This window comes from Acetobacter fabarum (assembly GCF_022483405.1).
GTDB classification, from domain to species: domain Bacteria; phylum Pseudomonadota; class Alphaproteobacteria; order Acetobacterales; family Acetobacteraceae; genus Acetobacter; species Acetobacter fabarum.
Genome location: NZ_JAKVNI010000001.1, coordinates 622,501 through 680,171, shown reverse-complemented (window position 1 = coordinate 680,171; position 57,671 = coordinate 622,501). Strand labels below are relative to the sequence as shown.

48 protein-coding genes and 2 tRNA genes (2 of these 50 only partly in view) are annotated in these 57,671 nt (G+C 62.1%); 37 read left to right on the top strand and 13 right to left on the bottom strand.

Features of this window, described 5'->3' with window-relative positions; translation table 11 throughout:
• From LKE65_RS03345 to thiD, 9 genes are all read left to right on the top strand, one after another.
• A protein-coding gene (locus LKE65_RS03345; protein WP_253529078.1) for an energy transducer TonB crosses the window boundary here: on the top strand, positions 1-824 show its 3' portion. It extends 184 nt beyond the left edge of the window; 824 of the gene's 1,008 nt are visible here — the last part of the coding sequence; the start codon falls outside the window, past its left edge; it ends in the stop codon at positions 822-824.
• 25 nt (positions 825-849) lie between these two features.
• Positions 850-2,214 carry a Tol-Pal system beta propeller repeat protein TolB gene (gene tolB, locus LKE65_RS03340; RefSeq protein WP_086647073.1) on the top strand — a complete coding sequence of 455 codons (1,365 nt, stop codon included), beginning with the start codon at positions 850-852 and terminating at the stop codon, positions 2,212-2,214.
• Positions 2,215-2,533: 319 nt separating this feature from the next.
• Positions 2,534-3,007: a peptidoglycan-associated lipoprotein Pal gene (gene pal / locus LKE65_RS03335; protein WP_086647072.1), complete on the top strand. Its 474-nt coding sequence runs from the start codon at positions 2,534-2,536 to the stop codon at positions 3,005-3,007.
• Positions 3,008-3,153: 146 nt separating this feature from the next.
• Positions 3,154-4,002, top strand: coding sequence for a hypothetical protein (locus LKE65_RS03330; protein ID WP_408744021.1), 849 nt, complete (start codon positions 3,154-3,156; stop codon positions 4,000-4,002).
• On the top strand, positions 3,989-5,350 hold the full coding sequence (gene tilS, locus LKE65_RS03325) for a tRNA lysidine(34) synthetase TilS (protein ID WP_278740449.1): 1,362 nt from the start codon (positions 3,989-3,991) through the stop codon (positions 5,348-5,350). Before LKE65_RS03330 ends, tilS begins: the two co-directional genes overlap by 14 nt.
• 118 nt (positions 5,351-5,468) lie before the next feature.
• Positions 5,469-7,397, top strand: a complete 1,929-nt coding sequence (gene ftsH, locus LKE65_RS03320) for an ATP-dependent zinc metalloprotease FtsH (protein ID WP_086647070.1) — start codon at positions 5,469-5,471, stop codon at positions 7,395-7,397.
• 119 nt (positions 7,398-7,516) lie between these two features.
• Positions 7,517-8,524, top strand: coding sequence for a dihydropteroate synthase (folP, locus tag LKE65_RS03315; protein ID WP_278740446.1), 1,008 nt, complete (start codon positions 7,517-7,519; stop codon positions 8,522-8,524).
• Positions 8,525-8,669: 145 nt separating this feature from the next.
• Positions 8,670-10,028 (top strand): phosphoglucosamine mutase, encoded by a 1,359-nt coding sequence (gene glmM / locus LKE65_RS03310; RefSeq protein WP_086647069.1) that lies wholly within the window; start codon positions 8,670-8,672, stop codon positions 10,026-10,028.
• Between the two features lie 19 nt (positions 10,029-10,047).
• Positions 10,048-10,881, top strand: a complete 834-nt coding sequence (gene thiD, locus LKE65_RS03305; protein WP_278740443.1) for a bifunctional hydroxymethylpyrimidine kinase/phosphomethylpyrimidine kinase — start codon at positions 10,048-10,050, stop codon at positions 10,879-10,881.
• Positions 10,882-10,929: 48 nt separating this feature from the next.
• Here thiD and LKE65_RS03300 read toward each other — a convergent pair whose 3' ends face one another.
• Positions 10,930-11,697, bottom strand: a complete 768-nt coding sequence (locus LKE65_RS03300) for a response regulator transcription factor (RefSeq protein ID WP_095349471.1) — start codon at positions 11,695-11,697, stop codon at positions 10,930-10,932.
• 441 nt (positions 11,698-12,138) lie between these two features.
• On the opposite strand from LKE65_RS03300, the gene tsaE reads away from it, so the two are divergent.
• The 6 genes from tsaE (at position 12,139) to LKE65_RS03270 (ending at position 22,146) form a co-directional block, all read left to right on the top strand.
• Positions 12,139-12,597, top strand: coding sequence for a tRNA (adenosine(37)-N6)-threonylcarbamoyltransferase complex ATPase subunit type 1 TsaE (gene tsaE / locus LKE65_RS03295; protein ID WP_086647066.1), 459 nt, complete (start codon positions 12,139-12,141; stop codon positions 12,595-12,597).
• Positions 12,594-15,671, top strand: coding sequence for a double-strand break repair protein AddB (gene addB, locus LKE65_RS03290; protein WP_278740442.1), 3,078 nt, complete (start codon positions 12,594-12,596; stop codon positions 15,669-15,671). Before tsaE ends, addB begins: the two co-directional genes overlap by 4 nt.
• Positions 15,668-19,252 (top strand): double-strand break repair helicase AddA, encoded by a 3,585-nt coding sequence (gene addA / locus LKE65_RS03285; RefSeq protein WP_278740441.1) that lies wholly within the window; start codon positions 15,668-15,670, stop codon positions 19,250-19,252. The genes addB and addA overlap by 4 nt, the downstream gene beginning before the upstream one ends.
• A 130-nt stretch (positions 19,253-19,382) precedes the next feature.
• Entirely contained in the window at positions 19,383-19,709 is a 327-nt protein-coding gene (gene trxA, locus LKE65_RS03280; protein WP_059022710.1) for a thioredoxin TrxA, read from the top strand.
• Between the two features lie 167 nt (positions 19,710-19,876).
• The gene (accD, locus tag LKE65_RS03275) at positions 19,877-20,782 is read left to right on the top strand and encodes an acetyl-CoA carboxylase, carboxyltransferase subunit beta (protein WP_086647063.1); all 906 of its coding nucleotides are present in this window, start codon (positions 19,877-19,879) and stop codon (positions 20,780-20,782) included.
• A gap of 41 nt (positions 20,783-20,823) precedes the next feature.
• Positions 20,824-22,146 (top strand): bifunctional folylpolyglutamate synthase/dihydrofolate synthase, encoded by a 1,323-nt coding sequence (locus LKE65_RS03270; protein WP_278740438.1) that lies wholly within the window; start codon positions 20,824-20,826, stop codon positions 22,144-22,146.
• Positions 22,147-22,217: 71 nt separating this feature from the next.
• Here the strand turns inward: LKE65_RS03270 and LKE65_RS03265 are convergent.
• Positions 22,218-22,292: transfer RNA gene (locus tag LKE65_RS03265), tRNA-Thr, on the bottom strand.
• 141 nt (positions 22,293-22,433) lie between these two features.
• Between LKE65_RS03265 and cysS the strand changes: the two genes are divergently transcribed.
• Together cysS and LKE65_RS03255 are read left to right on the top strand one after the other, a co-directional pair.
• Positions 22,434-23,810 carry a cysteine--tRNA ligase gene (cysS, locus tag LKE65_RS03260; protein ID WP_278740437.1) on the top strand — a complete coding sequence of 459 codons (1,377 nt, stop codon included), beginning with the start codon at positions 22,434-22,436 and terminating at the stop codon, positions 23,808-23,810.
• A complete protein-coding gene (locus LKE65_RS03255) occupies positions 23,807-24,580 on the top strand; it encodes an RNA methyltransferase (protein WP_086647061.1) in 774 nt (257 codons plus the stop codon). The genes cysS and LKE65_RS03255 overlap by 4 nt, the downstream gene beginning before the upstream one ends.
• 109 nt (positions 24,581-24,689) lie before the next feature.
• Here LKE65_RS03255 and LKE65_RS03250 read toward each other — a convergent pair whose 3' ends face one another.
• Positions 24,690-25,355 carry an alpha/beta hydrolase gene (locus tag LKE65_RS03250; protein ID WP_086647060.1) on the bottom strand — a complete coding sequence of 222 codons (666 nt, stop codon included), beginning with the start codon at positions 25,353-25,355 and terminating at the stop codon, positions 24,690-24,692.
• A gap of 477 nt (positions 25,356-25,832) precedes the next feature.
• Here LKE65_RS03250 and LKE65_RS03245 point away from each other — a divergent pair, with 477 nt between their 5' ends.
• From LKE65_RS03245 to LKE65_RS03220, 6 genes are read left to right on the top strand one after another with little or no spacing between them, the layout of a single operon-like run.
• Positions 25,833-26,981 carry a cysteine desulfurase family protein gene (locus LKE65_RS03245; RefSeq protein ID WP_086647059.1) on the top strand — a complete coding sequence of 383 codons (1,149 nt, stop codon included), beginning with the start codon at positions 25,833-25,835 and terminating at the stop codon, positions 26,979-26,981.
• A gap of 10 nt (positions 26,982-26,991) precedes the next feature.
• Complete coding sequence (locus LKE65_RS03240) at positions 26,992-28,176, top strand: cysteine desulfurase family protein (protein WP_278741747.1); 1,185 nt, start codon at positions 26,992-26,994, stop codon at positions 28,174-28,176.
• A gap of 56 nt (positions 28,177-28,232) precedes the next feature.
• On the top strand, positions 28,233-28,547 hold the full coding sequence (locus tag LKE65_RS03235; RefSeq protein ID WP_086647057.1) for a ferredoxin family 2Fe-2S iron-sulfur cluster binding protein: 315 nt from the start codon (positions 28,233-28,235) through the stop codon (positions 28,545-28,547).
• Between the two features lie 26 nt (positions 28,548-28,573).
• Entirely contained in the window at positions 28,574-29,656 is a 1,083-nt protein-coding gene (mnmA, locus tag LKE65_RS03230; RefSeq protein WP_278740434.1) for a tRNA 2-thiouridine(34) synthase MnmA, read from the top strand.
• Between the two features lie 21 nt (positions 29,657-29,677).
• Positions 29,678-30,337, top strand: a complete 660-nt coding sequence (locus LKE65_RS03225; protein WP_278740433.1) for a glutathione S-transferase — start codon at positions 29,678-29,680, stop codon at positions 30,335-30,337.
• Between the two features lie 7 nt (positions 30,338-30,344).
• The gene (locus LKE65_RS03220; RefSeq protein ID WP_278740432.1) at positions 30,345-31,532 is read left to right on the top strand and encodes a glycosyltransferase family 4 protein; all 1,188 of its coding nucleotides are present in this window, start codon (positions 30,345-30,347) and stop codon (positions 31,530-31,532) included.
• Between the two features lie 27 nt (positions 31,533-31,559).
• Here the strand turns inward: LKE65_RS03220 and LKE65_RS03215 are convergent, their stop codons facing one another.
• Positions 31,560-32,225 (bottom strand): RluA family pseudouridine synthase, encoded by a 666-nt coding sequence (locus LKE65_RS03215; protein ID WP_086647054.1) that lies wholly within the window; start codon positions 32,223-32,225, stop codon positions 31,560-31,562.
• An 8-nt stretch (positions 32,226-32,233) separates the two neighbouring features.
• The gene (locus tag LKE65_RS03210; RefSeq protein ID WP_278740431.1) at positions 32,234-34,918 is read right to left on the bottom strand and encodes a DNA translocase FtsK; all 2,685 of its coding nucleotides are present in this window, start codon (positions 34,916-34,918) and stop codon (positions 32,234-32,236) included.
• Between the two features lie 468 nt (positions 34,919-35,386).
• On the opposite strand from LKE65_RS03210, the gene LKE65_RS03205 reads away from it, so the two are divergent.
• The 5 genes from LKE65_RS03205 (at position 35,387) to LKE65_RS03185 (ending at position 41,735) form a co-directional block, all read left to right on the top strand.
• Complete coding sequence (locus LKE65_RS03205) at positions 35,387-37,567, top strand: GMP reductase (protein WP_278740430.1); 2,181 nt, start codon at positions 35,387-35,389, stop codon at positions 37,565-37,567.
• 15 nt (positions 37,568-37,582) lie between these two features.
• Positions 37,583-38,278 carry a histidine phosphatase family protein gene (locus LKE65_RS03200; protein WP_086647052.1) on the top strand — a complete coding sequence of 232 codons (696 nt, stop codon included), beginning with the start codon at positions 37,583-37,585 and terminating at the stop codon, positions 38,276-38,278.
• Positions 38,279-38,375: 97 nt separating this feature from the next.
• Positions 38,376-39,833: a metalloprotease TldD gene (gene tldD / locus LKE65_RS03195; protein WP_095349461.1), complete on the top strand. Its 1,458-nt coding sequence runs from the start codon at positions 38,376-38,378 to the stop codon at positions 39,831-39,833.
• Positions 39,834-39,952: 119 nt separating this feature from the next.
• A complete protein-coding gene (gene tyrS, locus LKE65_RS03190; protein WP_086647050.1) occupies positions 39,953-41,215 on the top strand; it encodes a tyrosine--tRNA ligase in 1,263 nt (420 codons plus the stop codon).
• 31 nt (positions 41,216-41,246) lie between these two features.
• Complete coding sequence (locus tag LKE65_RS03185; RefSeq protein WP_278740428.1) at positions 41,247-41,735, top strand: hypothetical protein; 489 nt, start codon at positions 41,247-41,249, stop codon at positions 41,733-41,735.
• A 177-nt stretch (positions 41,736-41,912) separates the two neighbouring features.
• On the opposite strand, the gene LKE65_RS03180 is transcribed toward LKE65_RS03185, so the two are convergent.
• The 6 genes from LKE65_RS03180 to LKE65_RS03155 form a co-directional block, all read right to left on the bottom strand.
• Positions 41,913-41,987 (bottom strand) — tRNA-Thr (locus LKE65_RS03180).
• Positions 41,988-42,056: 69 nt separating this feature from the next.
• Positions 42,057-42,470, bottom strand: a complete 414-nt coding sequence (gene dksA / locus LKE65_RS03175) for an RNA polymerase-binding protein DksA (RefSeq protein WP_086647048.1) — start codon at positions 42,468-42,470, stop codon at positions 42,057-42,059.
• Positions 42,471-42,820: 350 nt separating this feature from the next.
• On the bottom strand, positions 42,821-43,408 hold the full coding sequence (gene ssb, locus LKE65_RS03170; RefSeq protein WP_278740427.1) for a single-stranded DNA-binding protein: 588 nt from the start codon (positions 43,406-43,408) through the stop codon (positions 42,821-42,823).
• A gap of 105 nt (positions 43,409-43,513) precedes the next feature.
• Entirely contained in the window at positions 43,514-44,101 is a 588-nt protein-coding gene (gene rsmD / locus LKE65_RS03165) for a 16S rRNA (guanine(966)-N(2))-methyltransferase RsmD (protein ID WP_278740426.1), read from the bottom strand.
• Positions 44,101-44,877: a pseudouridine synthase gene (locus LKE65_RS03160; protein ID WP_278740425.1), complete on the bottom strand. Its 777-nt coding sequence runs from the start codon at positions 44,875-44,877 to the stop codon at positions 44,101-44,103. Before LKE65_RS03160 ends, rsmD begins: the two co-directional genes overlap by 1 nt.
• Positions 44,874-45,605, bottom strand: coding sequence for a gamma-glutamyl-gamma-aminobutyrate hydrolase family protein (locus tag LKE65_RS03155; protein ID WP_278740423.1), 732 nt, complete (start codon positions 45,603-45,605; stop codon positions 44,874-44,876). Before LKE65_RS03155 ends, LKE65_RS03160 begins: the two co-directional genes overlap by 4 nt.
• Before the next feature lie 483 nt (positions 45,606-46,088).
• Between LKE65_RS03155 and LKE65_RS03150 the strand changes: the two genes are divergently transcribed.
• Together LKE65_RS03150 and LKE65_RS03145 are read left to right on the top strand one after the other, a co-directional pair.
• Positions 46,089-46,586 (top strand): nucleoside deaminase, encoded by a 498-nt coding sequence (locus LKE65_RS03150; protein ID WP_408744080.1) that lies wholly within the window; start codon positions 46,089-46,091, stop codon positions 46,584-46,586.
• Between the two features lie 179 nt (positions 46,587-46,765).
• Positions 46,766-48,334 (top strand): Do family serine endopeptidase, encoded by a 1,569-nt coding sequence (locus tag LKE65_RS03145; RefSeq protein WP_086647042.1) that lies wholly within the window; start codon positions 46,766-46,768, stop codon positions 48,332-48,334.
• A gap of 95 nt (positions 48,335-48,429) precedes the next feature.
• Here the strand turns inward: LKE65_RS03145 and LKE65_RS03140 are convergent, their stop codons facing one another.
• Positions 48,430-49,212, bottom strand: coding sequence for a Crp/Fnr family transcriptional regulator (locus LKE65_RS03140; protein WP_233129184.1), 783 nt, complete (start codon positions 49,210-49,212; stop codon positions 48,430-48,432).
• A 301-nt stretch (positions 49,213-49,513) separates the two neighbouring features.
• Between LKE65_RS03140 and LKE65_RS03135 the strand changes: the two genes are divergently transcribed.
• The 6 genes from LKE65_RS03135 to LKE65_RS03110 all read left to right on the top strand — a co-directional run bounded on the left by LKE65_RS03135 (position 49,514) and on the right by LKE65_RS03110 (position 56,052).
• Entirely contained in the window at positions 49,514-50,320 is an 807-nt protein-coding gene (locus LKE65_RS03135; RefSeq protein ID WP_086647041.1) for an OmpW/AlkL family protein, read from the top strand.
• A gap of 9 nt (positions 50,321-50,329) precedes the next feature.
• Entirely contained in the window at positions 50,330-51,721 is a 1,392-nt protein-coding gene (gene hemN / locus LKE65_RS03130) for an oxygen-independent coproporphyrinogen III oxidase (protein WP_095349453.1), read from the top strand.
• A 159-nt stretch (positions 51,722-51,880) separates the two neighbouring features.
• Complete coding sequence (locus LKE65_RS03125) at positions 51,881-52,558, top strand: 2OG-Fe(II) oxygenase (protein ID WP_086647074.1); 678 nt, start codon at positions 51,881-51,883, stop codon at positions 52,556-52,558.
• 114 nt (positions 52,559-52,672) lie between these two features.
• A complete protein-coding gene (locus LKE65_RS03120; protein WP_086647039.1) occupies positions 52,673-54,310 on the top strand; it encodes an electron transfer flavoprotein-ubiquinone oxidoreductase in 1,638 nt (545 codons plus the stop codon).
• A gap of 63 nt (positions 54,311-54,373) precedes the next feature.
• A complete protein-coding gene (locus LKE65_RS03115; RefSeq protein WP_165925764.1) occupies positions 54,374-55,123 on the top strand; it encodes an electron transfer flavoprotein subunit beta/FixA family protein in 750 nt (249 codons plus the stop codon).
• Positions 55,124-55,125: 2 nt separating this feature from the next.
• Positions 55,126-56,052, top strand: coding sequence for an FAD-binding protein (locus LKE65_RS03110; RefSeq protein WP_165925765.1), 927 nt, complete (start codon positions 55,126-55,128; stop codon positions 56,050-56,052).
• Positions 56,053-56,121: 69 nt separating this feature from the next.
• Here LKE65_RS03110 and LKE65_RS03105 read toward each other — a convergent pair whose 3' ends face one another.
• Positions 56,122-56,769, bottom strand: coding sequence for a TetR/AcrR family transcriptional regulator (locus LKE65_RS03105; protein ID WP_095349449.1), 648 nt, complete (start codon positions 56,767-56,769; stop codon positions 56,122-56,124).
• Positions 56,770-56,906: 137 nt separating this feature from the next.
• Here LKE65_RS03105 and LKE65_RS03100 point away from each other — a divergent pair, with 137 nt between their 5' ends.
• Positions 56,907-57,671, top strand: partial view of an efflux transporter outer membrane subunit gene (locus LKE65_RS03100; RefSeq protein WP_278740417.1) — the 5' portion only. 756 nt of this gene lie beyond the right edge of the window; 765 of the gene's 1,521 nt are visible here — the first part of the coding sequence; it begins with the start codon at positions 56,907-56,909; the stop codon falls past the right edge of the window.

Sequence of the window (57,671 nt, the reverse complement as noted above, 5' to 3'; positions counted from 1 at the left end):
GAGGCCCCTCTGCCAAGGCTGAAAAGCCTGCAGATGAGCCGCGTCCGCCTGCTCCCGCCGTGCAGGATGCTCCTCCCACGCCCGAGCCGCCCAAGGACGTGCCGAACGAGGAGCCCCCACCACCGCCCCCGCCGCCTCAGGCTGTGCCGCCCCCGCCCCAGGCGGAGGCTGAACCGCTGCCGGACGTGCCCCTGCCCCCCAAGGCGGAGGAACCCTCGCCAGAGGCGGTCAAGACGCCCCCATCCCCCCCGGCGCCGCTCAAGCCGTCTACCAGCGTGGCACCCCCATCCCCCATGACGCAGCAGACGGATACGCTGCCCGACATGGTGGTGCCCTCGCATCTGACGCAGCCCAACAAGGCCAAGAAGAGCGAGCCGGACACACATTCGCTGCTGGAAACGCTGGATACCTTCCGCTCGGACCAGAAGCAGACACACGCCCCCAAGGCGCGGGCCAACCCGCTTGCCGGTGGGGCGCCTAACGGGGGTGGATCACCCGTGGGCAGTAACATTACGGGCAGCCTGAGCGTTGGGCAGCAAAAGGCCATTGGGGCATCCGTCCGCCGTTGCTATTCGGAAGATACGGCGGCCAAGGACTATGCCAGTTTTGTGGCCCATCTGGTTGTAACCGTGGATGCAACGGGCGAGGCACGGATTGTGCAGTTTGCCCCGGAAACACAGGCCCGTATGAGTGCGGATGCGTCTTACCGTGCTCTGGCCGAGCGTGCCCGCGCGGCCGTGTTAAGCCCCACATGCGCCAAACTGCCGATTCCCAAGGAGCTTCTTGGGCAGCCCCGGCAACTCAAATTTGTCTTCAGGCCTTAAAAGCAGGCCACACGGAGGAAAACACATGCTGATGAGTACCCGGCCTCTTATTTCCGATCAGGAAGCAGATGCTCTGGTGGGCGCGCTGCGCCGCCGTACCCTGCTTGGCGCAAGCGTTGCCGCAGGGGGCATTCTGGCCACTCCGCTGGCTGCTTTTGCCGCCACAGCCGCGCCAGAAGCCGAAATTACGGTAGATCAGGCCCGCACGGCTCCTATCCCCATTATCATCCCCGATTTTGGGGGCGGTCTTGGCCAGCAGATGGCCGAGGTACTGACCAACGACCTGAACAATACGGGCCTGTTCAAGGTTATTCCCGGCTCGTCCACTGCCGCCAAACCCGACTTTGCCACCGCCAAGGGCCTTGGCGCGCATGCGCAGGTTACGGGGAGCGTTACGGGGAGTGGCGCATCCGTGCGGGTGGAAATCCGGCTGTGGGATGTGCTGAGCCAGCAGCAGATTCAGGGGACGGCCTACACAACATCCTCCGCCAACTGGCGGCGTATCGCCCATATTGTGGGTGATGTGATTTACGAGCGGATGCTGGGTGAAAAAGGGTATTTTGATACCCGTATCGCCTTTATTTCCCGCTCTGGTCCGCGTGGGCACCAGCGTACACGGCTGGCCATTATGGACCAGGATGGCGCCAATGCCCGCATGCTCACGGCCGGGAACTGGCTGACGCTGACGCCCCGCTTCAGCCCTGCCAAGGATCAGGTCGCCTTTATGTCCTACGCCAATAACCGGCCGCGGGTGTATCTGTTCGACCTCAATACCGGTCGGCAGCAGATTCTGGGTGATTTTCAGGGGATTTCGTTCGCGCCGCGCTTCTCGCCCGATGGGCGTTCGGTCCTGCTGTCCGTCACCCGTAATGGTGGGTCGGACCTGTATTCGGTCGATCTGGCCTCGGGCGCGCGCAGGCAGCTTACGGCTTCGGGCGCGATTGACACCAGCCCGTGCTACAGCCCGGACAGCTCGCAGATTGTTTTCAACTCCGACCGGGGCGGCAGCCCGCAGCTGTACATCATGCCCGCAGGCGGGGGGAACGCGCAGCGCATTTCCTACGGGCAGGGTACCTATGGCTCCCCCGTATGGTCCCCTCGTGGGGACCTGATCGCCTTTACCCGCATTGCCGGGGGCATGTTCTCCCTTGGGGTCATGCAGCCTGATGGCACGGGTGAGCGGATCATGACCGAAGGCTTTACGGTGGAAAGCCCGAGCTTCTGCCCCAACGGGCGCGTGCTGGCCTATTGCCGCCAGAGCCGCGCCGGCGCGGGTGGGAGCGGATTCAGTTCCATTATCGGCATGGTCGATATTACGGGCTTTAACGACCGCGTTATTCCGACGCCAGAAGGGGCATCCGACCCGGCATGGTCCCCCCTGAACGGGTGAAGGATTATTCTCCCGCCCGGCTTTGGGGCGGGAGAAGTTTTCATAATTCCGCCCTAATTTTCTTTATAATTTCGTAATTTAGGGTTATTGTGCTTGGGGCCGGGGTGTGTTGTTTGGGTATCAGTCAAGGTATGGCTGGTATGAGAAACAGAGAACATGCTTGACCGGCCGCATAAGCTATGGCTTACGGCGGAATGGTCTCCAAAATTCGTCGGCTCTTCGAAGGGTTCGGAGGGGAGCAGAAGAATACGCGGAGATACAAGGTTATTAACTTCTTTTTCTCCGAATAGCCCTAAGGCTAATTCTCAGGATCCGACACATGAGACTGAAAGTTGTTGCTGCGCTTGGTATGGTTGCTCTTCTGTCAGCCTGTGCGCACGAAAATGCAAACACGGGTGCTTCCACCGGCGCGGCTGTTCAGCCGTCTGGCCCGGTGCCGGGCAGCGAAGCTGATCTGGTCGCCAACGTGGGGGACCGCGTATTCTATGACCTGAACAAGAGCGGCCTGAGCGCAGACGCCAAGACCACCCTGCAGAAGCAGGCTGACTGGCTTGCAAAGTATCCGCAGGTGAACGTTGAAGTTGCAGGCAACTGCGATGACCGCGGCACCGAAGAATACAACATTGCTCTGGGTCAGCGCCGTGCAAACGCCGCTCGTGACTACCTGGTGGCAAAAGGCGTGACCTCTTCGCGCATCTCCACCATCTCCTACGGTAAAGACCGCCCCACCGCTCTGGGCGACACCGAAGAAGCATGGGCACAGAACCGTAACGCCATTACGGCTGTGAAGTAAGATTTTCAGACATTATCTGAAATCTGACTGATTAAACGGAACAGGCCGGGCCCAAAAGCCCGGCCTGTTTTGTATTTCGTGTCTTGTTTTGCGGGACGGAATGATGGAATTCTTGCCCGTTTCTTATCGATGGGGTGAGGTTTTCAATGAAGTCCCGGGTTAAAGCAGTACGCGTTGTCCGCCATGGTCTGGTGCTTTCGGGCCTGGTGGCCGTGCTTATGGGCACAACCAGCCCCATGGGCCATGCACAGGATGTTACCAGCCGGGAAGGCATTGCCCTTCAGGACCAGATTCTTGCCCTCAAACAGGCCATGAGCCAGATGCAGGCCTCCCAGAGCGAGGGCGGGGCACCTCCCCCCCCATCTGCCTCTGCTGGTGGGTCATCGGCTGTGAATGGGGATCTGGTCTCCCAGTTGCTGGAACGGGTCAGCACGCTGGAACAGCAGCAGCGCGACATGCGTGGCGAAATTGACCAGCTGACCAATGACCTCCAGCAAAAAACAGCAGCGCTGTCCAAGCAGGTTGCGGATAGCCAGTTTGCCGCGCAGGCTGGGGCAGGGGGCAGTGCAGCCCCGGCAGCCGCAGCCTCTGCAGAGCCTGCGGCACGCCCCACCACACCCGATGCCCTATTGAGCGCGGGCAAGGCTGCCCTGCAAAAGCGGGATTACGATACCGCGCATGACAATGCCGAGGCCGCCCTTAAAAGTGCCAAAGGGGCATTCAAGGTGGATGCGCAGTTCCTGCTGGCCCAGTCCCTTGCCGGGCAAAAGCAGTATCGGCAGTCTGCCGTGGCGTATTACGATGCGTATCGTCAGTCACCCAAAAGCGCTCGGGCGCCTGATGCCCTGCTGGGTGTAACGGCCTCGCTTCTGGCGCTGGGGGACAAAAAATCCGCGTGTGAAGCACTGGGCAAGCTGAATAACGAGTTCCCGTCCCCCGCACCCCGCGTGGCCCATGCGGCGGAAATATACGGGCGTAAGGGTGGCTGTAACTAATGCTCCAGCACGTACCCTCGGGTTATCGGGGGTAGGGGGATTGCCGGTCCGGTTTGAACAGCGCCCGGTTTTTTCTGACCAGCCGGTTCCGCCGCAATGGTTTGCCGCATTGCTGGACACCCTTGGCCCGTGGGGTGCGGATGCACCGGGGAGCCCCCCGGTTGCACTGGCTGTTTCTGGTGGGGGGGACAGTCTGGCGCTGGCATGGCTGGCCCGGCACTGGCGGCGCAATCTGCTGGCCCTTGTGGTGGACCACGGGTTACGCCCCGAATCCGGGGCAGAGGCCCGGCTTACGGTGGAGCGCCTGCACGCCATGGACGTGCCCGCCCGCCTGATAACCCTGACCGACCTGACCAAAGGCCCTGCCATGGCCGCACGGGCGCGTAAGGCCCGCTATGCCCGCATGGTGCAGGCCTGCCAGCAGGCTGGCTGTGTGGACTTACTCCTTGGCCATCAGGCGGATGATCAGGCCGAAACCGCATGGATGCGTTCCAACGCGGGGAGCGGGCCGGATGGGCTGGCAGCCATGGGCTGGATCAGCCACACGCCGGATGTGCGGCTGGTAAGGCCATTACTGGGCGTTTCCCGCGTGGCCTTGCGCCAGACATTGCGTACGGCCGGGCTGGCCTGGGTGGATGACCCGTCTAATCAGGACCTGCGTGCCGAGCGTGTGCGGGTCCGCTTTGCCTTGCAGGACAATGGCCTGTCCGAGCAGTTCTGGTGCCTTGCCATGGATGCAGGCGCGCAGCGCATGGCGCGTGAGAGGGCGCAGGCCATGGCTCTGGCGCAGACCTGCGCATTTTACCCCCATGGCTGGGTTGGGCTTGGGCAAAACCTGCCCGAAGCGGCTACTTTGTCGGGGCTGATCCGCACGGTTGGTGCGCAGCAGTACCCCCCTGCACCGGCTGCCGTAGCGCGGCTGTGCAAAAACGGGGGAGCGGGCACACTGGCTGGCACCCAGCTTGCCAGATGGCGCGATGAGTGGTTTCTCATCCGGGAGTACGCTGGCGTGAGCGCGCCGGTAGCGGCCAGCCCCGGCGTTGTATGGGATGGCCGCTTTGTGCTGCGCGCCCCTTCTGCCCTGCTGCGTTGCGGGGTATATATGGGGGCTGCCGGTTACGGGCTGGCGCGCAAGGTCCGTGCCGGGTGGCCAGCCCTGTTCTGTGCCGGGCTGCCCGCCTTGTGGTGGCAGGGGCAGCGGGTTGCGGTGCCGCATCTGGGGTGGTGCAGCACGGCAGACTGGGCAGATGTTTTTTTTGAGTTCAGACCGCCTGTTCCCGTAACGGGAATGGGTGTGTACGGGTGCAAAAAAGTACACAACAAGGACTATGTGGGACCTGTGGGCTAGGAAAACGGTTCAGGCATCCCATTTATAAGAGCAAAGGTTGCTTTTTTCCCCGGGCGCCGGGCAAGATGGCAGGACACTCCGGCGCTTTACGCACTAGAAGTATGGACACTCGGGCAAGATGAACAATTTAGGTCGCAATCTGGCGCTTTGGGTCAGCATTATCCTGCTACTGCTGTTACTGGTGAACATGTTCCAGCCGGGCACGGCGCAGCATGCCGCCCAGCAACTGGCATATTCCGATTTTGTGGCCGATATTGATTCGGGGCATGTCCGGTCTGTTGTCATGCAGAACCACAATATTTCCGGCACGCTGACCGACGGCACCGCGTTTGAGACCTATGCCCCCATGGACCCCTCCCTTGTCTCGCGCATGGTGGGTAAAGGGGTGGAGGTTGTAGCCAAGCCACTGGAGCAGGATGGCAGCCCGCTGCTGCGCTACTTCCTGAACTCCCTGCCCATTATCCTGCTGGTCGCGGCATGGCTGTTCATGATGCGGCAGATGCAGGGTGCGGGTGGTCGTGGTGCTATGGGCTTTGGCAAGTCCCGCGCCAAGATGCTGACCGAAAAGCATGGCCGCGTAACGTTTGAAGACGTGGCCGGCATTGATGAAGCCAAGGGCGAGTTGCAGGAAATTGTGGATTTCCTCAAGGACCCGCAGAAGTTCACGCGGCTGGGCGGCAAAATCCCCAAAGGTGTGCTGCTGGTTGGCCCCCCCGGCACGGGTAAGACCCTGCTGGCCCGCGCCATTGCGGGTGAGGCCAATGTGCCCTTCTTCACCATCTCCGGGTCCGATTTTGTGGAAATGTTTGTCGGTGTTGGTGCTTCCCGTGTGCGAGACATGTTTGAACAGGGCAAAAAATCCGCACCGTGCATTATCTTCATTGACGAAATCGACGCCGTTGGCCGCCATCGTGGTGCGGGCATGGGCGGCGGTAATGATGAGCGCGAACAGACCCTGAACCAGATGCTGGTGGAAATGGACGGGTTTGAAAGCAATGAAGGCGTGATCCTGATTGCCGCCACCAACCGCCCCGACGTGCTGGACCCCGCATTGCTGCGCCCCGGCCGGTTTGACCGGCAGGTGGTGGTGCCCAACCCCGACGTAAGCGGGCGTGAAAAAATCCTGCGGGTGCATATGCGCAAGGTGCCGCTGGCGTCCGACGTGGACCCGCGCATTATTGCCCGTGGTACCCCCGGCTTTTCCGGTGCGGATCTGGCCAATCTGGTCAATGAGGCCGCTCTGTCCGCTGCCCGCCTTGGCCGCCGCACGGTGTCCATGCGTGAGTTTGAAGACGCCAAGGACAAGGTGCTGATGGGCGTTGAACGTCGCTCGCTGGTGATGAGCGAGGACGAGAAAAAACGCACCGCCTACCATGAGGCCGGGCACGCCATTACCGCCGTGCTGGTGCCCGAGAGCGAGCCCATTCACAAGGCGACCATTATCCCGCGTGGGCGTGCCCTTGGCATGGTCATGCGTCTGCCCGAGGACGACCGGCTCTCCATGAGCAAGATGAACGCCATTGCCCACCTTGTGGTGGCCATGGGCGGGCGTGTTGCCGAGGAAGTGGTTTACGGCAAGGACAACATCTGCAACGGCGCAATGGGGGACATTAAAATGGCCACCCGTGTTGCCCGCAGCATGGTGACCGAATGGGGCATGAGCGACAAGCTGGGCATGATCGCCTATGCGGATGAAGATCAGGGCAACAGCTTCTTTGGGGCTGCCCGCAATTTTTCCGAACAGACGGCGCGCGATATTGATGTTGAAGTCAAACGCCTGATTGATGAAGCCTACGTGCAGGCCCGCAACTACCTGCATGACCATGTGGACGAACTGCACCGTCTGGCCGAAGCCCTGCTGGAATACGAAACCCTGACAGGTGAAGAAATCCGCCAGATCATGCGCGGCCAGCCGATTGAACGGCCGGAAGAAGCGGATGATGGTCCGGTTAACCGCCGCGCCTCCGTGCCGCAGGTTACGGGGGAAGCGCCAGCCCCCACCCCGGCGGAAGACGGCGGCGCTGTTCCCGCCCCCCAGGCCGGTTAATGGCAGGGTGCGGCAGTAAACGGATATGAAGCAGAAGAGGCGGCACCCGGTGCCGCCTCTTTTGTATGGTGGGGACAGTAAAAAAGGATAAGGCGATGTGGCACAGGCTGGTTGAACCCATGGGGTTCCTGTTTGGACCAATGGCGCAGGAGGCCATACGGCAAGGCGTGGCCCTGCCATTCCAGAACAGTACTGCCGCGTTTACAGCCGTTTTGCTGATTGAAGGGGATAGCGCTTCTGGCCCCGTGCCTGTGGGCGCTGTACCGCATGCGTGGCTACCTGTGATGCAGCGCCTTGTTTCCCCCGTGCCCGATGCCGGGTTGCCTGCGGGGCCGCTGGTTATGGGAATCCTGAATACAACACCAGACAGCTTTAGCTGTGCAGGCCAGCACTACCATGCAGGTTCTGCCCTACAGGCGGCCGAACAGATGGTGCGTGATGGGGCCGGTGTGCTCGACATTGGGGGTGAAAGCACACGCCCCGGTGCCGCTGTTGTCTCCCCCCAGCAGGAGTGGGAGCGGGTTGGCCCGGTGCTGGAGGGGCTGCACCAGAGCATGCCCGATGTGCCGCTTTCGGTCGATACGCGGAACAGTCTGGTTATGGAGCGTGCACTGGCTGCGGGTGCGCGCGTGATCAATGATGTTTCCGCCCTTGGGCACGACCCGGCTGCCCTGCCTTTACTGGCAAAGCAGCAGTGTGGCGTTGTGCTCATGCACATGCGCGGCACCCCCCAGACCATGGAGCAACACACCCATTATACCGATGTGGCCTGCGATGTGGTGCGGGAACTGGGGCAGAGGGTGGAGGCTGCGGTGGAAGCGGGCATTGCCCGTGAGCGGCTGATGGTGGACCCGGGGTTTGGCTTTGCCAAAACGCAGGAGCAGAATGTTGTTCTGCTGCGCCGTATTCTGCTGCTGGCCAATCTGGGGTGCCGTGTGGTGTGCGCTCTTTCGCGCAAACGCATGATTGGTACGCTAACAGGTGTGGCAGACCCCGCCCAGCGTGATAGCGGCACGGTGGCGGCCTCCCTTATGGCCATGCCCTTTGGTAACCCGTTGCTGCGGGTGCACGCTGTGGTCAGCATGGCGCAGGGTGTCCGGGTCTGGCAGGGGGTGCAGGGTGGGTAAGCATGCTGCACCAAAAATGTTTTTTGTGGCCTGAACACGGTTTCTTCCAACCCAAAACCGTTTTAGGAAAGAGCAGCAGGACAGGACAGAAGTTTCCGCCAGCAACGGCCAGAGTATTCAGGTCCATTGCCGATTGCGGAATGGAATGAGTATTATGAAGCGATTTTTTGGAACAGACGGTATTCGCGGCACTGCCAATGTTGCGCCCATGACGGTGGAAATTGCCCAGAAGCTGGGGCAGGCGGCGGGGCTGCATTTTCGGCGTGGGGACCACCGGCACTGCGTGCTGCTGGGCAAGGATACCAGATTATCCGGTTATATGATCGAGAGCGCTCTGGTTTCCGGCTTTTTGTCCGCTGGTATGGATGTCACACTGGTTGGGCCGTTGCCCACACCCGCCATTGCCCTGCTGACCCGCTCCCTGCGGGCCGATCTGGGGGTCATGATCTCCGCCTCCCATAATCCGTTTGGTGATAACGGGATCAAACTGTTCGGCCCCGACGGGTTCAAGCTCTCCGATCAGGATGAGCGCACGATTGAAAACCTGATGGTGACCGACCTGCATGCCGATATGGCAGACCCGGCCCAGATCGGCCGCGCCTCACGCCTGAATGATGCCGCAGGCCGGTATATTGAAAGTGCCAAATCCTCCTTCCCCCGCAAGTTGCGGCTGGACGGCATGAAAATCGTGATCGACTGCGCCAATGGCTCGGCCTACCGGGTTGCCCCCACAGCGCTGTGGGAGCTGGGAGCGGAGGTTATTCGCATCGGGTGTGAGCCCAATGGTGTGAATATTAACGAACAGTGTGGCTCCACCCACCCCGAGGCCCTGTGCAAGGCCGTGGTGCAGCATGGTGCACATATTGGCATTGCCCTGGACGGGGATGCCGACCGTGTGCTGATCGCGGATGAAACCGGGCGTCTGATTGATGGGGACCAGATTCTGGCCCTTATCGCCCGCTCATGGACAGCGGAAGGGCGTCTGGTGGGCAATGCCGTGGTGGCCACGGTTATGTCCAACATGGGGCTTGAACGGTTTTTGGAAAAAATGGGCGTGGGCCTTGAACGTACCGCCGTAGGCGACCGCCATGTGGTTGAACGCATGCGGGAGCGTGGGGTGAATGTGGGGGGCGAGCAGTCGGGCCATATGGTGCTGACCGACTTTGCCACAACGGGTGATGGCCTGATTGCCGCCTTGCAGATTCTGGCCGTGCTGGTCGAATCCGGACGCCCTGCGAGCGAGGTCTGCCGTCTTTTCCAGCCCTTCCCGCAAAAGCTGCGTAATGTCCGTTACGCAGGAGCCTGCCCGCTGGATACGGATGAAGTGCGTGAACGCCAGCATGAGGTGGAACGTATATTGGCCGGTCAGGGCCGCCTGCTGTTACGACGTAGCGGCACGGAACCGCTGGTGCGTGTTATGGCCGAGGCGGAAGATGCCGCCCTTGTGGATGAGGCCGTAAGCAAAATGTGCGCTGTGCTGGAAAAAGCAACCCAGCCCGCCTGAAGCCGGAAAGCCCCTCTGCATGACCCACCCCGCCCCCCAGCGCCCGAGAGTTCTGTCCATAGCAGGGAGCGACTCTGGCGGAGGGGCGGGTATTCAGGCCGACATCAAAACCATTACGGCGCTGGGTGGGTATGCCATGACCGCCCTAACCGCCCTGACGGCCCAGAACACACAGGGCGTGCAGGATATTCTGCCTGTGCCGCCACAGTTTATTCGCGACCAGATCCGCTGTGTTGTGGATGATCTGGGGGTGGATGCCATTAAAACCGGCATGCTGGGGGGTGTTGTGCAAACGCAGGTCGTGGCGGCAGAAATTGCCCGGACTCGCCACAATACCCCTGATCTTGTTGTGGTGGTGGACCCGGTCATGGTGGCCAAGGGGGGCGCTGCCCTGCTGGCGGAGGATGCTCTGGCCTGCCTGCGTACAACGCTCTTGCCCCTTGCAACCCTGATTACCCCCAACCTGCCTGAGGCGGAAAAGCTGACAGGGCTTACCATTCATACGGTGGAGGATATGAAGGCCGCAGCCCTATGGCTGCACCAGCATACGGGGGCGGCGGTTCTGCTCAAAGGCGGGCATCTGGCGGGGGAAGCGTTGGTGGATGTGCTGCTGGATGGGGCGGGAACGCGGGAGTTTGTGGGGCAGCGTATTGCAACCCGGCACACTCATGGCACGGGCTGTACGCTGGCCAGCGCGCTGGCAACAACACTGGCGCAGGGACTCGCCATGCCAGATGCGGTCCGGCAGTCCTGCCAGTATGTGCATGATGCTATTGAGCAGGCCCCCGAACTTGGCAGGGGGGCGGGGCCATTATGGCATGCCCATGCCTGGTACCCTGCAACCCGGTCCTGAAGAATACTGGCTCCCTATGGGAACACCCAGTGTGGAGCAGGTGGTTTATTAGTCCCCAACAGCCTGCAGCAGAGCAGGCTCGGGCAGCACAGGCCGGTGTGCAAGGGGGGCCATCAAGGGGGTGGGAACAGGCTGTGTCTGTGCCTGCGGGTCATGCAGAATGTACCCGCGACCCCATACGGTGGAAATAAGGTCTTCCGCACCCACGGTCTGGAGTTTTTTGCGCAGTTTGCAAATAAAGACGTCTATAATCTTGATGTCTGGTTCATCCCGGCCACCGTATAAGTGGTTGAGGAATGTTTCCTTGGTCTGGGCAATGCCCTTGCGCAGCACCAGTAGTTCCAGAATGGCAAATTCCTTGCCGGTCAGGTGGATGGGGCGGTTGCCGACTGTAACCGTGTGGTTGTTCAGGTTCAGGGTCAGCGCGCCAACCTGGGCTACCGGGTGGGCGTATCCGTTGGAGCGGCGCAGAATGGCCTGTGCACGGGCAATCAGTTCAGCGGATTCAAATGGTTCGGCCAGATAATCATCAGCCCCCAGTGTAAAGGCCCGTATCTTGGCGTCTGGCGTATCAACGTTGGAAAGAATGATAACGGGTGTTGTGATCTTGAGCGTGCGCAGGGTGTTGAGAATGGTGTACCCGTCCATGTCCGCCAGGGTCATGGTAATAATGGCAAGCCCATAATCGTAATTTCGCAGCAATTCTATGGTGTTTTGGCCAGAGCGGGCCAGATCCGCCGCAAAACCTGCTTTTTTCAGGGCGGAAAGAATGGCCCGGCTGGAGGTAAATTTGTCCTCGGCAAATAGAATGCGCATGACTGGCCTCACATAGCTGCAGGTATGGGGTGATACACCTTGAGGTTGTATTGGCTCGCTCTGATGATACTTTTACGTGTTTTTCTGAAAAAATAAACACAAATTCATATTATTTTTATTATTTCGATAATAACAGATATGTGACTGGCGTATAGCTTGACCCGACATATCGGAAAAAAAACATAGCGTTCTTTGGAACAGACTATACGGGCAAAAAGTTCCCTATGGGATAAATAATAAAGTATTATAAAGTAATTTTTTTGCGAACAATAAATAGTCATGTTGAGTGTATTTATTATTTCCTAACAAAATCTGTGTTTATAAAAAGTTTACAAATTCAGTGCTTCACTCTTCCCGCTTCCGGCTTGATATGGAAAAGGTCAGTCTTGGACCCGATGCAGAGGGCACGCGCCCACCACGGAGCAGGAGCAGGAATCGGTCATGTTGCTGAAAACCGAAGCCGATACGGCACAACTGGCCAGAACTCTGGCAGGCCTTGCCCGTGCGGGGGATGCCATTTTGCTGTCTGGTCCGCTGGGGGCGGGCAAAAGCGTGTTCGCACGCGCGTTTTTGCGTAACTTCTGCGCCGCACCGGATATGGAGGTGCCAAGCCCCACCTATACGCTGGTGCAGGCCTACGACTCCCCCACGGCCACGGCCTACCATTTTGACCTGTGGCGTCTGGGCAGTGTGGAGGAGCTGGACGAACTGGGGTGGGATGATGCGTGCGAGGGCGTCATGCTGGTGGAATGGCCCGAACGGCTGGAGGACATGACCCCCCCCGATGCGCTGCACATCACCCTTATGGTCGGAGCGGATGGAAACCGCCGTGTCACTCTGGCTGGCTGGGCGGACCGCCTTCCCCCGCAACCGGCCACACTGCTGGAGCCCGGGGTATGAAGCTCGCAACCATTCCAGCACATCTGCCTTTTCTGGACCATCTGGCGGCGCGCTGGATAGAGGCCGCCGGGCATGACCCGGAGGCCATGGGTGAAGGGACCATTGTGCTCCCCGGCCGCCGGGCCGCGCGCGCGTTAACCGAGGCTTTTCTGCGGCGTATGGATGGGCGCAGCATGCTCCTGCCCCGCATCATGCCCATAGGCGCTCTGGACGAGACCGAACTGGGCCTGTCCGCCTGTGGTGGGGCAGAGGCGCTGGCGCTCCCCCCCGCCGTGCCAGCCATGACCCGTCTGGCCGTGCTGACACTGTTTGTTTTAAAGGCGGATAACGCCTTTGGTACCCGCCCCACGTTGGATCAGGCATGGCCACTGGCCCGTGCTCTGGCTGAACTGATGGACGAGGCGGAATGGGCTGGCGTCAACCTGCTCGAGCGCCTGCCCGATGCCGTGCAGGAGGATTACGCCCAGCACTGGCAGACCATTCTGGGTTTTCTGAACATTGTTACCGCACAATGGCCTGTGTGGTTGCAGGAGCAGGGGCTGATCAACCCCGTGGCCCGGCAGGTGGCCCTTCTGGGCGCACAGGCGCGGTTGTGGCGGAACATGGGGGAGCAGGGTTACACCGCTCCGCTCTGGGCGGCTGGGTTTACGCATGCCATGGCGCCCACGGCCAATGCGCTTCAGGCTATTCTGTCCTGTCCGGGGGGCAGGGTCGTATTGCCGGGGCTGGATACGCTCATGCCCGAGGAGGTGTTTGCCGCCCTACCAGACAGTCACCCGCAGGCAGGCATGAGCCACCTGCTCGCGGCATTGCAGGCCCGGCGGGAGGATGTGCAGGTCTGGAACGCGCAAGGGGGGGACCCCGAACGTGCGGCCGTGCTCTCCCGCGTGATGCTGCCTGCCGCAGCATTGGATGACTGGGCAAAGCCCGGCCCGGTCGCACTGGCCCATGTCAGCCGGTTTGAGGCCGCAGACCAGCAGGAAGAGGCCGTGGCCATCAGCATGGTCATGCGTAACGCCATCGAGCAGCCCGGCCACCGCGTGGCCCTTGTCACGCCCGACCGTGGGCTGGCGGCCCGCGTGGCCACAGAGCTGGAGCGATGGGGCATTCTGGCCGATGACAGCGCAGGCGCCACACTGGCGGATACGCCCCCCGCCGTGCTGCTGCGGCTGGTGGCGCAGATGGTGGATAGCCAGTTTGCGCCTGTTGCTCTTTTATCCGTGCTCAAGCACCCGCTGGTGGCGTGTGGTCTGGCTCCGGGCGTCTGCCGTGCCTCGGCCCGCCTGCTCGAGCGTGTGGTGTTGCGTGGTCCTTCTCCCGCTCCGGGGTTTGCGGGGCTTTGTGCTGCCGTAAGGGACAGGCTGGAACCAAAGCGCGAAAAAGACCGCCAGCGCATGACGCAGGGCGAGAGCGCGGACCGCCCCTTTGGCCCCGAACCCCTGCCGGCCTTTATGGAGCGTCTGGCCCATTGTCTGGCCCCTGTTCTGGGCTGGGAGCAGGCCGAAGGTGCGGTGCTGGCCGGGGGGGAAGGGGCGCGGCATCAGGCCAGCGTGCCCGACCTGCTCGAAGCCCTGATTGCCACGGTGGAACGCCTTGCCAGCACGGAGGAAGAACTCGCCGCCGCCCGGTTGTGGAAAGGGGAGGACGGCAGCCTGCTGGCCTCCCGGCTGAGCGAGCTTATGCTGGCAACCGCCCTGCTGCCCCCCCAGCCGCCCGCCGTGCTGGATGGGTTGCTTACGGCGGTTCTGGCGCAGGAGCGTGTTGCCACCCGTCGGGGCAATAACCCGCAGGCCCTGCACCCGCGGGTGCTGATCTGGGGCCTGTTTGAAGCGCGCCTGCAAACGGCGGAAACCGTTATACTGGGTGGTCTGTCCGAAGGGGTGTGGCCCCCCGCCCCCGATGCCGGGCCGTGGATGAGCCGCCCCATGCGCAAGCGGGTTGGCCTACCCCCGCCCGAGCAGGCCGTGGGGCAGGCGGCACACGACTTTTTTGCCATGGCAGCCGCGGCGGAACATGTTGTTCTGTCCTCCGCCCGCAGGCGTGATGGCGCACCTGTGGTGCCTGCGCGCTGGTTAACCCGGCTGGATGCTTTTCTGGCTGGCTGGGGGGGCAGTGTGCCCGAGCACCCGGTTCTGTCCTGGCTTGCGCGGCTGGACCAGCCGCAGGGGCCGGCATTGCCAGTGGCCCCACCCCGGCCCACGCCGGATGTTTCCCTGCGCCCCCGCCGCCTGAGCGTGACGGAAATAGAAACATGGATGCGCGACCCTTACGCCATTTACGCCCGGCACATCCTGCGGCTTGAGCCTTTGCCCGAGCTGGAGGAAGGGGCCGATGCCTCCGATTACGGCATGATCGTGCATGACGCGCTGGAACGCTGGGTTAAAACCCATGGCGTGGACTGGCCGGTAGATGCCCAGCGCAAGCTGGCGGAGGTGTTCAAAACCTGCCTGGCCGAACAGGCCCTGCGCCCGGCTTTGCAGGCATGGTGGGCGCCCCGGCTGGAGCGCATTGCCGCATGGGTTGCACATGCGGAGCAGCAGCGCCGCGCCACCCACGGCGTGCCGCAGGCTATTCTGACCGAAATTGCAGGCAGCGTGCTGGTCCCCGATGCTCCGGGGGGGGCGTTCCGCCTTGTCGGGCGGGCAGACCGGGTGGAACTGGGTGCGCAGGGGCGTGTGATTGTGCAGGACTACAAAACCGGCATGCTGCCAGCCATGCGCGATGTTCTGTCAGGCTGGAGCCCGCAACTGCCGCTGGAGGCCGCCATGCTGCTGCGTGGGGGCTTTGCCGATGCTCCCAATGTGGCCGACATTGCCGGGCTGATCTACTGGCGTCTGACCGGCGGGGCCGAACCGGGGGAGGAGGTGGCCGTATCCTCCAAGGAGCATGACAATCTGACTGATCTGGCCGAACAGACATGGCAGCGCCTGCTGGCGCGCATTGCCGCGTACGACCAGCCTACACAACCCTACCTCTCCCACCCCCATCCGGGGCAGGAACCACGCTTTGCCGATTATGCCCGTCTGGCCCGTGTGCCGGAATGGAATACCGGCCGTATGGAGACCGAAGCATGACCCACCATACGGCTCAGGGCGCGCTGGATGCCGCCATTGCGCAGGCCAACCAGCAGCAGGCCATGGCGTCCGACCCCACGGCATCGGTTTTTGTGTCCGCCTCTGCGGGGAGTGGAAAAACCAAACTGCTGATAGACCGCCTGCTCCGGCTGATGCTGCCACGGGTGGAAGTGGGGGGTGACGTTGTACCCGGCAGCGACCCTGCGCGCATTCTGTGCCTGACCTTTACCAAGGCTGCCGCAGCGGAAATGGCCATTCGCCTGCAAACCCGCCTTGGCCGGTGGGTGACCCTGCCGGATGACCGGCTGAATGCGGAACTGGCCGCTCTGGCCGTGCCCTGCACCCAGCAGACCCGGCGCAAGGCACGCGCCCTGTTTGCGGAGGTGCTGGACCTGCCCGGTGGCATGCGTATTGGCACTATTCATGCCTTCTGCCAGTCGCTCCTGCGGCGTTTTCCGCTGGAAGCCGCCATGAACCCGCATTTTACGGTCATGGAGGAAACAGACGCGGCTCTGGCGTTGCAGGGCTGTGTGGAGAGTGTTCTGGGCGGGCAGCCCGCCAGCACGGTGGCTCCGCTGGCCGGGCAGATCGGGCTTGGAGATTTTATTGCCCTTGCGGGTATCTTGCGGCGCAATGAGCACGCACAGGCCGTGCGTGCCCGCGTAAGCGCTCACCCCGAACAGGCGGAAGGTCTCATGTGCCGGGTGCTGGCTTTGCCGGAAACAGCACTCAGGCAGCCCGATGAGGCTTTTCTGCTGGCCGCTTGCACCGGGTTTGCGGCCGAGCCTACCCTGCGCGCAGGCCTGCGGGCCATGGCGGAGGAGGGATCGGCCACAGTCAGGACCAACGCACTCGCCCTGCTGGACTGGCTGGCCCTGCCCCCCACGGAGCGTGCCGCGCAATGGGCGGTATGGCGCAACGGGTTGCTGACCAAGGATGGCAAACTGCGCAGCCGTGGCCTGCTCTCGGCCAAACTGGCGGAAAAATATACCGATCTGGCCGATGCGCTGCAAAAGGAGGCCGAGCGCATACTGGCGGTGGAGGAGGGCATGAACGCCCGCCAGCTGGCCCGCCTTGGTGTGGCGCTGCTCAAAATGGCGGCTCCCGTGGCCAGCATGTTTGACCAGCGCAAGGCCATGCAGGGCCAGATGGAGTATGATGACCTGATCCACCGTACACTCCTGCTCCTGCGTGAGCCGGGGGCCGCATGGGTGCTGTACAAGCTCGATGGCGGCATAGACCACCTGCTACTGGACGAGGTGCAGGATACCTCCCCCCAGCAGTGGCGCATTGCAGGGGACCTGACCGAAGAGTTTTTTGCAGGTGAAGGCGCACACGCGGCGGAGGAAGGTCCCAGAACGGTTTTTGCCGTGGGGGACTACAAACAGTCCATCTACCGTTTTCAAGGCGCGGACCCGGACGAGTTCCGGGCTTGGCGGGCTACATTCAAACAGCGTGCGCAGGCGGCGGACCTGCCCTGGCGGGAGCCGGAACTGACCGTCTCCTTCCGTTCCACAGCACCGGTCCTGCAACTGGTTGATGCGGTTTTTGCCGACCCACAGGCCGCGCGGGGCGTGGCGGAGGAGCAGGGCCGCCCTCTGCGCCACATTACGGCCCGCCCCGGTCAGGGGGGACGGGTGGAACTCTGGCCTCTGGCGGAGGCACAGGATGCGCAGGACAGCATAAGCCCGTGGGAACCAGCCGCAGTGAACGCCACCCGGCAGAGCCCACGGCAAAAACTGGCGGATGCGCTGGCCAGCACCATTGCGCGTGAACTGGCAGCCCCCCCCCAGCCGGGGCAAAAACCGCTGACACCGGCGGACGTGTTGGTGCTGGTGCCGCGCCGCTCCTCCTTTGTGCCGCTGCTGGTGCGCGCCCTTAAAGGGCACAACATTCCCGTGGCCACACTGGTGCGCACGGGCCTTGCCGACCAGCTTGCGGTGCAGGACCTTATGGCCCTGTGTGCTGCACTCCTGCTCCCGCAGGATGATCTGACACTGGCCTGTGTGCTGACCTCCCCGCTGGGTGGCCTGTCCGATGACAGCCTGATGGCCCTTGCCGTAGGGCGCTCCCCCGGTGCCCCCCTGTGGGCCATCCTGCGTGAGCGCCATGCGGAGCAGGCGGACTGGACACAGGCCTGGCAGATGCTCAACGCCCTGTTTGGCCGGGTGGATTACCTTACCCCGTATGAACTGCTGTGCGCGGCTCTGGGCCAGCAGGGCGGGCGGGCACGCCTGCTGGCGCGGCTGGGGCCAGAGGCCGCGGAACCAATAGACGAGCTGCTCTCCGCCGCGCTGCGTTATCAGGAGCAGCACCCACCTTCTCTTCAGGGGTTTGTGCATTGGCTCAGACATTCGCAGGAGAGTGTCAAGCGCGAGGCAGAGGCCGGTGGCAATGCCGTGCGGGTTATGACCGCACATGGCTCCAAGGGGTTGCAGGCCCGGCTGGTTATTCTGCCCGATACGGTGGGCCTGCCCCGGTTTGAGGACAGGCTGTTCTGGAGCACGGACAAAAAAACAGGGGTGCAGGTGCCCATTTACGTGCCGCGCAACGCCCTGTCGGTCGGGTTGACCCGCAGCCTGTACGAAACCCTGCGTGAAAAGACGATAGAGGAATACAACCGCCTGCTCTACGTGGCCCTGACCCGCGCGGCGGACAGGCTGATCGTGTGTGGCTGGAAACCCGGCCGCACCGTACCGCCAGAAAGCTGGTACGAGTGCTGCCGCCTTGGTTTTGAGCGCGCAGGTGCCCAGCTGCGCGACTGGAGCGTGGGGGACTGGTCGGGCAAGATTTTGGTGCTGGAAGAGCACGCAGCCCTCGCCAGCCTGTCCGCCCCAGCAGCCCCTGTTGCGTCTGCCGCGCAGGATGTCCCTGTGCTCCCGCCGCTCCCCGGCTGGATGGGGCAGGCTCCGCATTGGCGGCCCGGCCTGCCGGAAGCGGAAGGACCACTGGCCCGGCCACTGGCCCCAAGCCGGCCGGATGATACCATGCTTGGCCCGCTCCCCCCCGCGCGTTCCCCGCTGGATGTGGCGGCCATTACCCCGCTCAAGGCGCGGGAGGCCGCCTTGCGCAGGGGGAATCTGGTGCATGCGCTTTTGCAGTTCCTGCCCGACCACCCTGCCAGTGCGCAGGAGCAGCTTGCCACGGACTGGCTGGCCCGCCCGGCATCGGGGGGGTTGTCCACGCTGGAGGCCGCCCGGCTTGCCGCACAGATTGTGGCAGTGCTGCGTATGCCCGCACTGGTGGACCTGTTTGCCCCCCATGCCCGGGCGGAGCAGCGGCTGGCGGGTATTGCGGGCGGGCAGGTTATTGTGGGGCAGGTGGACCGCATGTGTGTCATGCCTGACCGGGTTATTGTGTGCGATTACAAAAGTGGTCGCCACGCACCCTCCACGGTGGAGCAGACGCCGGTGCTGTACCTGCGCCAGATGGCGGCGTACCGCGCCCTGCTGCAAGGGTTGTGGCCGGGGCGGGAGGTTGTGTGCGTGCTGGTCTGGACCGAACTGCCCCGTGCCGACCGGCTGCCGGAGCACCTGCTGGACAGGCACGCTCCGCAACCTTGCGCGGGCGTGGCATCTTGACCACGGCGCAGGCCACCTTAAGTGTTAGCTAAGCCCGGTCTGCTGGTGCGCACCCTGTGCAGTGCCCGCAGACCTGTTAACTAGGACAGCATGGGGTGCGCAGGCACCCGGTAGTTAAGGAAAACATGTCATGAGTGAACATACGCTTGCTGTCAGCGATTCCAGCTTTGATGCTGACGTGCTCAAGGCGTCTGGCCTTGTTCTGGTCGATTTCTGGGCCGAATGGTGCGGCCCGTGCAAAATGATCGGCCCGGCACTGGAAGAAATCGGCAAGGACATGCAGGGCAAAGTTACGGTTGCCAAGGTCAATATTGACGACAACCCCGTAACCCCCAACACCTACGGTGTGCGGTCCATCCCCACCCTTATGCTGGTGCGTGATGGCAAGGTTGTGGACACAAAGGTTGGCGCACTGCCCAAAAGCCAGCTCAAGGCATGGGTTGAAGGCGCGCTGTAAGCGACACCCATACGCGCAGGTGGTGCACGTTCAAACGCGTGCCCGCCTGCGTGGATATGGCCGCGTTTTTTCATAATCACTTGGCAGATTGGCGCCGCCCGCGTAATGCAACCACGCAGGCGTGGCTGGGTCCGCGTCGTTAGTCTCGTGCAGTCACAGGGTTCAAAATGAGCTGGATCACCGAATACGTCCGTCCTAAAATCCGCGGTCTTCTGCGCCGTGATGTGCCGGATAACCTGTGGACCACCTGTGATTCGTGCTCCCAGATGGTCCTGACCAAGGAGTTGCGCAAGGCGCAGAATGTCTGCCCCCATTGCGGGCATCACATGCGCGTTCTGGTGAATGACCGGCTGGCATGGACCTTTGATAACGGTGAGTTCACCCGTATTGAACTGCCATTGGCCCCCGTGGACCCGCTCGGCTTCCGGGACCAGAAAAAATATACCGACCGCCTGAAGGATGCACGTGCCAAGAGCCATCTGGACGAGTCCCTTGTTGTCGCACATGGCACCATTGGCGGGCATAACGCCGTTGTGGGCGTGATGGCGTTCGAGTTCATGGCTGGCACCATGGGGGCCGCCTTTGGTGAGCGGTTTGTGGCTGCTGCCCGTCTGGCCATCCTGCAAAAATCCCCGCTGGTGGTGTTTACTGCCTCCGGTGGCGCGCGCATGCAGGAAGGGGTGCTGAGCCTGATGCAGATGCCCCGTACAACCGTTGCGGTGCAGATGCTGCGTGATGCGGGCCTGCCGTACATTGTGGTGCTGACCAACCCGACAACGGGTGGGGTTACGGCCTCCTTCGCCATGCTGGGGGATGTGCAGATCGGTGAGCCCAACGCCCTGATCGGTTTTGCCGGCCCCCGCGTTATTCAGGACACGGTGCGCGAAAAACTGCCCGAGGGCTTCCAGCGTTCCGAATATCTGGTTGAGCACGGTATGCTCGACATGGTTGTGGCCCGTAAGGATATGCCCGCCACCCTGTCGCGCCTGATCGGCCTGCTTACCCATGCTCCGGCCGATGTTAAGGCTCCCCCGCCCAAGCCCGTTGCAGCACCTGCTGCGGCAGCCGAGTAAGCCCCTCCGTGGGTCAGGTGCAGGCTGGGGAGAGAGCCCCGGTGCCCGAATTTAACGGTCGCACGGGGGAGGTTCTGCAACGGCTGAACCATCTTTACCCCGCGCTGATCGACCTCTCCCTCGGGCGGCTGGAAGCTCTGCTGGCCCGTCTGGGGCACCCGGAGCGCAAGCTGCCGCCGGTTATTCATGTGGCCGGCACCAATGGCAAAGGCAGCACCTGTGCGACCCTGCGCGCCATAGCCGAGGCAGCAGGGTGGCGTGTGCATGTCATGACATCCCCGCATCTGGTGGATGTAACCGAGCGGTTCCGTGTGGCAGGCAAGCTGGTCAGCGAAGCTGAACTTGTGGCCACGCTGGAGGAAATCGAACGCATCAACAATGGTGCCCCCATTACCGTGTTCGAGGTGCTGACCGCCGCAGGCTTTATGCTGTTTGCCCGCCACCCGGCGGAACTGGCCATTATTGAGGTCGGCCTTGGCGGGCGGTACGATGCCACCAATGTGCTGGAACACCCCGCAGCCTGTATTGTGACCTCCATCTCGCGCGATCATGAGGCTTTTCTGGGGGATTCTCTGGCAGCAATCGCGGGGGAAAAAGCGGGTATTTTCAAACCCGGTGTGCCAGCGGTTACGGGCTGCCAGCCTGCCGAGGTCATGCAGGTTCTACAGGAACAGGCGCAGGCTGTGGGGGCTGTTCTGGCCCGCCGTGGCGTGGAATGGACGATTGCGCCCCAGCCCCCCCAGGGCAATGCGGACAAACCCGCCGGGCTGTGCCTGAACGATGCCAAAGGCACGCTCGCGCTGCCTATGCCCGCCCTGACCGGTCCGTGGCAGATGGAAAACGCCGGTCTGGCGGTGGAGGCTCTGCGCCTGTCCGGGCTGGATGTGCCACAGGCTGCATGGCAGGGTGTGGGGCAGGTGCAATGGCCTGCCCGCATGCAGCGCCTGCACAGCAAACTGGCGGCCATGCTGCCCGCCGGATGGGAATTGTGGCTCGACGGAGGGCACAACCCCGGAGCCGGTGCCGCTCTGGCGCAGGAGCTGGGCCGCTGGAAAGACCAGCCCCTGCACATACTGGTGGGGATGAAGCAGACCAAGGACGCCTCGGGCTTTCTTGGTCCGATTTTGCCTTATGCGGATGACCTGTGGGCCATTTGTGAGCCCGAGCAGCATCTGGCCCTGCCTGCGCAGGCTATTGTGGACGCATCGGGGGGCAAGGCCCATACCGGCCCCACGCTTGCCCGCGCGCTGAGCGCACTGGCTGCCAATGCGGCAACCAGCCCCCAACCCGCACGCGTACTGATCTGTGGCAGCCTGTATCTGGCGGGTGTGGCGCTCCGGCAGGATGGCTGGGTCATGACATAAGACCTGCCGCTCTACCAGCAGTGGCAAATGCCTGAGAGGTCAGGCGCGAACAGTTTTTTTGCGGGAAAGAATGGTGCCCCCATTCAGATTTGAACTGAAGACCTACCGCTTACAAGGCGGTTGCTCTACCACTGAGCTATAAGGGCACATGCACATATTCTGCGCTAAGGCCGGACTATAAGCGATAAAAGGGTAAGAGCGTCAAGTCCTGTTTTTTGGAATAATCGCGGTTTTTTTGGCCCATACACATATTGCATCGTTTTCGTGGGTGGCGCATCTAGGCGGACATGCCGCACGTTTCCCCAAGCCCCGCTCCCGCCCTGTTTCTGCACGATAGCCAGCGCCGCGCGACCGTGCCGTTCCAGCCGCTCGATCCCGCGCATATCAAGGTCTATTACTGTGGCCCCACGGTGTATGATCTGGCCCATATTGGCAACCTGCGCGCCATGCTTACGGCGGATGTGCTGGTCAGGCTGCTGCGCACGCTCTATCCCCGTGTTACATTCGTGCGTAATATTACCGATGTGGATGACAAGATTACCGCCCGCGCCCGTGCCAATGGGGAAGATATTGGCGTGCTTACCCAGCGCACCACGGCGGAGTTTCATAAGGATTTGGCATCCCTCGGCGTGCTGCCCCCCGACATAGAACCCCGCGCGACCCATAATATTGGCGAGATGCAGGCCATGATCGCCCGGCTGATTGAAAACGGGCACGCATACGCAGCACAGGGGCATGTGCTGTTTTCGGTCGGGTCGTTCCCTTCCTACGGAGCACTTTCCGGCCGTAACCCGGACGAGCTGGAAGCAGGCGCACGTGTGGAAGTGGCACCTTACAAAAAAGCACCGGGCGACTTTGTGCTGTGGAAACCATCAGATGCAGACCAGCCGGGGTGGGATAGCCCGTGGGGCAGGGGGCGTCCGGGGTGGCATATTGAATGCTCGGCCATGTCGCACCGTTATCTGGGCGATAGTTTTGATATTCATGGCGGTGGGTCGGACCTGCTTTTTCCGCATCATGAGAACGAACGCGCGCAAAGCCTGTGCTGCTTCCCGCATAGCCAGTTTGCCAATTACTGGGTGCATAATGCCATGCTTCTGGTGGAAGGTGAGAAAATGTCCAAGTCACTGGGCAATTTCCTGACCATCCGCGATGTGCTGGCGCAGGCTCCGGCGGAGGCATTGCGCCTGCTGCTGCTGGGTACGCATTACCGCTCCACCCTGAATTACACGCAAGCCGGGCTGAATGAGGCCCGCAAGACGCTGGACCGGTTCTACCGTGCCCTCTCCAGTGTGCCGGATGTGCCCGCAGCCCCTGTGCCGCAAACCGTACTGGCCGCACTGGAGGAAGACCTGAATACCCCCAAGGCCATTGCCGAACTGCATGTGCTGGCGAACCAGGCCATGGGCGGGGACCGCGAGGCCGCAGGCGCGCTCAAAGCCGGTGGGGCGTTAATGGGTCTGTTGCAGGGGGACCCGGCGCAGTGGTTCCGTGGAGAGTCTTCCGCCGAGGAAGATGCCGCGATTGAAAACTTGATAACGGAGCGGCTGGCCGCCAAAAAAGCGCGGGATTTTGCAAGGGCCGATGCCCTGCGCGACCAGTTGCAGGCACAGGGTATTGTGCTTGAAGATACAAAAGACGGCACAAACTGGAGGCGCGCATGACCGGGCGGGACGGCGGGGCACCGCTGGAGCCTTTGGGCAATACACCTGTTGTTATTCTGGTCAGGCCGCAAATGGCCGAGAACATTGGCACCACGGCCCGTGCCATGGCCAATGGTGGCCTGTTCCACCTGCGCCTTGTCAGCCCGCGTGATGGCTGGCCACAGGACCGGGCATGGCGCACGGCCTCGGGTGCAGACCGGATTCTGGAAGCTGCCACGGTGCATGACAGTGTGGATGACGCCATAGCCGACCTGCACCATGTGTACGCCACCTGCCCACGGCCGCGCCATATTGTAAAAACGGTCATGACCGCGCGTGGCGGTGCGGCGGAACTGCGTGCGGCAACCCAGCGCGGGCTCAAGGTCGGGCTGATGTTCGGCCCCGAACGCGCCGGGCTGGATAACGAGGACATGGCACGCGCGGACGCGCTGATCCGCTACCCGCTTAACCCGACCTTCATGTCGCTCAATCTGGCGCAGGCGGTCATGATCATGGCGTATGAATGGTGGATGGCGGCAGACGCAACACCTCCCCGCACGCTCATGACCAACGAGACCCACGTGGCCACCAAAGGTGAGCTTGAGAACTTCATGAGCCATCTTGTGCGCGAGCTGGATGGATGCGGCTTTTTGCGGAACGCGCAAAAACGCCCCGGCATGGTCCGCAACCTGCGTCACTTTTTTACGCGTGGGGAAGTTACAGAGCAGGAACTACGCACCCTGCATGGTGTTGTGCGCGAACTGGCACACCCCCGCCGGACGGAGGACTGACCACCCCGCAAGGGGGCGGTTGGCCCCTATCCGTCGCAGGTTATGCAGCGGGTAGGGGGTTGCGGGTGCGGCCTGCTGTTACAGCCCACACCCGGTTACCGCGCAGGTGTTAGTCTGCGGCCAGTGCCATGTGCTGCTGGCTCATGGCGCGGGTTACGTGGTCTTCCACCGCAGCGGTAATCTTGTCTGCCTGTTTGGCAAAAATATGATCCGCTTCGGGGTAAACACGGTAGTCCACTGCAACGCCTTTCTGGGTGTTCAGCTTATCAACCAGTTTGTGGATGGCGGGCTCGGGGGCCATGTCATCCTTGCCACCGGCAATCATCAGCCCGCCGCACGGGCAGGGGGCCAGAAAGCCGAAGTCATAATGGGCGGCTGGCGGCGCAATGCTGATCCAGCCGGTAATTTCTGGCCGGCGCATCAGCAGCTGCATGCCCACGAACGCCCCGAACGAATACCCGGCAATCCACAGACCGCTGGCGTTGGGGTTGATCATCTGCATCCAGTCAAGGGCTGCTGCGGCATCGGAAATTTCGCCAATGCCCCCGTCAAACCGCCCTTGCGAGCGGCCAACCCCACGGGAATTGTAGCGCATGACGGAAAAGCCCATGTTCTCGAACGTGCGGTACAGGGCGTATGTAATCCGGTTGTTCATGGTGCCGCCGTGCAGCGGGTGGGGGTGCAGCACGAGGGCAAGCGGGGCGTTGGGCTCGTTTGAGTGGTGATAACGTCCTTCAAGACGTCCATCCGGGCCGGCAAACATAACCTCAGGCATGTAGGTTCCGCTTGATCTGGGAAGGGCGTCCGCGGGCATGACGCTTCCGGGTTTGATAATTGCCCCGGCGGGGAACGATGCCACGTTCCGGGTCGGAGCATGCGGGCAGACCAAAGGCCCGCAAACTTTAACTCTCAGTCAGCCTGTCTCCTTTTTCCGTTTCTGGGGGAAAACGGAAAAAGGAGCGCATTACAGACACATGGTGTCCGTCCCACGACCAGAAAAGGGTGTGCGGCACACTCCGGCGTTGACCTTGCGCAAAACGCAGGCATAATCGTGCGGGCTGTTGTCCGTGAATGCTGCGCATGCGGGAAAACCCGTTTCCAGCCTGCCGTCTCCATTGTGCCCTGTGGTGCTGACCATACGGCACTCTATAGCGGCTTGGGGGCCAGAATTTCCACATAAATCGTGACAATGGCCGTACTGCACGGCCTGCAAAAAGCGCAGTTCTGGTATGGTTACGGGTAGAAAAAAAGCATGAATGATAAAACAGACGATAGGGCAAAGGATTTTCCTCAACCCGTCTATCTGGATGCCAACGCGACCGAACCCCTGCGGCCCCAGGCGCGTGCGGCCATGCTGGAGGCGGCGGACCTTACGGGGAATCCATCTTCCGTGCACCATGCGGGGCGGCGCGCACGCGCCGTGCTGGAGGAGGCGCGCAACACGGTAGCGCACCGCCTTGGTGTGGCTCCGCTCAACTGCGTGTTCACTTCTGGCGGCACGGAAGCCAACGTACTGGCCATGCACGGGCTTGGGCAGGGGCGGCGTTTTCTGGTTGGTCGCACCGAGCATGATGCCGTGCGCAAGGGTGTGCCCGATGGGGCAGACCGGGCATGGCTGGAGGTGGACAGCCACGGGCAGGTTCGTCTGGACCTGCTGGAGGCAGCCCTGAGTGCGCCGGGCGCGCCCGCCTTTGTCTGCCTCATGCTGGCTAATAACGAAACGGGTGTGCTCCACCCCGTGGCCGAGGTTGCCCGCCTGTGCCGCCAGCATGGTGCACATCTGCATGTGGATGCCGTGCAGGCCGCAGGCCGCATGGCTGTGAATGTGGAAGAGTTGGGGGCGGATAGTCTGGCCTGCTCCGGTCACAAAATGGGTGGGCCAAAAGGGGCTGGTGCCCTGCTGTTGCGCGGCCCAGCCCCAAGGCCACTGGCCCCGGTGTTTGAAGGCGGCGGGCAGGAGCAGGGCCGCAGGGGGGGCACCCAGCCCCTGCCCGCCATAGCCGGGCTTGCCGCAGCGTTGTGTGATGCTCTGGACAACCCGCGCGATCTGGCCCCCCTGCGCAACCGGCTGGAGCAGGCTGCACAGGCCGCAGGAGCTTTGGTGTGTGGCGCAGGGGCTCCACGGCTGGGCAATACGGCGTCCCTTGTGCTCCCCGGTCGGCGCGCGCAGGGGCAGCTTATGCGGCTGGACCTGGACGGGCTTTGTGTTTCCGCAGGTTCGGCCTGTTCATCGGGCAAGGTAGCGTTCTCCCATGTGCTGGAGGCCATGGGGCTGGGGGAGCAGGCGGGGCAGGCCATACGCGTGTCCCTGCCATGGAACGTGCGGGAGGCGGATGTGGAGCGGTTTGTGCAAAGTTACGCACGCATGGCGGCCGGGGCTGGTCTGGCTCTGGCGCAATAGGGGGCCGGGTATGGCGGCATTGTATTTTGACCACGCGGCAACCACGCCATGCGACCCGCGTGTGCAGGCGGTTCTGCTGCGCGCTCTGGCGGAGGAAAACGGTAACCCGCATAGCACCACCCATGCCAGCGGCACCCGGGCGGCCCATATGGTGGAACATGCCCGCGCGCAGGTTGCCTCCCTGTTGGGGGCGGAGGCGCGTGAGATTGTTTTTACCTCGGGGGCGACCGAGTCCAATAACCTTGCCATCAAGGGAGCGGCACGGCATCTGGCGGCACAGGGCAGCCCGCGCCGCCGGGTTATAACTGTCGCGACCGAGCATAAATGTGTGCTGCAAAGTGTGGCGGATCTGGCGCATGAAGGGTTTGAGCCGGTTGTTCTGCCGGTTAACTCCCTTGGGCAGGTGGAGCCGGAGGTGCTGGCCCGCGCTTTGGCAGAGGCCCCCACGGCTGTTGTATCCATTGCCGCAGCTAATAACGAAACCGGGGTTCTGCAGGACCTTGCCACGCTGGGTGCGCTGGTCGCGCAGGCTGGGGCGCTGCTGCATACCGATCTGGCGCAGGCGGCAGGTAAAATTGCGCTGGACCTGCACGTCCTGCCCGTGGCTCTGGCCTCCATTTCCAGCCATAAGCTGTATGGGCCAAAGGGGGCGGGGGCGCTGTTTGTACGCCGTCGCCCGCGTGTGCGCCTGACCCCCCTGTTCTCTGGTGGTGGGCAGGAGCGGGGGCTGCGTTCTGGCACCCTGCCGGGCTTTTTGCTGGCAGGATTTGGGGAAGCCTGCCAGATTGCCAGCACGGATATGGCGCGTGATGGTGCGCATCTGGCCGACGTGCAGGCGGTGTTTCTGGCCCGTCTGGGGCCGCAGTTGCCCGGATGTGTGGTCAATGCGCAGGAGGCTGCGCGCCTGCCGGGTATTTTCAGCCTGCGCCTGCCGCCTGACCTGCGCGCGGCAGAGGTTCTGGCGGTTATGCCCGGGCTTGAGGTTTCCCTTGGTTCGGCCTGCTCTTCGGCCGAACTGGCCCCCTCCTACGTGCTGGAGGCCATGGGGCTGAGCTTTGATGAAGCAGGAAGAAGCTTGCGTCTGTCCCCCGGACGTTTTACCTCCACCGCCGAAGCAGAACGCGCGGCGGACAGTCTGGCACAGGCTGCCCTGCAGGTGCGGGCCACACCCCGGCGGCCCATGCCCGCAGCCTAAGGCCCGGACCATACAGGCCGCCGCCGCCATGATATTTTTTGGCAGGATGAAAACCAATGCCCCAGATGACGTTTGTTGAGCAGGACGGAACAGAACGCACGGTCGATGCCCCGGTTGGCCTGTCCGTGCTGGAAATTGCCCATAAGCACGATGTGGACCTTGAGGGCGCGTGCGAGGGGTCGCTGGCCTGCGCGACCTGCCACGTTGTGGTGGACCCCGCATGGGCAGACCGGCTGGATGCCCCGACCGATGATGAAGAAGACATGCTCGACCTTGCGTTCGGGCTGGAAAAAACCTCGCGCCTTGGCTGCCAGATTGTCATGACCGAAGCCCTTGATGGTCTGGTCGTGCGCCTGCCCAGCAAGGCCTGATACAAAAAGGGAAGGAAAGCCCGCCCATGCGTATTCTTGTTGCCATGTCCGGAGGGGTGGATAGTTCCGTGGTGGCTGCCCGCCTTTTGGAAGAAGGGCACGAGGTTGTGGGCGCGACCCTTCAGCTCTACGATTCCAGAGGGGCGGCCAAAAAGGGCGCGTGCTGTGCGGGGCAGGACATCCGCGACGCCCGCGCTGTGGCCGATCGTCTGGGATTCCCGCATTATGTGATTGATGCGGAACGCCGGTTCCAGGATAGCGTGATCGAGCGCTTTGCCGATGCCTATGCGGCGGGGGAAACCCCGGTCCCCTGTGTTGCGTGCAATCAGGGCGTCAAGTTTACCGACCTGCTGGGACTGGCGAAGGAAATCGGGGCCGATGCCATGGCCACCGGCCATTATGTTCGCCGTGTGGAAGGCCCGCAGGGTGCGGAACTGCACCGCCCGGTGGACGAGGCGCGTGACCAGAGCTGGTTCCTGTTTGCCACGACACGCGACCAGCTTGATTTTTTGCGCTTCCCTCTGGGTGACATGCCAGACAAGGCCGCCGTACGGCGCGAGGCCGAGCGGTACGGGCTGGTTGTGGCAGGCAAGCCAGACAGCCAGGACCTGTGCTTTGTCAGCGATGGCTCCTACGTGGATCTGGTGGAGCGCATGCACCCCGAAATGGCCGGCCCGGGCGAGATTGTGGACCAGTCCGGCCATGTTGTGGGCGCGCATGAAGGTGTGATGCGCTTTACCGTGGGCCAGAGCAAACGGCTGGGGAATGCTGCCCGCCTGCACGGTGAGCGCCAGATGGTGGTGGGCGTGGAGCCGGGCAGCAAGCGTGTTATTATTGGCCCGCGTGCGCATGCGTTTGTCAGTTCCTTGTCCGTGCGGGATGTCAACTGGCTGCTGGACCCTCCGGCTGAAGGCCTTGTCTGCAAGGTGCAGATGCGCGCGCGTGAAGAGCCGCGCACGGCCCGTGTGGTCCCAACCCCCGATGGCGCAACCGTGCTGCTGGACGAACCCGCCATGCCCGCCCCCGGTCAGGCCTGTGTGTTTTATCAGGGGAGTCGTATTCTGGGCGGCGGGTTTATCCGCCGGACGGACCAGCAGGCTACGGCTTGAACAGAACAGGAGAGCACGCACATGGCGGAAGGTCGTCTGGTTATTGGTACACAGCGTTATTCGTCATGGTCCCTGCGCGGCTGGCTGTGTGTGCGTCTGGCCGGGCTGGATGTGGGGGTGGAGGTTGTGCCGCTGGCCGGTGCAGGGCAGACCGCAGCCCTTAAAACCCTCTCGCCCAACGGGTGCGTACCGTATCTGGAACACAGGGGAGCCGTGGTGTGGGACTCGCTCTCCATCGCTGAATACTGTGCCGAGCACCACGCCTTTTTATGGCCGGAGGACCGGGCCGCGCGGGCATGGGCGCGCTCGGTGGCGGCGGAAATGCACTCCGGCTTCAGGGCCGTGCGTTCTGCCCTGCCCATGAATCTGGGCCGTAATCGCCCGCTGGCCGCGCCTTTGGCCGAAGATGTGCACAAGGATATAACGCGCATTAACGCCATCTGGACCGAAGGGGCCGGCCGGGGCGGGCCGTTCCTGTGCGGGTCGGGTATGGGGAATGCGGATGCCATGTTTGCCCCTGTTGTCTGCCGCTTTCTATCCTACGACGTACCGGGGCTTTCCAGCACGGCGCAGGCTTACATGCAGGCCGTGCGCCACCACCCGCTGATGGTGGAATGGTACGCTGCTGCTGCGCGTGAGCCGGTGGAATGGCAACTGGATATGTACGAAACCCTCGCCTGAACACACCATGGCGGGCAGCAGGGCAGCAGGCATGAGCGTGCGCAACCCGCAGCAGGGTAACGGAGTGCGCGGTTCCCCCGCAGCGTTCACTCCCCCCTTGCGGGTGCTGACTGTTCTGCCCCCGCGTGAAAGTTTTGCCCCTGATGAGGCCGGGGCCATAGCCCTGCTGGTGCACCGCATGGCCGGGGCGGGCGAAGTGGTGGCGGGCAGCCCCCCCGCAACCAGCCCGTATGATGATGTGCCTTTTGCGCCCGTGCCGCCTGTTCTGTTCCCGTTCAGCCATGCGGGGCGTTACCGTGCTGGCGTGGTGCGGTTGGTCCGCAGGCTGCGCCCCGATCTGGTGGAGGTGCATAACCGCCCGGATCTGGCGTGGGCCATAAGCCGGCGCTTTCCCCACCTGCCGCTGGTGCTGGTGCTGCACAATGACCCGCGCAGTATGCGCCTGATCAAAACGGCCCGTAAGCGCATGCTGCTGGCCCGCAGGGTGGCTGTTGTGGTGGTGTCCGAGTGGTTGCGGAACCGTTTTCTGGAGCAGGGCGTGCAGGCGCAGGTTAGCGTGCTGCCCAATGGGCTGGACCTTGCGGCATTGCCAGCCCCCGCCCCTGTAAGGGACAATCTTGTGCTGTTTGCTGGCCGCGTTGTGGCAGACAAAGGGGTGGATGCCTTTGTGCAGGCCTGCGCCACTCTGCTGCCCCGCTACCCCACATGGCAGGCGCAGATTATAGGGGCAGACAGGTTTGGCTGTATGTCCCCCCAAACCGAATTCCTGAGCAGAATACAGGCGCAGGCTCAGGCCGCAGGAGTGCAGATGTTAGGCTACCAGCCCCATGCGCAGGTTTTGCAGGCCATGAGCCACGCGGCCATTGTGGCCGTGCCCAGCCGGTGGGCCGAACCTTTTGGCATGGCCGCACTGGAGGCCATGGGCTGTGGGGCCGCGTTGGTGACATCACGCAAAGGGGGGCTGCCCGATGTGGCCAGGCAGGCCGCACTTTACGCCAACCCCGATGACCTGCCTTCCATGGTGGAGGCGCTTGACCGCCTGATGTCCGATACCGAACTGCGCAGCCGCATGGGGCAGGCCGGGCGTGTGCGGGCACAGATGTTTGATAGTGCAGCGCTCCGCACCAGACGCCACAACCTGCATGCAAGGCTTGTGCAGCTCTGGCCCGATACAGGAGCACTCGGGCAGCCTTAAGGGACGGTGTGCCGTGGAGTGGGTTTTTCAGCCCTGTTCGGTTGCGCGCCAGCCGCAGGCGTGCAGGGCGGGGCGCATGCCCGCGCGTGGGGGTGCGGTTACGGTAACACCGTTATCAATGGGTAGGTACAGGCTTCTGGCCAGCAGGTGCAGCCCGGCCGCGTGGGGCTTGCCGTAAAGCGCGTCCCCCACAATGGGCCAGCCCATGGCGGCACAATGGACACGGGCCTGATGGGTGCGCCCGGTTTCCAGCTCCAGTTCCAGCCAGCTTGTCTGCCCGTCCCGGCCCAGAACCCGCCATGTGGTGGCCGCAGGAGCTCCCTTGTCCGCCACTTGCACGGACCAGCCCGCTCTGGTGCTGGTTTTAAGCAGTGGCAGGTCAATCCGCCCGGTGGGCGCCTGTGGTCCACCATCCACTACGGCCCAGTAGGTTTTGCGTGCGGTTTTGTTGGCAAAGGCTTCCTGCATGGCCAGCAGGGGCTGTTTGCGCAGGGCTATGGCAAGGCAGCCCGATGTATCCGCATCCAGCCGGTGGGCAAGCCATGGGCCATCCTTGCGGCGGGAAAGCTGGGGGAACCAGTCCTCCACACAGGCACCCCCACCGGGGCCGGTGTGCACGGGCAGGCCCGCGGGCTTGTCAAGAATAACCACATGGCTGCTCTGGTAGAGCAGGGGGGGCAGGGGGGCAGGCATACGGGGTTTTAGTCTTCTTCGCGGTTGGAGCCGATCAGCACCTTGCGGCGGCCGACATTGTCTGCCCGGCTGATAATTCCTTCCTTTTCCATCTGCTCAATCAGCTTGGCCGCGCGGTTGTAGCCAATGGACAGGTGGCGCTGGATGAAGGAGGTGGATGCCTTGCCCTCACGCGTGACAATGCTTACCGCCTCGCTGTACATGTCGGCTTCGGCGTTTTCGTTCCCGTTGGCACGGCTGCCAGCGCTGGAGGAGGAGCCTTCCTCCATGGGTTCGGCCAGAACGTCCTCATCATAAATGGGCTCGCCCTGTTCCTTGAGGAAGTTGACAACCTGCTCCACTTCGCTGTCGGCCACAAACGGGCCGTGCACGCGGGTAATGCGCCCACCACCCTGCATGAACAGCATGTCCCCCTGGCCCAGAAGCTGCTCGGCCCCCTGCTCGCCCAGAATGGTGCGGCTGTCGAACTTGCTGATCACCTGGAACGAAATACGGGTGGGGAAGTTGGCCTTGATGGTGCCGGTAATCACATCCACCGAAGGGCGCTGCGTTGCCATGATGACATGAATCCCCGCCGCACGCGCCTTCTGGGCCAGACGTTGCACGCAGGCGTCAATTTCCTTGCCTGCGGTCATCATCAGGTCGGCCATTTCGTCAATAATGACCACAATATAGGGCATGGGGTCCAAGGCGACGGACTGTTCCTCAAACACCGGGTTGCCGGTTTCGGGGTCAAAGCCGGTCTGTACGCGGCGGACGACTACCTCCCCGTCTGCCCGGGCTTCGGCCGCACGGGCGTTGTAGCCTGCAATGTTGCGCACCTGCAGGTGGGCCATGGTGCGGTAGCGGCGGTCCATTTCCCGCACAACCCATTTGAGCGCGTTAACCGCCTTGGGGGGCTCGGTCACAACCGGGGTGAGCAGGTGGGGGATGCCGTCGTAAATGGAGAGTTCGAGCACCTTGGGGTCAATCATGATCAGCCTGCATTCATCGGGCGAATGCCGGTAGAGCAGGGAGAGGATCATGGCGTTCACGCCAACCGATTTGCCCGAGCCGGTGGTGCCCGCCACCAGCAGGTGGGGCATGCGCGCAAGGTCGGAGAACATGGGTTCGCCCGCAATATCCTTGCCCAGTGCCAGAGGGAGCTGGCCGGTATCTTCCCGCCATGTGGGCTGGTTGAGCAGTTCGGACAGGTAAACCGTCTCACGCGTCTGGTTGGGAACTTCAATCCCCATCACGTTGCGGCCCGGCACGGTGGCAATGCGTACGCTCAGCACGGATAGCGAGCGCGCCACATCGTCCGCCAGCCCGATAATGCGGGCCGAGCGGATACCCGGTGCGGGTTCCAGTTCATACAGTGTTACCACGGGGCCAGCACTCATGCCCACAATGCGGCCCTGCACGCCGTAATCGGCCAGAACCTGCTCCAGCATACGGGCGGTGGCGTTGAGCAGCTCGGGCGAGGGGCCGGTATGGGCGTTGCTGGGGGCTGCGCGCAGCAGGCTCATGGGGGGGAGTTCCCACCCGCCCTTGCGGGTGGGGGTGCTGCGTTCGGGGGTAGCGTGCGTGCTTTCGGGCTGGCTGGCACCGGAGAACAGGCGGCCCAGCAACCCGCTTTTGGCGGGTTTTTCCGGTGCGGGGTGCGGTGTTGTAGCGGTGGGCAGGGTAAAGGCGGGTTCGGCCTTTGTGGCTGGCAGAGGGGTTATGGCCGTTGCCCGTGCAGGGGTGCCCGGCGGTGCATCCAGTGGTGCGGGGGTAAGGGCATGCGGGCTGTGCTGGCTGTTGTCCTGCGTGCCGTGCAGCACCAGTGCCGTGCCTGTGGCATGGTGGGTGGCGGGCTGCGGAGCGTGATAGGGGGCGAGGTCGTGCTCGTCCTCTTCATCATCAAACAGGGGGCCGGTGGGCAGGGTGCTGCCATAAAATGCGTCTGCCGCAGGCTGGGCGGCCTGGGCGGTGTAGGCGCTGGGCTGTGTGCTGGCTGCCGGGGCGGCGGGGTGTGGTTTGTGGCTGGCATAGTAGCGCACAAACCGCCTGCCCAGCCTGCCCGGCAGGCACACAACAAACACAAATGCCCGCCAGATGGCATACCATTCATCACGCCGCAGGCCGGTGCCAAGGGCAAGCAGAAGCCCGGCAAGCAGCCCGCCCAGCAGCCAGATAACCATGCCCCCCGCAGGCCCTATGGCGGCCATGCCCGCGGCAATGGAGGTCTGGGCAATGGAATGCCCGACACCCCCGCCAATACCGGCCTGTGTGGGCCATTCCATGTTGGGTAGGGCAGTAAACAGCAGCGGAATGGCGGCAAGCAGGGCCCCGGCTACGGGGAGCAGGCATAAAATGGCAGCCACCCGCATGCCAAAGACCATCCATGTTTCATGCCCAAGCAGGCGGTGGCCCATAAAGCGCCACCCCCATGCCAGCAGAATAAGCACCGGTACCGTGGCTCCCAGCCCGATTCCCTGCAACAGCGTATCGGCTACAAACGCGCCGGTTATGCCCAGCAGGTTGGTAGGGGGCTGGTTGGTGGCGGTGTTAAAGGAGGGGTCGGTCGGGTTGTAGGTCAGCAGGGCTGCCAGCAGGGCACAGGCCAGAATGCAGAGCGCAATGCCGCCCCCTTCCTCCATGCGCAGGCGCAGGGTACTTTTGTGGGGGGCGGGGGAACTGGTGGTATTTAAAGGGCTTGTGCGCGCCAAGGGTGCCGGTCCTGACTCCAGAGGCCGCGCCTGTTCCCTGCATTGGGCAGGAATCGTGTGCGCGGGTGGTTGTAAAGGGTGACTGCTTTCTTCTTAGCAGCCCTGCCGCGTATTGCGAACCGCATCCTTTGCACAAGATTGCGGCCAGAGGCGGGCGGTGTTGAACCCATGTTAAAGAGGCATGCCCACAGGTGGGAGCATGGCCACCCGGCGTGACAGGCATGGGCGTATGGGGTGTGTACGGCTTGTTCCGCGGCGGGGGATCGACAATATTAGGCAGCTCATACCCATTATGCGGATACGGCTGGCACTTTGCGCCTTGGCCTGTGTGGGGTGTATGCCGCATGGGGCCGGGCAGTCTGGGGCGGGGCTGTGGTGGTCTGGGTAAGGGATTGTCGCGTGCACAGGCCGGTATCATGGCGGATGTCTGTTCCTTGTTTATCTTCCGCTCCAGGGTGTGCCGTGTGAATGGATGCAAGTAATTTGACCAGTGTTTTGCAGGCTATGCAGTCCTCCCCCTTCCTGCGGCATATGCTGGCACCCTGCTTTGTTCTGCAACAACCCGGTTCCGGGCGGCCTGTCTGTGTTCAGCCCGATGGGAGCATTGCCTGCTCTGCTGAACCGGTTGAGCCTGCTCAGGCATGGTTTTACGCCCGGTTTGCACTGGAACTGTCCGCCCTTGTGCGTGCCTGTTGCCCGCCTGCGGGGGCAGGTCTGGCGGAGGGGGGCAATGGGCAGCGCATGGCGCGCCTGCTGCTGGCTGCGGCAAGGGTTACGGCCTGTGCCTGGCAGACGGGGCCATTCTGCCCCCCCGGTAGGTCCGTGCCCATGCCATGTGCATGGGGGCATGGTCTGGCGGGGAGCACAGCGCCCGATGCCACCCAGCTTGCACAGTGCCTTCCGGAACTGGCTTTTTTTGTAGCTCCCGCCTTGCGCCCGCATGGGGTGGATGTGCCCGCCCTGCAGGCATGGGCCTGCGCCGCATGGCCGGTGTTGCAACCTGCGGAATGGCTGGTTGTAAGCGGAGGGGACGAGCGGCTGGACCCCGGTGCGCAAACCGGCCTTAACCGGTATGGGTGCCAGCCTCTCCCCCGGTATGGGGAGCTGGATTTTTCCTCCTCCACCGCATCCACCCCAACACTGCCTGCGGCACGGGCCATGCATCAGGCGGCTACCCGGCTGATCCGCCTTGCGGTGGAGGGGCAGGGGGCCGAAGCCGTTGTGGAAGAAGCCAAGACCTTTCTGGCGGGGTTTTACCATCTGGATGGAGCCGGGCGGGTTGTGCTCGCGCCATCAGGGACCGACTGCGCTCTGGCTGCCACGGCGGTCATGGGGTTGTTGAACACACCGCTGACAACCATCGTCCCCGGTGTGGAAGAAACCGGGAGTGGCGTGCCGCTGGCGACCTGTGGCCGCCATTTTGCCCACCGCACCGCGCGAGGGCTGGCTGTGCAGAAGGGCATGCCCATAGACGGGTTTATGCGGGATGCGGAACATGTTGCGCTGGAACTGCGTGGCAGCAACGCGGAGCGTGTGCCCGATAACGCCCTGTTTGCCGCCTGCCAGCAGCATGTGGCCCGCGCGGTTGGGGCGGGGCGGCGCGTGCTGCTTTACATGCTGCATGTTTCCAAAACCGGGCAGCTTGTGTTGCCCGCCAGCAGGGTGCGCGCCCTGTGTGCGCAATACCCCGGTCAGGTGGATGTGCTGGTGGATGCCTGTCAGGCCCGCCTGCGGCCAGAGCTTGTACGCCAGTACGTGGCGTGGGGCTGGGCGGTTATGGTTACGGGGTCCAAGTTTTTTACTGGCCCACCGTTTAGTGGCGCACTGTTCCTGCCCGATAGCTGGCTGGCCCGCCTGCACGGCACAGCCTGCCTGCCTGCCGGTCTTGCGGCATATGCCTCGCGGGCTGAATGGCCGGACCTGCCTGCCTGCCGCACCCTGCCTGCGGGCCTGAACGCGGGCCTGTTCGTGCGCTGGAGTGGAGCACGGGCCGAAATGGAGGCATTTGCCGCCGTGCCGGATGCGCAAAAGGCAGAGCGGTTGCAGCAGTTCATGCAGGGGGCCGCAGCCGCGCTGCGTGCCTGCCCGTTTGTGCGCCTGCTGCCCTCGGTGGCGTTGTCTACCCAGCCGGAGGCAGATGCGTGGGACAGCCTGCCGGGCATTTTTGCCTTTACTGTAATGCATGACGGTTGTGCGCTGGATTTTGCACAGGCCAGGCTGGTGCATGGCTGGCTGCTGGCGGATCTGACCCCCTACCTGCCCATGGACCTGCGGGGGGAGGAGCGTGCCCTTGCGGCCCTGCCCTGCCATGTGGGGCAACCGGTTGCCCTGACCACGGCGCAGGGTGTTGAGGCAGGCATGGGCGCGCTTCGTGTTTCGGCCTCTGCACGGCATATTTCGGGCACGGGAGGGGGCTATGCGGCTGCCCCCGCCGTGGCAAAAGGGGCCTCCACGGCAGACCTCCCCGTAGCGTGGATGCTGGCCAAGCTGGGCCTGATCCTGCGGTATTGGGCGGACCTTGCCCATGCACAGCCACCGTGCCACCCGCATGCCGCCCGTGCCAGCCTGTCCGGCGGTGGGTGTATGCCCGGGCAGGCCCCTGCTCTGGGCAGGCTGGGCATTTCTGCTCTTGCGCTCGGGCAAAGCTGATTCCACAACAGAGGCATGAGCGAACACATGATTGCCGAAAAAGCCTCATCCTCTTCTCAGGACCATTTTCTGGATGGGCCTGAACTTCCAACCGGTATTACCCGCTTCTGGCTGATCCGCCATGCTCTGGTGGAAGAAAACGCCCGTATGCGCATGTATGGCAGCATGGACGTGCCGCTCTGCCCCGACAGCCTGATTGCCCAGAAGCCCATGTACCGCGCGCTGGCCCAGCGTCTGCCGCAGGACGCACAGTGGTTCATAAGCCCGCTCTCTCGCACACGGCGCACCGCACAGGCGATTGAGGAGGCCGGGTACGGCCCCCGCCCGCTCACTGTGGAGCCGGACCTGATCGAGCAGAATCTGGGCACATGGCAAGGGCTGGAATACAAGGCCCTGCCTGCGCACCTGACCCTGCCCCCCCACCCGTTCTGGCCCGTTGCCGCCAGTGATTGCCCCCCGGAGGGGGAGAGCGTGATTGAGGTATGCAGCCGTGTTGGCCGCCTGCTGGACCGGCTGGCCAGAACACATGCAGGGCGCAACATTGTGGCCGTGGCCCATGGTGGGGTTATTCGTGCGGCTCTGGCGCATGCGCTGCGCATACACGCCGAAACCGCGCTGCATTTTTCGGTCCAGAACCTCTCCCTGACCATTCTGGAGCGGCTGGATACGGGCTGGCGGGTGGTTACGGTAAACGAGTTGCCGGGTATCTGAACACCGCGGTTTCTGGCATTCAGGTCAAACAGGTGGCTGGCCGTGCGGGCAGCCGTTATTCCCAGACGGATATTTCCCAGACGGAGGGCTTTGGTCCATGTCTTTCTCTCCCTCACACGCCGGGGCGCTGGCCGCCACAGACCAGCTGTTTTTTGCTCAGGAGCAGGCCCAGCTTAGCCGGGATGATGCCGAAAAGCTGACCCGCACGGCGCTGGACGGCATGGACGATGGCGAACTGTTCCTTGAATACCGTGAGAGCGAATCCATAGCACTGGATGACGGGGTTATCCGTTCCGCCTCCTTCAACACCAGCACGGGCTTTGGCCTGCGCGCGGTGCTGGGGGAAGAGACAGGCTTTGCCCATTCGGATGAGATGAGCCGCTCCTCCCTGCTGCGGGCGGCCGGTGCCGTGGGTGCGGTGCGCGCGGGCCGCTCTGGGGTTATGGCCCCCCCACCACGCCCCACCAACCAGCGGCTCTACACGGATGCCAACCCGCTGGGGGATACGGATTTTGCCGCCCGGTCCGGTCTGCTTTCCAGCATGGATGCCTACGCACGGGGCAAGGACCGGCGCGTGGTGCAGGTTATGGCCTCGCTCTCGGGCGAGTGGCAGGCCGTGCAGATCATCCGTGCCGATGGCGCGCGCGTGGCCGACTTGCGGCCACTGGTGCGGCTGAATGTGTCGGTTGTGGTGGAGCATGATGGCAAGCGCGAGAGCGGGAGCCACGGCCTTGGCGGGCGTTATGAGATTAACCGCCTGCTGAATGAGGAAACATGGCAGGGTGCGGTGGACGAGGCCCTGCGTCAGGCGCTGGTGGCGCTGGAGGCACAGGCCGCCCCGGCAGGGGAAATGGAAGTGGTGCTGGGTGCTGGCTGGCCCGGTATTCTGCTGCACGAAGCCGTAGGCCACGGGCTGGAAGGCGATTTTAACCGCAAGGGAACATCCGTTTTTGCCGGGCGTATTGGCACCCGTGTGGCCTCCCCCGGGGTGACGGTCATAGATGACGGCTCCATGCCGGACCGCCGTGGCAGCCTGACCATAGATGATGAAGGCACACCTACAGGCCGCACGGTGCTGATTGAGGATGGTATTCTCAAAGGCTATTTGCAGGACCGGCTGAACGCACGGCTCATGGGGGTTGCCCCTACGGGGAATGGCCGCCGCCAGTCCTATGCGCATATGCCCCTGCCACGCATGACCAACACCATTATGCTCGAAGGCAACGCCACCACGGAGGAGATGATCCGCTCCGTCAAGCGTGGGCTGTATGCCGTGCATTTTGGTGGCGGGCAGGTGGATATTACGTCGGGCAAGTTCGTGTTTGCTGCCTCCGAAGCGTATCTGATCGAAAACGGCCGCGTTACGGCCCCGGTCAAGGGGGCAACGCTCATTGGCAGCGGGGCAGAGGCCATGACCCAGGTTTCCATGATCGGGGGCAATCTGGAACTGGACCCCGGTATTGGCACCTGCGGCAAGGCCGGGCAGGGCGTGCCGGTGGGTGTTGGGCAACCCACCCTTAAAATGACCGGGCTGACCGTGGGCGGCACGGCGTAAGGGCTGCACCAGTTGGTTATGGCCTGCGGTGGGCTGTTCCTGTTGCGCGCCCTCTCATGCTAGAGCGTGTGCCTTGGGTTCTGCCCGCCTGATGCGGGCCGAAGGATAGGGACAGGAAAATGGTCGAGAGCGGATTTCGGAGTTCTTTCATGCGCGAGGCCGCGGCACGCGGTTTCATTTTCCAGTGCACGGATGCGCAGGCACTGGACGCACTTATGGAACGGGAGTCCATCTCGGCTTATATCGGCTTTGACCCCACGGCAGACAGCCTGCATGTGGGCGGGCTGATCCAGATTATGATGCTGCGCCTGCTGCAAAAGCATGGCCACCGCCCCATCGCCCTTGTGGGCGGCGGCACTGCCCGTATTGGCGACCCTTCCTTCAGGGAGGAAGCGCGGCGGCTGATGACGGATGACATCATCCAGACCAACCTTGCCGGCATAGAAGGGTGTCTGCGCCAGTTCCTGACCTTTGGCACGGGCCCTTCGGATGCCCTGCTGGTCAATAATGCCGACTGGCTGGACAAGCTGGCCTATATTGACCTGCTGCGCGATGTGGGGGTGCATTTTTCCATTAACCGCATGCTGGCCTTCGACTCCGTCAAGAATCGTCTGGAACGTGAGCAGGGGCTGACTTTTCTGGAGTTCAACTACTCGATTCTCCAGTCCTATGACTTCCGCGAACTCAGCCGCAAATATGGGCTGGTGCTGCAACTTGGTGGCTCCGACCAGTGGGGCAACATTATCTCTGGCGTGGAACTGGTGCGCAGGACGGATCAGAAATCCGTTATGGGGCTGACCACTCCGCTGCTTACCACCTCCTCCGGCGCAAAAATGGGCAAAACGGCCAGTGGGGCGGTGTGGCTGTCCGAAAAACGTCTGCCTGTGTTTGATTACTGGCAGTTCTGGCGCAACACCGAGGATGCCGATGTCGGGCGCTTCCTGCGCCTGTTCACGGACCTGCCGCTTGAGGAATGTGCACGGCTTGAGAGCCTGCCGGGTGCGCAGATTAACGAAGCCAAAAAGGTGCTGGCGACCGAAGCCACGGCCCTGTGCCACGGGCGCGAGGCAGCTCTGGCCGCAGCCGAAGCCGCCCGCCAGACCTTTGAGGAAGGTGCGCTGACAGCCGCTGACCTGCCTGTGCATGAAGTGACCCAGCCTGACCTTGCCGCAGGGATTCCCGTTTTCCGCCTGCTGGTGGAGGCAGGGCTTGCCAAAACCAATGGCGAGGCCCGGCGTTTGGTACGGGGCGGGGGCGCGCGCCTCAACAATGCCGTGATAGCGGATGAAAATCGCCTGATTGTGGAGCACGATAGTGTAGATGGCGCCATCAGGCTTTCTGCTGGCAAAAAACATCATGTGCTGGTGAAGGTAGGGTCCTGAACGCCAAGCCACCAGCAGGAGAGACAATGTTATGAAACGTCTTGTGTGCGCTCTGGCAGCATTGGGTTCTTTAACCGTTCTGGCAGGGTGTGCAGGCCCTGGTGGCCCCGGCCCACGGCCACGTCCGTACTACCCGTACGGCTATGCTGGTTCCAGCATACGGTATGATGACTATTACGGATATGGCGGTGGGTATTCTGGTGGTGGCTGGTCCCGCCCTGCACCGCGCCCCCCCATGGGCAGGCCGGGTATGGGGTCTGGCCGCCCCGGTGGTGGCAATAATAATGGAGGGGGCTGGTCCCGCCCCGGCGGGGGTGGTCGCCCGGATGGTGGCGGTCGTCCCGGTCGTCCCGGTCGTCCGGGGGGAGGTGGCCCCGGTGGTGGTGGCCAGCGGCCCGGCGGCGGTGCACAAGGTGGTGGTGGTCCATCCGGGGGTGGTTCGCCCGGTGGTGGCCATGGCGGCGGTCAGGGTGGTCCCGGCGGTGGGGGTGGCCCCAATAAAGGCCCCCCGCGCGGCTGAGCCACTTTGGGCTTTGCCTGATTGGGGTATGTCTGCAAAAGGCTCCGCCAGAGTGCGGGGCCTTTTTTGTATGGGAGGGGAGAATACCCAAACCCCGTGAGGGGCAGGCGGGCTACTTTTCTTTCAGGTCGCTCGGAAGCCTGAAAAAAAACCATGCCATATGCGTGGGGGAGTTGCTGGTGCTGCTGGACAGGATTGAACTGTCGACCTCTCCCTTACCAAGGGAGTGCTCTACCACTGAGCTACAGCAGCACTGCTTGCGGGGTTCTAGCCTTTTGGGCGCACCACCGCAAGAGTGGGGTGAACAAAAAAAGACGAAAATTAATCGTCCCTATGTGTTTTTTCCATACGCTCGTGCTGTTCCTGCGCTTCAATGGACAAGGTAGCGATCGGGCGGGCCTCCAGACGCTTCAGGCCGATGGGCTCACCGGTTTCCTCGCAGTAGCCATAGCTGCCGTTTTCAACCCGCTGGAGAGCAAGGTTGATCTTGCCAATCAGCTTGCGGGCACGGTCACGGGTGCGCAGTTCAAGGGCACGGTCCGTTTCCACGCTTGCGCGGTCGGTAATATCGGCTTCATGAATGCCACCTTCGGAAAGGCTGGCCAGGGTATCCCCCGCCTCTTTCAAAAGATCAGCGCGCCATTTGAGCAGTTTCTGCCGGAAGTATTCCGTCTGAAGAGGGTTCATGAACTCTTCTTCTTCTGACGGGCGATAATCTGGCGGTAAAGTAATCATGTCAGTCGTCAGCCTTTGCAATGACAGGAAACCTGCCTTGAAAGAATGACGCGGCTTATAGCGGCATCATGCCCGTGCGCCAAGAATTTTATGCACAGATGCCAGAAGAAAAGCAGGAGGGTCGGTCAGTAAGATAAAAGAAAAACTGATATTCGGAAAAAGTAATAAACAGAAAACATCCGATTATTAAAATTTCAATAAAATCCGATATGTGGCGCGCTACCCCTGCCACACAGGTTTTTGCTTTGGCGCAACAACTGGCCCAGCGCGGGGGAGGCCCTTACCTCCACCATAAAAAAGGGGCCGTGCGCGCACGGCCCCTTGCATACACTCTGGCGTATGTTGCCCGATTAGAACGGGATTTCATCATCCAGATCACCACCGCCGGAAGCATCCCAGCCGCCAGACGGTGCGCCACCGCCACCACCACGCTGCGGGGCAGGCAGGCGGGAGGATGCGCCGCCGTTACCGCCATTGCCGTAGTCCGAGCCGCCGCCGGTGTTGTAGCCGCCGTAGCTGCTGCCACCATTGCCGCCACCAAAGCCACCTCCACCAAAGCCGCCGCCACCTTCGCCTTCGCCACCGTTGCGGCTGTCCAGCAGAACCAGCTCACCACGGAAGCGGTCCACAACCACTTCGGTCGTGTAGCGTTCCTGCCCGCTCTGGTCGGTCCATTTGCGGGTCTGCAATGCGCCTTCAAGGTACACCTTGCGGCCTTTGCGCAGGAAACGTTCGGCAACGTCGGCCAGCCGGTCGTTAAAAATGACAACGCGGTGCCATTCGGTCCGCTCGCGCTTTTCGCCCGAGGCGCGGTCGTTCCATGTGTCGCTGGTAGCGAGGGAGAAGGACACGATTTTCTGCCCGCTCTGGCTGGAGCGGACTTCCGGGTCTTTGCCCAGATTGCCGACCAGAATGACCTTGTTAACGCTTCCAGCCATGGTTCTCTTCGCCTTCTGTAACCTGTGAGTTCGTTTTGTTCCGGTCTGTGTAGCGCAGCACGGGGGGCGTGGTCCACCTATTGTGCGGGTGGCTCACGCCATACTTTACGCCAGCCGCCAGATGGACAGGCGCGCGGCACCGTGCTGGCGTTCTGCCAGCAGTTCGTGCGGGCAGGCGGGGGCGTCCTCGGCGTCATTTGCAAAAGGCAGGGGTTCGTCGCGCCCGGTTTCAATCACGGCTATGGCGTTGGGGGCAATCCAGCCTCTGGCTTTCAGGGCGGCCAGAGCCGTGCCGGGCAGGTGCTTGTGGTAAGGTGGGTCCAGAAACACCAAGGTTGCAGGCGTTGCGCGGGCGGCTGGTGGAACGGTAACATCCCGCGGGTACACCGTGCAGCGTTCTTCCCACCCGCAGGCATGGATATTGGCGCGCAGGGCGGTGAGGGCCTGACGGTCGGTTTCAAAAAAAACGGCTCTTTCCGCCCCGCGGGACAAAGCTTCCAGCCCCAGAGCGCCCGTGCCTGCAAAGGCGTCCAGCACATGGGCACCTTCCAGCAGGGCCGCTCCACCCCACGGAGCATGGGCCAGTACGTCAAACAGAGCTTGGCGCACACGGTCTGCCGTAGGGCGTGTGGTGCCGCCAGAGGGGGCGGCCAGCACCCGGCCTTTGCGTGCCCCGGCAATAATGCGCACCATCAGCGGGCCTTGTGGCGGGCAGGGGCGGGCTGCTGGGCGGTTTTTTCCGGCGCTTTGGGCAGCTGGTCACGCAGGACGCGGGGCGGAATTTCCTCCAGCTCACCTTTTTGCAGCGTGCCAAGGGGGAACGGCCCGTAGCTGGTGCGGATCAGGCGGCTGACATGCAGGTTAAGCCCGGCCATAACCTTACGGATCTCGCGGTTCTTGCCTTCCTTGAGCGAGACAGTGAGCCACGCGTTATCGCCCTTGCGCGAGTCGAGGGCTGCAATAATGGGGCCGTAACGCACGCCCTCAAACACGCAGCCATGGGCGAGGGAGGCCAGTCGCGCCTCGTCCACCACACCAAACACGCGCACGCGGTAGCGCCGCAGCCAGCCGTTGGAGGGCAGCTCCAGCCTGCGGGCCAGTTCGCCATCATTGGTCAGCAGCAACAGCCCTTCGCTGTTCAGGTCAAGCCGCCCGACGCTGATCACGCGGGGCATGCCTTCTGGCAGGGAGGAAAAAACGGTTGGCCGTCCTTCGGGGTCCTTGTGGGTTGTTACCAGCCCGTCGGGCTTGTGGTAGCGCCACAGCCTTGTGCGCTCCGGGGTTGCAACCGGCTGGTTGTCCACCAGAACAATATCGCCATCGGTGACAAAGGTTGCCGGGTGCGTAACAGCCTGACTGTTCAGCCGCACGCGCCCTTCCTCAATCATGCGCTCTGCATCGCGCCGGCTGGCTACCCCTGAACGGGCCAGCCATTTTGCAATGCGTTCTCCCCGCGCTTCCTGTGTCACGCCTGTTCTCCTGCTGCCTGTACGAAGGCCTTGAAAAGTGTTTTGTCTGCCGGGTCTATGCCAAATTCCGGGTGCCATTGCACCCCAAGGCAAAAACGGTGGTCCGGGTCTTCTATGCCTTCTATCACGCCATCTTCGGCAATGGCATTCACCCGCCCGCGTCCGGGGGTGCCAACGGCCTGATGGTGGGCGGAATTAACGGCAATGCGTGTGGCCCCGCCGGTTATGCGGGCCAGAAGGGTGTCGGGCTGGATGTCCACGCCGTGGCTTGCCTCATCCCGCGGGTTGGGCTGCTCATGTGGCAAGGTTGTGGGGTTTGTGTCGGGCAGATGCTGGATGAGCGTTGCACCAAGGTTTACGGCAATTAACTGCATGCCCCCGCATATGCCCAGCACGGGTATGTTGCGCTGCAACGCGGCGGCCAGCAGGGCGCTTTCGGCCCGCGTGCGGCGCGGGCGCAGGGTTACGCTGGGGTGGCGCTCGGACGCACCATAAAGCAGGGGATCAATATCAAACGCGCCACCGGTTATGAGCAGCCCGTCCAGCTTGGCCACGTATTCCAGCCCCAGTTGCGGGAACAGGGGAAGGGCTACCGGCAGGCCACCTGCGGTGGCTACGGCGCTCAGATAATTCTCGCGCAGGGCGCACCACGCAAAGCGGGAGTAACGCTCCGCGCCGCCGTCTTCCAGATCAAGGGTAATGCCAATAACGGGGCGCTCTGCTGCCATAAGCCTGTGGTCCTGCACAAAAAGCCGTTGGAAAACTGGAACTGCTTCGTGTCAGGTGCCACAGGTGCGTAAATTTTGCATCTTTTCCCATCTGCCCCGTGCTGGAGCTGGTGCTTTGGAGCCGCTTCTAGCGGGTCAGAAACACCGGAATGCTATGGGGCATCATATGACTGCTCACAACCGGCCTGGTGGCAGGGGGGGAGGATTCGCCGGGGAGTCTGTCTGCAACAGCAAGACCAAACCCCATTGCGGCCGCGGCCAGAATGAAAGACAGAGAATGCATGGTTCCGACCTTTCCAGCCAAGAGTTGAGAGACGGTCAGGCCATAATCCGCACCGCACGCAAAGTGCATTGCGCTGTGCACGGATAATGGCGACTTTAAGGCAGGATGACAAAGTTATGGTGAGGTTTGCAAGAAGAATATGATGGTGCAGCCCCCGACCTGCTCAGACATGCGGATACCCAGCCATGAAAGGCGCTGCAATGGTGTGTGATACGCCCCTCCATTCCGGCAGGGAGTCGGGTATGGAGCTGGCCTTGCAGCAGGCTCGTATGGCCGCCACACGGGGGGAGGTGCCTGTGGGTGCCGTGCTGCTGGATGCGCAAGGCACGGTGCTGGCACAGGCCGGTAACCGGGTGGAAGAACTGCAAGACCCCTCTGCCCATGCGGAAATGCTGGTCATGCGTGCCGCCGTGCACCAGCGGCAGGGCCGCAGGCTGGCGGACTGCACTCTGGTTGTGTCTTTGGAGCCGTGCCCGATGTGTGCGGCGGCCATGGCGCATTTTCGGGTAGGGCGGCTGGTTTTTGGGGCGTATGACCCCAAGGGCGGCGCGGTGGAACACGGCCCCCGCCTGCCTTACCGGGCCGAGGCCCTGCACCGCCCGGAAATTATAGGCGGCGTGCGTGAGTGTGAGGCTGGAGAGTTGCTGAAAAGCTTTTTCCGGACCCTGCGGGGCGAGGAGCCTCTGCCCCCTGCATAAAACCCTGTGGGTAGGGTGGGTTAAAGGCTTTTTTTTTCCGAAAAGGAAACCATGTTAGCTTACAGGGCGTAAGGTGATGCAGGTTTTGGCAGCCGTCTGGTGCAGGTGGCCGCCAGAGCAGGCCGTGGTCACCCGAAACGAGTCCTGCTTGGGTACAACAAGGAACAGTCAAGATCGTGATGTCGGAAAAATCTGTGACAAACGTTTGCACGCGTGGCGGTCGCCGCAACTGGACCAAGGCTCTGCTGGCTGGCTGCATGCTGGTTTCCGCCGCCGGGCCGTGGGCTGGCGGTGTGTCCTGGGCGGATACGTCCAGCATGATCAAGCCTAGTGGCCCCGCCCAGCGGATTCCCGATTTTGTGGAGCTGGTCAAACAGGTCAAACCGGCGGTGGTGTCCATTACCTCCATGATCCGCTCCGATACCATGGAAGGTGAAGGCGGTGGCATGGGTGGCGGGCCTTTTCCGTTCCCTTTCCCGTTCCAGATGATGCCCCAGCCCTCCAAGCAGCTGATTGAGGCGCGCGGGTCTGGCTTTGTCATCTCGGCCGATGGGTACGTGGTGACCAACAACCATGTGGTCAAAGGGGCGACCAAGGTCAGCGTCACACTGGATGACGGCACAACCCTGCCTGCCAAGGTGGTCGGCCGCGATGGCAAGACCGATCTGGCTTTGCTCAAGGTTACGCCCACACAAAAACTGCCCTTTATTGAACTCGGCGAGTCCGATGACGTACAGCCGGGGGAATGGGTGATTGCCGTTGGCAACCCCTACGGTCTGGGTGGCACGGTTACGGCTGGTATTGTCTCCGCCCGTGGGCGTGACATCAACGAAGGCCCATACGACAACTTCATTCAGGTGGATGCCCCCATTAACCGCGGCAACTCCGGTGGTCCGCTCTTTACGCAGGACGGCAAGGTGGTGGGGGTCAACACCGCCATTCTCTCCCCCTCTGGCGGGGGGTCGATTGGTATTGGTTTTGCCATTCCGTCCGATACGGTGCGCAGCGTTGTGGACCAGTTGCGCAAGACCGGCCATGTGGTGCGCGGCTACCTTGGCGTAAACGCTCAGGTTATTTCCCCCGTTATGGCCAGCGCGCTTAACCTGCCGGCCCCTGCTGTTGCGGGTACGCCGCCCGCAGGTGCGCTGGTGGCCAGTGTCAGCCAGGACAGCCCGGCCGAAAAAGCGGGCCTCAAGGCTGAGGACGTGATTACCGACTTTAATGGCCAGAAAATTGCCACCCCGCATGATCTGGCCGTGCGTGTGGCGGCAGTGGCGCCGGGCACGCAGGTAACAATCGGCTTTGTGCGTGCAGGCAAGGCACAGACCGCCACCACCAAAATTGGCAATCTTGCCAGTGCTACGGGGGATGCGGGCAAAACGGCGAGTACCGCAGGCGGGCAGCATCTGGGTGTGGCTCTTGCCCCGCTTAACCGCGATACGCGCCAGCAGCTTGGTCTGCCGCAGGATACGCACGGCGTTGTGGTGAGCGATGTGGAGGCGGGTTCTCCTGCGGATCAGGCCGGGATTCGTCCGGGGGATGTCATTCAGTCTGTTGGTGGCCAACAGGTGGATATGCCCAAGGCGGCCGTCAGTCTGGTCAAAACGGCTATGGCGGCCAAAAAACCGGTGCTGCTGCGTATTCTGCGGGATGGGCAATCCCTGTTCATTGCCATTTCGCCCGATGGCAGTACCGCAGGCCTGCCAGCGGATAATGGTGCTGGTAGCGGTGATGATGATGATAACTGAGGCAGACTTGTCCTGAGTTATCAGCCAAAAAAGGCCGGCTCCTTTGGAGTCGACCTTTTTTTAATACTTTAGTCCTGTGCGGTTAGGCGGCCCGCTCAGTCCGCTTTCTGCCCCGAGGCGATGTTGAGCAGAGTCGCAACCGAAAGAATGCGGATGCGATGGTTTTCCGCGCTGGCAATCAGCATGCTGCGGCGGAAAGCGCTAATGGTCCGGCTTACGGTTTCAATGGTCAGGCCCAGATAATCGGCAATATCCACCCGTGTCATGGGGACAGAAGCCATGTTTTCCGCCTCCTGCCGCCGGTTTGCGGTCTGGTGGAAGGCGCGCATTCGGTCGAGCAGAAAGGTGGCAACTTTTTCGCGCGCGGTTTTGCGGCCCAGCAGCAGCATCTGTTCCTGCGCTTCGGCCAGTTTGTCGGTTACGGCGGCTAACAGGCGGCGCTCAAATGTTGGGTAATCGCTCAGCAATGCCTCAAGCTGGGGGCGGAGGAAGCGGCACAGCCGCACATTATCCACCGTTTCTGCCCCAAAAGAGTATGTCTGCGCTGTGCTCAGGCCCAAAAACTGGCCTGCATCGGCAAAGCCCGTAATCTGCCTGCGTCCATCGGGGAGGGATTTGAAGAGTTTGACCGTGCCGCGCGTGACATTGAAAAACGCCAGTGCAGGCTCCCCTTCTTCAACAATTGTTGTGCCCGGCGGCAGCAGTAACTGGCGGGAGGAGTGGGCCAGTGCGGCCAGTCCTTCCTCATCCATGCTGCTGCACAGGCTTTTGTTCCGGATGTCACACACAAGGCAACGCATGACATCCATATCCGCTTTGGGGGTATGAACTGCCCCGCCAGCGGGCGCGAAGGCAGATGTCTGGGGAGAAGATGTCATGCGATAAATCCAGAAAACCGTTTAGTATTAACCGGTTGCGGTCTGTTATAACGGTTGGGGCCGTAAAAGGTCGCCCCGCAGCATTGAGCTTTTGTTGACATAAATCAATCATGCCAAGGGATTATTTTAATTGCAGGCCAGAACTGCAAAAAAGTCGAAACCGGGGTCTGTGGTTAAAATGACACAGTTTTGACTCATCTTTGACCAGTATGCGCCAGACTTGATCTAAATCAAGGTTGCATGAGCGATGGCGTGGTCTTTCCGGCGCAGAATTACAGTGCAGTGGAAGAGACAAAACACAATGGTCAAGTTCCGTTCCTTTCTGACAGCCACAGTGGCTGGTGTGGCCGCCCTGACCGGTGCGGCACAGGCGCAGACAGCAACCCCCAATGCTGCTTACGTCAATGCCCCGGTCATGAACCACATCCCGGACGCGCAGAAGCCCTCTGGCCACTGCGGTATCTTTGAAACCTGCGCCAGCACCAAAATCGGTCTGGGCAAGGGTGACTTCATGGTGCGTCTGTCCGGCGTTGGCGTTCTGCCGCAGGACCGTGACAGCAGCGTGAAGGTCGCTGGCGTTGGCCACATGAACGGCACGCACCTGTCCACCACCAACCAGGCTATGCCGGAACTGACGGTTGAATACTTCATCACCGACAACCTGTCTGTTGACCTGATTGCAACCAGCACGCACCACCGTGTGAACGCAGTTGGTGGCGCGCTTGCTGGTGTGAGCGGCCGGCAGGTAACGGACGTTGGTTCCGCTTGGGTGCTGCCCCCCACTCTGACCTTCGCTTGGCATTTCCGTCCGCACAAGCGCTTCAACCCGTATGTGGGTGTGGGTGCAACGGCTATGTGGTTCCATAACGCACGTGGGTCGGGCCAGCTTGGGCTGACCAAACTGAATGGTGGTTTCACCGGTGGCCCGGCTGTGAACGTTGGTTTCGACTATCAGCTGGTCGGCAACTGGTTCTTCAACGCCGACGTCAAGCAGATGTTCGTTCGTATGCACGCATGGGCTGAAAACAGGGCCGAAACCCTCAAGGTTCGTGCTCATGAATCCCTGGACCCCACCGTGGTGTCCGCCGGTATTGCATACCGCTTCTGATCTAAGCTGATGAGCGCGGATCCCGTCTCTGACCTGATTTCCCGCTACGGCGGGAATCTGCCGCGCTATACCAGTTACCCGACCGCTGCGAGCTTTTCGGATGCGGTCGGGGCTCAGGACGTGGAAAGCTGGCTGCGGACGCTGCCAGCAGACCTGCCTGTTTCTCTGTATTTTCATGTTCCATTCTGTGATGAACTCTGCCGGTTCTGTGGGTGCAATACCTCAGTCATGCGGCATGAGGACGGGCGCGTGGCCTATGGTGACCTGCTGCGCGAGGAAATGCGCCGGGTTGTAGCCCTAACGGGCGAGCAGCGCGTTGTGCATCATCTTCAGTTTGGCGGTGGTACGCCCACCACATTGCCGCCGGCCTCGCTCCGGCAGCTTATGCGTGCCGTACGCACGTTCTTCCGTTTTTCCGATGATGCCGAACTGGCGATGGAAATGGACCCCCGCCATGTGCCCGAAGGTTATCCGGCACTCCTGGGTGATCTGGGGTTCAACCGCATCAGCCTTGGCGTGCAGGACCTGGACGAAAAGGTGCAGGAAGCCTGCGGTCGTCACCAGTCCTTTGCGCAGACCAAAAGCTGTATTGAGCAGGTACGCGCCGCGGGTGTTACGGGCGTTAATATCGACCTGATTTACGGCCTGCCCTACCAGACGGTAGAAAGTGTGGGCGAGACGGCACGCCAGATTGCCCTGCTCCGCCCCGACCGGCTGGCCGTATTTGGCTATGCCCACATTCCGTGGAAGCAGAAGCGCCAGAAGCTTATTCCTGAAAGCGCGCTACCGTCCTCCTCGGAGCGGCTGGCCCAGCGTGCGCAGATTGATGCCGTGTTGCAGGCGGCCGGGTATCAGGCCATTGGGCTGGACCATTACGCCCTGCCGGATGATGCCTTGGCCAAAGCTGCCAATGCCGGCACTCTGCACCGCAATTTTCAGGGTTACACAACGGATTCCTGCCCGGTGCTGCTGGGTATGGGGGCTTCGGCCATTTCCATGACCCCCGCAGGGTTTGCCCAGAATATTCCTACTGTTGCAACCTATGCCCGTGCGCTGGCCGATTCGGCAGAACTGCCGGTTATGCGTGGGGTGGCCTGCACAGCGGAGGACCGCTACCGTGGGGCCATTATCGAGCGTATTATGTGCGATCTGGCGGTGGATCTGCGCTCAAACCACATTCCCGATAACCCGGGTATGGATGGATTTGTGGAGGAGCTGGCCAGCCTGCATCTGTTCGAGCGGGATGGGCTGATTACCCGCGCTGACAGCCGTATAGAGGTGACAGAAAAAGGGCGTCCGTTTTTGCGGAATGTCGCCGCTGTTTTTGACACGCGGCAGAAAGAACTGGCCGCTGCAAGCACAGGCAAAGCGCCTGCTCCCCGTTTTTCTGGCGCGCTGTAAGGCAGGCCGTTCAAATTGGCATTTCTGCCATGCAACTTGATCATCGGGTTGTTTTGGCGCATGGAAGAACAGCTTCTGAACCGCAGAGGCAATGCTGCAAAAAGCCCGGCACCTCTGGTTCTCCAGCATATTTCTGTTTTATCGGAAGGATCGGACAACATGCGTCCTGATGCTCCTTTGCCCGGCCAGACCGGGTCTTTTACCCTGCCGGACAGGTTGCGCCACACACCCGCGGCCACATACCCGTTCGCGCACTGGATGCTTGAAAACGTTCTGGAACCCCCTGCATGCGACGCCCTTGTGGACTGGAACCCGGGGGAGAGCGCCATTGCAGGGGATGTTGGCGGGCGGCGGGAAACGCGCAATGCCTTCCGCGTTTTTGTGGACCCGGCCGTGCGCGCAAGGGATGCCCGGCTGGACCGCATGGCCACGCTGCTGGATAGCGACCCCATGCGCCAGACGTTTGAAGCCATATGCGGCAGCCCATTGGATGAGGCCGCCCTCAGGCTGGAACTGTGTCTGGATACGGATGGATTCTGGCTTGAACCCCATACCGACATCGGGGCCAAAAAACTGACCCTGCTGATCTCCCTTTCTACAGGGGAGGACGCGCAGCAATGGGGCACGGACCTGATGACACCGCAGGGCGAATCTGTTGCCCGTGCATCTGGCGTGTTCAATTCGGGGGTGTTGTTCATCCCTTCAGACAAGACATGGCATGGCTTTGTGCAGCGCCCGATCCGGGGTACACGGCGGACCCTGATCGTCAATTTTGTCGATAAAAACTGGCGTGCCGTGCACGAACTGGCCTTTGGACCGCGTATGGCCCGGGCCTGACCTTTCCTGTTTGGCGGAAAAGGCGCAAAACGGGCCGGGGTGCCCGTTTTTTGCAATTCTGTGACAAATCGGGTTTAGGAAAGCTACAGAAATTTCAACGGGGATAAAACGGGAATGAGTGAACCTGTGCGTGAGTCGATGGAGTTCGATGTTGTCATTGTTGGCGGTGGCCCCGCCGGACTGGCTGCCGCCATTCGCCTGCGCCAGCTTTCGCCGCAAACCAGTGTCTGCCTGATTGAAAAAGGGAGCGAGATCGGGGCGCATATTGTGTCCGGCGCCGTGATCGAACCGCGCGCACTGGCCGAACTGCTGCCCGACTGGCGCGAACGTGGTGCGCCGCTGGATACGCCTGTAACGGCGGAAGATATGTTCTACCTGACCGAAACAGGCAGTATTCGGGTGCCCATGCTCGACAAGGTCATGCCGCACATGGCCAACCACGGGAATTACATTGTCAGTCTGGGCGAGGTCTGCCGCTGGCTGGCCGTGCAGGCCGAGGAACTGGGGGTGGAAATTTACCCCGGTTTTGCCGGGGCCGAAGTGCTGATCGAACGCAACCGCGTGGTGGGCGTGGCCACGGGGGATATGGGTGTGGGGCGTGACGGCAAACCCGGCCCCAACTACCAGCCCGGCATGGAACTGCGTGGGCGTTATACCCTGTTTGCAGAAGGCTGCCGTGGCTCCCTGACCAAGCAGGTCATGGCCCATTACGACCTGCGCAAGGATGCAGACCCGCAGACCTACGGCCTAGGCATTAAGGAAGTGTGGGAAATCCCGGCAGAAAACCATCGCCCCGGTCTGGTGCAGCACAGCTTTGGCTGGCCGCTGGACAACGGCACGTATGGTGGCGCGTGGCTGTACCATTTTGGCGAAAACCTTGTGTCCTATGGCTTTGTCATCGGGCTGGATTACGCCAACACATGGCTCTCCCCGTTTGAGGAAATGCAGCGCGTCAAGCTGCATCCGGCTTTCCGCCAGCATCTGGAAGGGGGGCGGCGTATTTCCTACGGTGCGCGTGCCCTGTCCGAGGGTGGTTTGCAGTCCATTCCGCGCCTGACCTTTCCCGGTGGTGCGTTGATCGGGGATTCGGCAGGGTTTTTGAATGTGCCCAAAATCAAGGGCACGCATACGTCCATGAAGTCGGGCATGCTGGCGGCGGAAGCCGTGGTGGATGCCATGAAAACCGACCGTGTAGAGCCGGGCTCCTATACGCAGAAGGTCCGGCAGTCCTGGCTGTGGCAGGAACTGCGCACCGCACGCAACATTCGTCCCGCCTTTGCCCGTTTTGGGGCCATGGGTGGCGCGGTGTACGCGGGGCTGGATGCCATGGTGCTGCGTGGACGCGCCCCGTGGACGCTCCACTTCAAACATCAGGATAACGAAACATTGCGCGCGGCTGATCTGTGCGCAAAGCCGTTTTACCCCAAACCCGATGGCAAGCTGACGTTTGATCGTCTGTCTTCCGTCTTCCTGTCAGCCACCAATCATGAGGAGGACCAGCCGGTGCATCTGCGGCTTAAAAATCCGTCCTTGTGGAAAACGGTCAACTGGGATGTGTTCCACGCACCAGAGGCGCGTTATTGCCCGGCAGGTGTGTACGAAGTGGCGGATGAGCAGACAGCGCCACATCTGCAAATCAATGCCCAGAACTGCGTACATTGCAAAACGTGTGACATTAAGGACCCCACCCAGAATATAGACTGGACCACGCCCGAAGGGGGTGGTGGGCCGAATTATCCGGCTGGTATGTGAATTTCGGTCAAAGTACGATAAAGAACCGTCCGAACCATCCTGCGTCTGCAAGCGAAAGAAGTCATGAAGATACTCGTACCTGTAAAGCGGGTTGTTGATTACAACATCAAACCGCGCGTCAAGGCGGATGGCAGCGGAGTGGAAACCGCTGGCGTCAAGATGTCCATGAATCCGTTTGACGAAATTGCGGTGGAAGAAGCCGTGCGCCTGCGTGAAAAAGGCGCTGCTTCGGAAGTCGTGGTTGTGTCCATTGGTGTGCAGCAGGCGCAGGACACCCTGCGTACCGCCATGGCCATGGGCGCTGACCGGGCCATTCTGGTGCTGACCGATGAAAGCCCCGAACCTCTGGCTGTTGCCAAGGTGCTCAAAACACTGGTCGAAAAAGAAGGCCCCTCGCTGGTTGTGCTGGGCAAACAGGCCATTGATGATGACATGAACGCAACGGGCCAGATGCTGGCCGGCCTGCTGGGCTGGGGTCAGGGTACCTTTGCCAGCAAGGTTGATGTGGTCGATGGCCGCGTGAATGTCAGCCGTGAAATTGATGGCGGAACGGAGCAGGTCTCCCTTACCCTGCCAGCCATTATCACGGCCGATCTGCGCCTGAACGAGCCGCGCTACGCCTCCCTGCCCAACATCATGAAAGCCAAGAAAAAGCCGCTGGAAACCATTCCTGCTGCTGATCTTGGTGTGGACATGGCCCCGCGCCTGACGGTTGTTTCCGTTGCGGAACCCGCAGAACGTAAGGCGGGGATCAAGGTTGGCTCTGCAACAGAGCTGGTGGAAAAACTGCGTAACGAAGCAAAGGTGATCTGAACATGACCGCTCTTGTTCTTCTGGATCATGAAGGCGGCCAGATCAGGAAGGCAGCCCTTTCTGCTGTAACCGCCGCAACCCGTCTGGGTGATGTGCATGTGCTGGTCGCCGGGGATGCCGCTCTGGCACAGGCTGCAAGCCAGATTGCAGGCGTATCCAAGGTGCTGCATGCGGCAGATGCCCGCTATGCGCATGAACTGGCCGAGCCTCTGGCAGCCCTGCTTGTCTCCCTTGCTGGCAGCTATGACCATATCGTGGCCGCTGCGGGTGCCACGGGCAAGAACGTGCTGCCGCGTGCTGCTGCCCTGCTGGACGTGCAGCCCATCCCCGATGTGGTGAGCATTGTGGACGCGCAAACCTTTGTGCGCCCGATTTACGCTGGCAACGCACTGGCGACCGTGCGTTCCTCCGACGCAAAAAAAGTCCTGACCGTGCGCAGTGCATCGTTTGATGCCGCCCCGGCCGAAGGTGGCAGCGCCCCGGTTGAGGCTGTTGCAGCGGTAGATAGCCCTGACGTGTCCCGCTTTGAGGCCGTTCAGCTGTCTGACTCTGCGCGCCCCGATCTGGAATCGGCACGCGTTGTGGTGTCCGGCGGTCGTGGCATGGGCAGCGAGGAAAAGTTCCACGCGCTGGACCCGCTGGCCGATGTACTGGGTGCTGCTGTTGGTGCTTCCCGCGCTGCAGTCGATTCCGGTTTTGTGCCCAACGAATTGCAGGTCGGCCAGACCGGCAAGATCGTGGCACCGGAACTGTACATGGCGTTTGGTATTTCCGGCGCAATCCAGCATCTGGCAGGCATGAAGGACAGCCGCGTGATCGTGGCCGTGAACAAAGACCCCGAAGCCCCCATCTTTCAGGTGGCGGATTACGGTATTGTGGGCGATCTGTTTGAGGTTGTGCCGCAGTTGGTGGAAGAGCTTAAAAAATAAGCGCATCCCCATAATCGCGTGCTTGAAAAGCCCGTATGCCCTTGTGGCGTACGGGCTTTTTTTATGGAGTTATTCCGCGCCGTAAGCCGCCATAAACACCCGGACTGCGGCATGGATTACTTTTTCTTCCTCCTCCGCACTGTTTTCCGGGTTCAGGTTAAAACGGCGCAGATGGGCGATGCGTGTCTGGCACAGGGCAAAAAACTGCTCGGCGGCAAAAACCGGGTCTTCTGTCCGCAAGGTGCCCAGCGCTTCCTGTTCGCGTATCCAGTTGGCCAGTGTGGCAATGGCGACTCGGGGACCATTTTCCCAGAACACGGCCCCAAGCTGGGGGAAGCGCGGCGCTTCGGAGACAATAATCCGGTAGAGCATCAGGCTGTCGGGCTGGGTAATCAGGCGCACCATGGCGCGGGCTACGGCGGTCAGCGTTTCCCGCGCGGGCGAATCCTCCTGCACGGGGGCAAGAGCCACGGGCAGTTTTTCGCGGCAGCATTGCTCCACAAATGCGGCAAACAGGTCGGCCTTGTTGGTAAAGTAGTTATACAGCGTTCCCTTGGATACAGCGGCCTGCCGCGCAATGGCGGACATGCTTGCGCCCTCGTAGCCATGTTCGGCAAAAACCGCACTGGCTCCAGTCAGAATCTGCTGTCGTTTGGTCTCGGACTCTCCCGTGCAGGGGGAGCAGGAGGGCGCGGGGAGGGGAGGAGATAGGGCCATGGATCTTCGGGCTTTGGAGACTTGTGATTGACGCGGTAGGGAAAGACGATAGGGTATGCCCTGACCGAACTGGTCGGTCAGCGTAGCGGTTATAACGCATATTAAAGCAGGCGCATAATTTCGACGAGGGTAAGCGGGTGGCAAGAAGGAATGCACGGCGGGCGGGCGCACTGGCAGCCGGTTTTATTCTGGCAGGTTGTGCTGTAGGGCCAGACTATAAAAAGCCCCAGGCGTGGTCGCCCGCCCAATGGCAGAAGGCGGCAACGCAGGAACGTAGCAGTGCGCTGAGTGTTCCCACCGAACTGGAGCCTGATGTTCAGTGGTGGGCCGTGTTCCATGACCCCGAGCTTACCTCGCTCGAGCAAAGGTTGGCGGCCCAGAACCTGGATGTGTTGCGTGCATCCGAACAGCTGGCTGTCAGCCGTGGGCAGTTGCTGCTGGCGGGGGCTGAGCGTTTTCCCGACCTTGCCGCGTCTGGCTCGTACAGCCGTGTGCAGCACAGTAGCCGACAGTTGCAGCGGATTGTGGAGCGTATTGGGTCGAAATCGCCGGGTTTGATTCCAGATTCTGCGGCAGTGGGTGATGCCACCATCCCCCTGTTGAACAACTGGCAGGATGGCGTGCAGGCCAGTTGGGAGGTGGATCTGTGGGGCCGTGTGCGCAGGCAGTACGAGGCCGCCAAGTCCTACACCAATGCCACCATGGAAGAACGCCGGGGGATTCTGATCGCCCGCCAGTCCGAGCTGGCATCGGATTACATGACACTGCGCAGCCTGCAGGAGCAGTTGCGCATTACCACGGCCAACCGCGATGCCGCAGCCAAACTGCTGCAACTGAGCCAGTCGCGCTACAAAAGCGGTCTGGTGAGCGAACTGGATGTGGATAGCGCCCAGTCCGAGCTC

Bases quoted from the DNA above. Each gene is read 5' to 3' on its own strand.
- tolB (WP_086647073.1), top strand. From the start codon at position 850: ATGCTGATGAGTACCCGGCCTCTTATTTCCGATCAGGAAGCAGATGCT.
- pal (WP_086647072.1), top strand. From the start codon at position 2,534: ATGAGACTGAAAGTTGTTGCTGCGCTTGGTATGGTTGCTCTTCTGTCA.
- LKE65_RS03330 (WP_408744021.1), top strand. From the start codon at position 3,154: ATGAAGTCCCGGGTTAAAGCAGTACGCGTTGTCCGCCATGGTCTGGTG.
- ftsH (WP_086647070.1), top strand. From the start codon at position 5,469: ATGAACAATTTAGGTCGCAATCTGGCGCTTTGGGTCAGCATTATCCTG.
- folP (WP_278740446.1), top strand. From the start codon at position 7,517: ATGGGGTTCCTGTTTGGACCAATGGCGCAGGAGGCCATACGGCAAGGC.
- glmM (WP_086647069.1), top strand. From the start codon at position 8,670: ATGAGTATTATGAAGCGATTTTTTGGAACAGACGGTATTCGCGGCACT.
- thiD (WP_278740443.1), top strand. From the start codon at position 10,048: ATGACCCACCCCGCCCCCCAGCGCCCGAGAGTTCTGTCCATAGCAGGG.
- LKE65_RS03300 (WP_095349471.1), bottom strand. From the start codon at position 11,697: ATGCGCATTCTATTTGCCGAGGACAAATTTACCTCCAGCCGGGCCATT.
- tsaE (WP_086647066.1), top strand. From the start codon at position 12,139: ATGTTGCTGAAAACCGAAGCCGATACGGCACAACTGGCCAGAACTCTG.
- addB (WP_278740442.1), top strand. From the start codon at position 12,594: ATGAAGCTCGCAACCATTCCAGCACATCTGCCTTTTCTGGACCATCTG.
- addA (WP_278740441.1), top strand. From the start codon at position 15,668: ATGACCCACCATACGGCTCAGGGCGCGCTGGATGCCGCCATTGCGCAG.
- trxA (WP_059022710.1), top strand. From the start codon at position 19,383: ATGAGTGAACATACGCTTGCTGTCAGCGATTCCAGCTTTGATGCTGAC.
- accD (WP_086647063.1), top strand. From the start codon at position 19,877: ATGAGCTGGATCACCGAATACGTCCGTCCTAAAATCCGCGGTCTTCTG.
- cysS (WP_278740437.1), top strand. From the start codon at position 22,434: ATGCCGCACGTTTCCCCAAGCCCCGCTCCCGCCCTGTTTCTGCACGAT.
- LKE65_RS03255 (WP_086647061.1), top strand. From the start codon at position 23,807: ATGACCGGGCGGGACGGCGGGGCACCGCTGGAGCCTTTGGGCAATACA.
- LKE65_RS03250 (WP_086647060.1), bottom strand. From the start codon at position 25,355: ATGCCTGAGGTTATGTTTGCCGGCCCGGATGGACGTCTTGAAGGACGT.
- LKE65_RS03245 (WP_086647059.1), top strand. From the start codon at position 25,833: ATGAATGATAAAACAGACGATAGGGCAAAGGATTTTCCTCAACCCGTC.
- LKE65_RS03240 (WP_278741747.1), top strand. From the start codon at position 26,992: ATGGCGGCATTGTATTTTGACCACGCGGCAACCACGCCATGCGACCCG.
- LKE65_RS03235 (WP_086647057.1), top strand. From the start codon at position 28,233: ATGCCCCAGATGACGTTTGTTGAGCAGGACGGAACAGAACGCACGGTC.
- mnmA (WP_278740434.1), top strand. From the start codon at position 28,574: ATGCGTATTCTTGTTGCCATGTCCGGAGGGGTGGATAGTTCCGTGGTG.
- LKE65_RS03225 (WP_278740433.1), top strand. From the start codon at position 29,678: ATGGCGGAAGGTCGTCTGGTTATTGGTACACAGCGTTATTCGTCATGG.
- LKE65_RS03220 (WP_278740432.1), top strand. From the start codon at position 30,345: ATGGCGGGCAGCAGGGCAGCAGGCATGAGCGTGCGCAACCCGCAGCAG.
- LKE65_RS03215 (WP_086647054.1), bottom strand. From the start codon at position 32,225: ATGCCTGCCCCCCTGCCCCCCCTGCTCTACCAGAGCAGCCATGTGGTT.
- LKE65_RS03205 (WP_278740430.1), top strand. From the start codon at position 35,387: ATGGATGCAAGTAATTTGACCAGTGTTTTGCAGGCTATGCAGTCCTCC.
- LKE65_RS03200 (WP_086647052.1), top strand. From the start codon at position 37,583: ATGAGCGAACACATGATTGCCGAAAAAGCCTCATCCTCTTCTCAGGAC.
- tldD (WP_095349461.1), top strand. From the start codon at position 38,376: ATGTCTTTCTCTCCCTCACACGCCGGGGCGCTGGCCGCCACAGACCAG.
- tyrS (WP_086647050.1), top strand. From the start codon at position 39,953: ATGGTCGAGAGCGGATTTCGGAGTTCTTTCATGCGCGAGGCCGCGGCA.
- LKE65_RS03185 (WP_278740428.1), top strand. From the start codon at position 41,247: ATGAAACGTCTTGTGTGCGCTCTGGCAGCATTGGGTTCTTTAACCGTT.
- dksA (WP_086647048.1), bottom strand. From the start codon at position 42,470: ATGATTACTTTACCGCCAGATTATCGCCCGTCAGAAGAAGAAGAGTTC.
- ssb (WP_278740427.1), bottom strand. From the start codon at position 43,408: ATGGCTGGAAGCGTTAACAAGGTCATTCTGGTCGGCAATCTGGGCAAA.
- rsmD (WP_278740426.1), bottom strand. From the start codon at position 44,101: ATGGTGCGCATTATTGCCGGGGCACGCAAAGGCCGGGTGCTGGCCGCC.
- LKE65_RS03155 (WP_278740423.1), bottom strand. From the start codon at position 45,605: ATGGCAGCAGAGCGCCCCGTTATTGGCATTACCCTTGATCTGGAAGAC.
- LKE65_RS03150 (WP_408744080.1), top strand. From the start codon at position 46,089: ATGGTGTGTGATACGCCCCTCCATTCCGGCAGGGAGTCGGGTATGGAG.
- LKE65_RS03145 (WP_086647042.1), top strand. From the start codon at position 46,766: ATGTCGGAAAAATCTGTGACAAACGTTTGCACGCGTGGCGGTCGCCGC.
- LKE65_RS03140 (WP_233129184.1), bottom strand. From the start codon at position 49,212: ATGACATCTTCTCCCCAGACATCTGCCTTCGCGCCCGCTGGCGGGGCA.
- LKE65_RS03135 (WP_086647041.1), top strand. From the start codon at position 49,514: ATGGTCAAGTTCCGTTCCTTTCTGACAGCCACAGTGGCTGGTGTGGCC.
- hemN (WP_095349453.1), top strand. From the start codon at position 50,330: ATGAGCGCGGATCCCGTCTCTGACCTGATTTCCCGCTACGGCGGGAAT.
- LKE65_RS03125 (WP_086647074.1), top strand. From the start codon at position 51,881: ATGCGTCCTGATGCTCCTTTGCCCGGCCAGACCGGGTCTTTTACCCTG.
- LKE65_RS03120 (WP_086647039.1), top strand. From the start codon at position 52,673: ATGAGTGAACCTGTGCGTGAGTCGATGGAGTTCGATGTTGTCATTGTT.
- LKE65_RS03115 (WP_165925764.1), top strand. From the start codon at position 54,374: ATGAAGATACTCGTACCTGTAAAGCGGGTTGTTGATTACAACATCAAA.
- LKE65_RS03110 (WP_165925765.1), top strand. From the start codon at position 55,126: ATGACCGCTCTTGTTCTTCTGGATCATGAAGGCGGCCAGATCAGGAAG.
- LKE65_RS03105 (WP_095349449.1), bottom strand. From the start codon at position 56,769: ATGGCCCTATCTCCTCCCCTCCCCGCGCCCTCCTGCTCCCCCTGCACG.